The sequence below is a fragment of the Pseudomonas congelans genome (assembly GCF_900103225.1).
Lineage (GTDB): Bacteria > Pseudomonadota > Gammaproteobacteria > Pseudomonadales > Pseudomonadaceae > Aquipseudomonas > Aquipseudomonas congelans.
In genome coordinates this window covers 1-55,593 of sequence record NZ_FNJH01000004.1, presented here as the reverse complement: position 1 = coordinate 55,593, position 55,593 = coordinate 1, and the positions used below count along the sequence as shown (strand labels likewise).

General features: G+C 61.3%; 53 protein-coding genes. 18 read left to right on the top strand and 35 right to left on the bottom strand.

The annotated features are described in order from the left end of the window. Positions 1 to 91: 91 nt before the first annotated feature. The 5 genes from BLR20_RS15020 to exaC form a co-directional block, all read right to left on the bottom strand. Complete coding sequence (locus BLR20_RS15020) at positions 92 to 901, bottom strand: M90 family metallopeptidase (protein ID WP_054993606.1); 810 nt, start codon at positions 899 to 901, stop codon at positions 92 to 94. Between the two features lie 3 nt (positions 902 to 904). Continuing rightward, positions 905 to 1,552 carry a DedA family protein gene (locus tag BLR20_RS15015; protein ID WP_032615360.1) on the bottom strand — a complete coding sequence of 216 codons (648 nt, stop codon included), beginning with the start codon at positions 1,550 to 1,552 and terminating at the stop codon, positions 905 to 907. Positions 1,553 to 1,848: 296 nt separating this feature from the next. Further along, entirely contained in the window at positions 1,849 to 2,712 is an 864-nt protein-coding gene (gene eutC / locus BLR20_RS15010) for an ethanolamine ammonia-lyase subunit EutC (protein ID WP_010427877.1), read from the bottom strand. Next, positions 2,709 to 4,103 carry an ethanolamine ammonia-lyase subunit EutB gene (locus BLR20_RS15005; RefSeq protein WP_054993605.1) on the bottom strand — a complete coding sequence of 465 codons (1,395 nt, stop codon included), beginning with the start codon at positions 4,101 to 4,103 and terminating at the stop codon, positions 2,709 to 2,711. The genes eutC and BLR20_RS15005 overlap by 4 nt, the downstream gene beginning before the upstream one ends. 542 nt (positions 4,104 to 4,645) lie before the next feature. Beyond that, on the bottom strand, positions 4,646 to 6,166 hold the full coding sequence (gene exaC, locus BLR20_RS15000) for an acetaldehyde dehydrogenase ExaC (RefSeq protein WP_054993604.1): 1,521 nt from the start codon (positions 6,164 to 6,166) through the stop codon (positions 4,646 to 4,648). A gap of 225 nt (positions 6,167 to 6,391) precedes the next feature. Here exaC and mpl point away from each other — a divergent pair, with 225 nt between their 5' ends. The 3 genes from mpl to BLR20_RS14985 are packed head-to-tail and all read left to right on the top strand — an operon-like array spanning position 6,392 to position 8,644. Beyond that, entirely contained in the window at positions 6,392 to 7,741 is a 1,350-nt protein-coding gene (gene mpl, locus BLR20_RS14995) for a UDP-N-acetylmuramate:L-alanyl-gamma-D-glutamyl-meso-diaminopimelate ligase (RefSeq protein WP_054993603.1), read from the top strand. Then, complete coding sequence (gene ubiX, locus BLR20_RS14990; protein ID WP_010436941.1) at positions 7,738 to 8,367, top strand: flavin prenyltransferase UbiX; 630 nt, start codon at positions 7,738 to 7,740, stop codon at positions 8,365 to 8,367. Before mpl ends, ubiX begins: the two co-directional genes overlap by 4 nt. Continuing rightward, positions 8,360 to 8,644, top strand: a complete 285-nt coding sequence (locus BLR20_RS14985; RefSeq protein WP_032615352.1) for a YceK/YidQ family lipoprotein — start codon at positions 8,360 to 8,362, stop codon at positions 8,642 to 8,644. Before ubiX ends, BLR20_RS14985 begins: the two co-directional genes overlap by 8 nt. Positions 8,645 to 8,762: 118 nt before the next feature. Here BLR20_RS14985 and BLR20_RS14980 read toward each other — a convergent pair whose 3' ends face one another. The 3 genes from BLR20_RS14980 to BLR20_RS14970 all read right to left on the bottom strand — a co-directional run bounded on the left by BLR20_RS14980 (position 8,763) and on the right by BLR20_RS14970 (position 11,755). Beyond that, the gene (locus tag BLR20_RS14980) at positions 8,763 to 9,404 is read right to left on the bottom strand and encodes an oxidoreductase (RefSeq protein ID WP_054993602.1); all 642 of its coding nucleotides are present in this window, start codon (positions 9,402 to 9,404) and stop codon (positions 8,763 to 8,765) included. Positions 9,405 to 9,431: 27 nt separating this feature from the next. Next, a complete protein-coding gene (locus BLR20_RS14975; protein WP_054993601.1) occupies positions 9,432 to 11,159 on the bottom strand; it encodes a C13 family peptidase in 1,728 nt (575 codons plus the stop codon). A 140-nt stretch (positions 11,160 to 11,299) separates the two neighbouring features. Further along, complete coding sequence (locus tag BLR20_RS14970; protein ID WP_054993600.1) at positions 11,300 to 11,755, bottom strand: MaoC family dehydratase; 456 nt, start codon at positions 11,753 to 11,755, stop codon at positions 11,300 to 11,302. Between the two features lie 203 nt (positions 11,756 to 11,958). On the opposite strand from BLR20_RS14970, the gene BLR20_RS14965 reads away from it, so the two are divergent. Genes BLR20_RS14965 through BLR20_RS14955 form a run of 3 tightly spaced genes read left to right on the top strand, consistent with a single transcriptional unit; the run spans position 11,959 to position 13,639 of the window. Then, on the top strand, positions 11,959 to 12,321 hold the full coding sequence (locus BLR20_RS14965) for a CidA/LrgA family protein (protein ID WP_010436959.1): 363 nt from the start codon (positions 11,959 to 11,961) through the stop codon (positions 12,319 to 12,321). Then, positions 12,318 to 13,034 carry an LrgB family protein gene (locus BLR20_RS14960; RefSeq protein ID WP_032615345.1) on the top strand — a complete coding sequence of 239 codons (717 nt, stop codon included), beginning with the start codon at positions 12,318 to 12,320 and terminating at the stop codon, positions 13,032 to 13,034. The genes BLR20_RS14965 and BLR20_RS14960 overlap by 4 nt, the downstream gene beginning before the upstream one ends. A 14-nt stretch (positions 13,035 to 13,048) precedes the next feature. Continuing rightward, positions 13,049 to 13,639 (top strand): LON peptidase substrate-binding domain-containing protein, encoded by a 591-nt coding sequence (locus BLR20_RS14955; RefSeq protein WP_054993599.1) that lies wholly within the window; start codon positions 13,049 to 13,051, stop codon positions 13,637 to 13,639. Positions 13,640 to 13,756: 117 nt separating this feature from the next. Here BLR20_RS14955 and BLR20_RS14950 read toward each other — a convergent pair whose 3' ends face one another. From BLR20_RS14950 to BLR20_RS14925, 6 genes are all read right to left on the bottom strand, one after another. Further along, complete coding sequence (locus BLR20_RS14950) at positions 13,757 to 14,323, bottom strand: DUF4136 domain-containing protein (protein WP_054993598.1); 567 nt, start codon at positions 14,321 to 14,323, stop codon at positions 13,757 to 13,759. Positions 14,324 to 14,341: 18 nt separating this feature from the next. Further along, the gene (locus tag BLR20_RS14945; protein ID WP_054993597.1) at positions 14,342 to 14,980 is read right to left on the bottom strand and encodes a DUF4136 domain-containing protein; all 639 of its coding nucleotides are present in this window, start codon (positions 14,978 to 14,980) and stop codon (positions 14,342 to 14,344) included. Between the two features lie 20 nt (positions 14,981 to 15,000). Next, positions 15,001 to 15,750: a methyltransferase domain-containing protein gene (locus tag BLR20_RS14940; RefSeq protein ID WP_054993596.1), complete on the bottom strand. Its 750-nt coding sequence runs from the start codon at positions 15,748 to 15,750 to the stop codon at positions 15,001 to 15,003. Then, positions 15,747 to 16,052, bottom strand: coding sequence for a MazG-like family protein (locus BLR20_RS14935; protein ID WP_054993595.1), 306 nt, complete (start codon positions 16,050 to 16,052; stop codon positions 15,747 to 15,749). Before BLR20_RS14935 ends, BLR20_RS14940 begins: the two co-directional genes overlap by 4 nt. A 121-nt stretch (positions 16,053 to 16,173) precedes the next feature. Next, positions 16,174 to 17,031 (bottom strand): MaoC family dehydratase, encoded by an 858-nt coding sequence (locus BLR20_RS14930; RefSeq protein WP_010436976.1) that lies wholly within the window; start codon positions 17,029 to 17,031, stop codon positions 16,174 to 16,176. A 30-nt stretch (positions 17,032 to 17,061) separates the two neighbouring features. Then, positions 17,062 to 18,417: a 3-oxoacyl-ACP reductase gene (locus BLR20_RS14925; RefSeq protein WP_010436978.1), complete on the bottom strand. Its 1,356-nt coding sequence runs from the start codon at positions 18,415 to 18,417 to the stop codon at positions 17,062 to 17,064. Positions 18,418 to 18,525: 108 nt separating this feature from the next. Between BLR20_RS14925 and BLR20_RS14920 the strand changes: the two genes are divergently transcribed. The 3 genes from BLR20_RS14920 (at position 18,526) to BLR20_RS14910 (ending at position 21,698) form a co-directional block, all read left to right on the top strand. Continuing rightward, on the top strand, positions 18,526 to 19,803 hold the full coding sequence (locus tag BLR20_RS14920; protein WP_054993594.1) for an acetyl-CoA C-acetyltransferase: 1,278 nt from the start codon (positions 18,526 to 18,528) through the stop codon (positions 19,801 to 19,803). A 186-nt stretch (positions 19,804 to 19,989) separates the two neighbouring features. Beyond that, the gene (locus BLR20_RS14915) at positions 19,990 to 20,268 is read left to right on the top strand and encodes a hypothetical protein (protein ID WP_054993593.1); all 279 of its coding nucleotides are present in this window, start codon (positions 19,990 to 19,992) and stop codon (positions 20,266 to 20,268) included. A gap of 32 nt (positions 20,269 to 20,300) precedes the next feature. Next, complete coding sequence (locus BLR20_RS14910) at positions 20,301 to 21,698, top strand: DUF726 domain-containing protein (protein WP_054993592.1); 1,398 nt, start codon at positions 20,301 to 20,303, stop codon at positions 21,696 to 21,698. A gap of 7 nt (positions 21,699 to 21,705) precedes the next feature. Here the strand turns inward: BLR20_RS14910 and BLR20_RS14905 are convergent, their stop codons facing one another. Then, the gene (locus BLR20_RS14905) at positions 21,706 to 22,734 is read right to left on the bottom strand and encodes a bile acid:sodium symporter family protein (RefSeq protein ID WP_054993591.1); all 1,029 of its coding nucleotides are present in this window, start codon (positions 22,732 to 22,734) and stop codon (positions 21,706 to 21,708) included. An 85-nt stretch (positions 22,735 to 22,819) separates the two neighbouring features. Between BLR20_RS14905 and BLR20_RS14900 the strand changes: the two genes are divergently transcribed. Further along, positions 22,820 to 23,623, top strand: coding sequence for an AraC family transcriptional regulator (locus BLR20_RS14900; RefSeq protein ID WP_032615328.1), 804 nt, complete (start codon positions 22,820 to 22,822; stop codon positions 23,621 to 23,623). Positions 23,624 to 23,867: 244 nt separating this feature from the next. Further along, positions 23,868 to 24,764: a PA4780 family RIO1-like protein kinase gene (locus BLR20_RS14895; protein ID WP_003414611.1), complete on the top strand. Its 897-nt coding sequence runs from the start codon at positions 23,868 to 23,870 to the stop codon at positions 24,762 to 24,764. A gap of 22 nt (positions 24,765 to 24,786) precedes the next feature. On the opposite strand, the gene cueR is transcribed toward BLR20_RS14895, so the two are convergent. From cueR to BLR20_RS14880, 3 genes are all read right to left on the bottom strand, one after another. Next, on the bottom strand, positions 24,787 to 25,185 hold the full coding sequence (cueR, locus tag BLR20_RS14890) for a Cu(I)-responsive transcriptional regulator (RefSeq protein WP_054993590.1): 399 nt from the start codon (positions 25,183 to 25,185) through the stop codon (positions 24,787 to 24,789). Continuing rightward, complete coding sequence (locus BLR20_RS14885) at positions 25,182 to 27,380, bottom strand: heavy metal translocating P-type ATPase (RefSeq protein WP_054993589.1); 2,199 nt, start codon at positions 27,378 to 27,380, stop codon at positions 25,182 to 25,184. The genes cueR and BLR20_RS14885 overlap by 4 nt, the downstream gene beginning before the upstream one ends. 69 nt (positions 27,381 to 27,449) lie before the next feature. After that, a complete protein-coding gene (locus BLR20_RS14880) occupies positions 27,450 to 27,830 on the bottom strand; it encodes a hypothetical protein (protein ID WP_003347985.1) in 381 nt (126 codons plus the stop codon). A 164-nt stretch (positions 27,831 to 27,994) separates the two neighbouring features. On the opposite strand from BLR20_RS14880, the gene BLR20_RS14875 reads away from it, so the two are divergent. Further along, the gene (locus BLR20_RS14875; RefSeq protein ID WP_010431793.1) at positions 27,995 to 28,192 is read left to right on the top strand and encodes a heavy-metal-associated domain-containing protein; all 198 of its coding nucleotides are present in this window, start codon (positions 27,995 to 27,997) and stop codon (positions 28,190 to 28,192) included. Positions 28,193 to 28,329: 137 nt separating this feature from the next. After that, a complete protein-coding gene (locus BLR20_RS14870; RefSeq protein WP_054993588.1) occupies positions 28,330 to 29,526 on the top strand; it encodes a multidrug effflux MFS transporter in 1,197 nt (398 codons plus the stop codon). Positions 29,527 to 29,586: 60 nt separating this feature from the next. Here BLR20_RS14870 and BLR20_RS14865 read toward each other — a convergent pair whose 3' ends face one another. Then, positions 29,587 to 30,600 (bottom strand): zinc-binding alcohol dehydrogenase family protein, encoded by a 1,014-nt coding sequence (locus BLR20_RS14865; RefSeq protein ID WP_054993587.1) that lies wholly within the window; start codon positions 30,598 to 30,600, stop codon positions 29,587 to 29,589. A gap of 115 nt (positions 30,601 to 30,715) precedes the next feature. On the opposite strand from BLR20_RS14865, the gene BLR20_RS14860 reads away from it, so the two are divergent. After that, the gene (locus BLR20_RS14860; protein ID WP_010431807.1) at positions 30,716 to 31,639 is read left to right on the top strand and encodes a LysR family transcriptional regulator; all 924 of its coding nucleotides are present in this window, start codon (positions 30,716 to 30,718) and stop codon (positions 31,637 to 31,639) included. A gap of 436 nt (positions 31,640 to 32,075) precedes the next feature. Next, entirely contained in the window at positions 32,076 to 32,768 is a 693-nt protein-coding gene (locus tag BLR20_RS14855) for an ArsR/SmtB family transcription factor (protein WP_010431808.1), read from the top strand. Between the two features lie 246 nt (positions 32,769 to 33,014). Here BLR20_RS14855 and BLR20_RS14850 read toward each other — a convergent pair whose 3' ends face one another. The 7 genes from BLR20_RS14850 to BLR20_RS14820 all read right to left on the bottom strand — a co-directional run bounded on the left by BLR20_RS14850 (position 33,015) and on the right by BLR20_RS14820 (position 40,134). Beyond that, positions 33,015 to 33,968: an adenosine deaminase gene (locus BLR20_RS14850; RefSeq protein ID WP_010431810.1), complete on the bottom strand. Its 954-nt coding sequence runs from the start codon at positions 33,966 to 33,968 to the stop codon at positions 33,015 to 33,017. 78 nt (positions 33,969 to 34,046) lie between these two features. Next, entirely contained in the window at positions 34,047 to 35,012 is a 966-nt protein-coding gene (locus tag BLR20_RS14845) for a 2-oxoglutarate and iron-dependent oxygenase domain-containing protein (RefSeq protein WP_054993586.1), read from the bottom strand. Between the two features lie 84 nt (positions 35,013 to 35,096). Then, entirely contained in the window at positions 35,097 to 36,191 is a 1,095-nt protein-coding gene (locus BLR20_RS14840; protein WP_054993585.1) for a BMP family ABC transporter substrate-binding protein, read from the bottom strand. A gap of 271 nt (positions 36,192 to 36,462) precedes the next feature. After that, entirely contained in the window at positions 36,463 to 37,254 is a 792-nt protein-coding gene (gene fecE, locus BLR20_RS14835; protein WP_054993584.1) for a Fe(3+) dicitrate ABC transporter ATP-binding protein FecE, read from the bottom strand. A 4-nt stretch (positions 37,255 to 37,258) separates the two neighbouring features. Continuing rightward, positions 37,259 to 38,227, bottom strand: a complete 969-nt coding sequence (locus BLR20_RS14830) for an iron chelate uptake ABC transporter family permease subunit (protein ID WP_054993583.1) — start codon at positions 38,225 to 38,227, stop codon at positions 37,259 to 37,261. Further along, positions 38,224 to 39,213, bottom strand: coding sequence for an iron-dicitrate ABC transporter permease FecC (gene fecC / locus BLR20_RS14825; protein WP_054993582.1), 990 nt, complete (start codon positions 39,211 to 39,213; stop codon positions 38,224 to 38,226). Before fecC ends, BLR20_RS14830 begins: the two co-directional genes overlap by 4 nt. Beyond that, the gene (locus BLR20_RS14820; RefSeq protein ID WP_054993581.1) at positions 39,214 to 40,134 is read right to left on the bottom strand and encodes a Fe(3+) dicitrate ABC transporter substrate-binding protein FecB; all 921 of its coding nucleotides are present in this window, start codon (positions 40,132 to 40,134) and stop codon (positions 39,214 to 39,216) included. A 242-nt stretch (positions 40,135 to 40,376) separates the two neighbouring features. On the opposite strand from BLR20_RS14820, the gene BLR20_RS14815 reads away from it, so the two are divergent. Continuing rightward, positions 40,377 to 41,480, top strand: coding sequence for a calcium:cation antiporter (locus BLR20_RS14815; RefSeq protein WP_032615316.1), 1,104 nt, complete (start codon positions 40,377 to 40,379; stop codon positions 41,478 to 41,480). A 111-nt stretch (positions 41,481 to 41,591) separates the two neighbouring features. On the opposite strand, the gene BLR20_RS14810 is transcribed toward BLR20_RS14815, so the two are convergent. The 9 genes from BLR20_RS14810 to BLR20_RS14770 all read right to left on the bottom strand — a co-directional run bounded on the left by BLR20_RS14810 (position 41,592) and on the right by BLR20_RS14770 (position 52,011). Further along, entirely contained in the window at positions 41,592 to 42,947 is a 1,356-nt protein-coding gene (locus BLR20_RS14810) for an 8-oxoguanine deaminase (protein ID WP_054993580.1), read from the bottom strand. Between the two features lie 123 nt (positions 42,948 to 43,070). Continuing rightward, complete coding sequence (locus BLR20_RS14805; protein WP_003318635.1) at positions 43,071 to 43,760, bottom strand: SDR family oxidoreductase; 690 nt, start codon at positions 43,758 to 43,760, stop codon at positions 43,071 to 43,073. Between the two features lie 239 nt (positions 43,761 to 43,999). Beyond that, positions 44,000 to 44,926 carry an ABC transporter permease gene (locus tag BLR20_RS14800; protein WP_054993579.1) on the bottom strand — a complete coding sequence of 309 codons (927 nt, stop codon included), beginning with the start codon at positions 44,924 to 44,926 and terminating at the stop codon, positions 44,000 to 44,002. Beyond that, positions 44,926 to 46,026, bottom strand: a complete 1,101-nt coding sequence (locus BLR20_RS14795; protein ID WP_054993578.1) for an ABC transporter permease — start codon at positions 46,024 to 46,026, stop codon at positions 44,926 to 44,928. Before BLR20_RS14795 ends, BLR20_RS14800 begins: the two co-directional genes overlap by 1 nt. A gap of 11 nt (positions 46,027 to 46,037) precedes the next feature. Beyond that, positions 46,038 to 47,591 carry an ABC transporter ATP-binding protein gene (locus tag BLR20_RS14790; protein WP_054993577.1) on the bottom strand — a complete coding sequence of 518 codons (1,554 nt, stop codon included), beginning with the start codon at positions 47,589 to 47,591 and terminating at the stop codon, positions 46,038 to 46,040. 532 nt (positions 47,592 to 48,123) lie between these two features. Next, positions 48,124 to 48,717, bottom strand: a complete 594-nt coding sequence (locus BLR20_RS14785; protein WP_003414648.1) for an IMPACT family protein — start codon at positions 48,715 to 48,717, stop codon at positions 48,124 to 48,126. 32 nt (positions 48,718 to 48,749) lie between these two features. Then, positions 48,750 to 49,412 carry a TetR/AcrR family transcriptional regulator gene (locus BLR20_RS14780; RefSeq protein ID WP_003318629.1) on the bottom strand — a complete coding sequence of 221 codons (663 nt, stop codon included), beginning with the start codon at positions 49,410 to 49,412 and terminating at the stop codon, positions 48,750 to 48,752. A 94-nt stretch (positions 49,413 to 49,506) separates the two neighbouring features. After that, entirely contained in the window at positions 49,507 to 50,904 is a 1,398-nt protein-coding gene (locus BLR20_RS14775) for a uracil-xanthine permease family protein (RefSeq protein ID WP_054993576.1), read from the bottom strand. A gap of 186 nt (positions 50,905 to 51,090) precedes the next feature. Then, positions 51,091 to 52,011 carry a LysR family transcriptional regulator gene (locus tag BLR20_RS14770; protein ID WP_024661731.1) on the bottom strand — a complete coding sequence of 307 codons (921 nt, stop codon included), beginning with the start codon at positions 52,009 to 52,011 and terminating at the stop codon, positions 51,091 to 51,093. A gap of 111 nt (positions 52,012 to 52,122) precedes the next feature. On the opposite strand from BLR20_RS14770, the gene aptA reads away from it, so the two are divergent. Together aptA and BLR20_RS14760 are read left to right on the top strand one after the other, a co-directional pair. Continuing rightward, complete coding sequence (gene aptA / locus BLR20_RS14765) at positions 52,123 to 53,469, top strand: omega-aminotransferase AptA (RefSeq protein ID WP_054993575.1); 1,347 nt, start codon at positions 52,123 to 52,125, stop codon at positions 53,467 to 53,469. Positions 53,470 to 53,559: 90 nt separating this feature from the next. Next, positions 53,560 to 55,053: a CoA-acylating methylmalonate-semialdehyde dehydrogenase gene (locus tag BLR20_RS14760; RefSeq protein ID WP_003422228.1), complete on the top strand. Its 1,494-nt coding sequence runs from the start codon at positions 53,560 to 53,562 to the stop codon at positions 55,051 to 55,053. Positions 55,054 to 55,593 lie beyond the last annotated feature (540 nt).

The window sequence follows — 55,593 nt, the reverse complement described above, 5'->3', positions numbered from 1 at the left end:
TGACCAGACAGATTGTGGCGCGAACCGCCATAAAGTGGTCCGGATTATAGGCATATTCTGTTTTGGTTGCCACGCATGGCCTTGGAGGCGGTCAGCTGTCCCGGTAAGCCGGGTCTTGTCGACGCAGCAGGTCAAGCCGCGCAAGGGTGTCCTGACGGTAGAACGCTTTCAGTTGCTCGTAGACTGCCGGGTAACTGCCGTGCAGCAGATCGGGCGCGCTGAAGAAGTATTCGCTGGTCACGGCGAAGAACTCGGCCGGATCTTCGGCGGCATAGGGATCGATGGCGGGTTCGGCGTCTGGGTTGTGGTCCAGTTGCCGGTTGAGATCATCGAACGCGCTTTGCATGATGCGGGCCCATTCGGTCACCTGCATATCGCTGTGCAGCGGCGGCAGGCCATTGGCGTCGCCGTTTAGCATGTCGAGCTTGTGCGCGAGCTCATGGATCACCAGGTTATAGCCATCCCAGCCGCCGCTGCTCAATACACCAGGCCAGGCCAGAATCACCGGGCCCTGCAGCCAGGCTTCGCCGCTGTGCTCGCCATCCCACTCGTGTTCGACGCCGCTGGCATCGCGATGGCGCTGCGGGCTGACGAAGTCGTCGGGGTACAGCACGATTTCATGAAAACCCTGATACCAGTTCAGTCCGCCCAGGTTCAGCAGCGGCAGTTGCGCCTGTGCGGCGAGAAACAGCCGTTGCTCGTCATCCAGATCAACGCCCGGCAGCGCGCTGAGGTGTTTGTCATGCAGAAACAGCACGCAGGCGTCACGCAGTTGCGCGTGCTGCGCTTTGCTCAGACCATCGAGGATCGGCAGACGTGCGCACACGTTCTGCCACAGCTCGTCAGCAACCGGGTGTCTGGCAAGCTTGCGCTGCCTGCGCCAGTTGCTGAATGACCACATGATTCAGCGCGCGTCGACCGGACGCACGGTGCGGCTGCGCACCACGCCGATGATCATCGGCACCAGCGACAGCAGGATGATTGCCAGGACCAGAAAGGTCAGGTTCTGCTTGATGAATGGTACGTTGCCGAAGAAGAAGCCCAGTGTTATCAGGCTGCCGACCCACAGCACCGAACCCAGCACGCTGAAGCCCACGAAGCGCGGATAGGACATTCTGCCCACACCGGCCACAAACGGCGCGAAGGTGCGGATAATCGGCAGGAAGCGCGCCAGCGTGACGGTCTTGCCGCCGTGGCGTGCGTAGAAATCCTGGGTGCGCAGCAGGTAGTCGCGGCGGAAGATTCGCGAGGTCGGGTTGCTGAACAGCTTTTCGCCCGCTGTGCGGCCGATCACATAGTTGGTGCTGTCGCCCAGAATCGCCGCGAGCATCAACAACCCGGCCAGCAGCACCGGGTCCATGCCGCCACCGGCAGCCACGGCGCCGGCAATGAACAGCAGCGAGTCGCCCGGCAGGAAGGGCATGATCACCAGCCCGGTCTCGCAGAAAATCACCAGAAACAGAATCGCGTAGACCCATGTGCCGTAGTTGGTCACCAACAGGTCAAGGTAAACGTCGAGATGCAGAATAAGGTCGAGCGGGTTGAATTCCATTAAGGCACCTGAGGCGAGACCCTGTCCGGGGTCGCATGCGGAGAAAACGACTTTGCGGTATGCGCGGCATTATAGAAGCAGAATGCACAGAAGGGGCTTCGGAATAAGCGGCGGCTTTGAATGGGGTGTGAGCGGTAAGGTTTTCATGAGCGGCGGGAACAGCAGGTCGAGGTATTCGAGCGCTGCTTGATGAGCCCAATGGTCAGGCCGCAACGTTCATCCGGGCTGATGCCGTACGCCGGGATGATTACGCGAATCTGCCCGGCGACTTTGAACGGCACAATCCAGTGAGTGAGCTAGTGCGGCGCTGCAGGGCCGTCGAGGAGGAAATTGCCGATGGGTTTATCTGAGTGATCGTCAGCGCCGTCTGCTTCCAGAATCTGCAGTTCAGCCTCGTCTTTCAGGTTGACCCCGGAAATCTGCCGTCTGCAGGCCTCGCGCATCAGGTACAGCAGCCGATGAGCGGCCATGCCGTAGCTCAGGCCTTCAAGGCGTACATTGGAAATACAGTTACGGTGCGCATCATTCAACCCGACCTTCGGTGCGTAGGTGAAGTACAGGCCCAGACTGTCCGGAGAGCTAAGGCCAGGGCGCTCGCCGATCAGGATGACCACCATCTTCGCACCCAGCAGTTCGCCGACTTCATCGGCCACTGCGACGCGGCCCTGCTCGACCATGATCACTGGCGACAGGGACCAGCCCTCAGCGCTGGCCTGTTCTTCCAGGCGCATGAGGAAAGGCACCGCATGTCGATGCACCGCCAGGGCGGACAGACCGTCGGCGACCACTATCGCCAGATCGACGCCGCCCGGATGAGCGGCGGCGAAGTCGCGCAACGTCTGCGCTGATTCGTCATTCAGGCGACGGCCCAGGTCCGGGCGCTGCAGGTAACTGTCCCGGTCGACGGCGGCGCTGTGCAGCAACAGGGTTTCACGGCCTTTTTCATTCAGTTGCGCGCTGATCGCGGCATGGTCGAAGGCCAGATGCACTGCATCACGTGCCTGCGCATGCGCGGCTTGAAAATCCAGCTGCGCAGAGGTCGGCAGGCTGGTGCCGGTACGACCCAGCGCAATGCGCGCGGGGGTCAGGCGGCGCAGTTCCAGCCATGGATTGGCGGGGATGGCGCCGTCTTGTAGTTCGTTCATCGGCTCGTCACTCATGCTAGATGCGCCAGTGCCTGACGGAAGGCCGGCGGCAGGCTGTCGCCGAAGCGCACACGGCCGTCGGCCTGGGTGAAGATGCCCATTTTCTCCAGCCAGGCTTCGTATTCCGGTGCAGGACGCAGGCCCAGGCTTTGCCTCGCGTACAGCGCGTCGTGGAAGGAGGTGGTCTGGTAGTTGAGCATGATGTCGTCGGAGCCGGGGATGCCCATGATGAAGTTGATCCCCGCGACGCCCAGCAGGGTCAGCAGGGTGTCCATGTCGTCCTGATCGGCTTCTGCGTGGTTGGTATAGCAGATGTCACAGCCCATCGGCACGCCCAGCAGCTTGCCGCAGAAGTGATCCTCCAGACCGGCGCGAATGATCTGTTTGCCGTTGTACAGGTATTCGGGGCCGATGAAACCGACCACGGTGTTGACCAGGAACGGGTTGAAATGCCGGGCGACGGCGTAGGCGCGGGTCTCGCAGGTCTGCTGGTCGACGCCATGATGCGCGTTGGCCGACAGCGCGCTGCCTTGGCCGGTCTCGAAATACATCAGGTTTTGCCCGAGGGTGCCGCGGTTCAGGCTCAGGCCCGCCTCATAGCCTTCCTGCAACAGCTTGAGGCTGATGCCGAAGCTGGCATTGGCGGCTTCAGTGCCGGTGATTGACTGAAACACCAGGTCGACCGGCACGCCACGGTTGATCACTTCGATAGACGTGGTGACGTGGGTCAGCACGCAGGACTGCGTCGGGATTTCATAGCGCTGGACGATGGCGTCGAGCATTTCCAGCAGGGCAACGATGGACGAGGTGCTGTCGGTGGCCGGGTTGATGCCGATCATGGCATCACCATTGCCGTACAGCAGGCCGTCGAGCACGCTGGCTGCAATGCCGGACGGGTCGTCGGTGGGGTGATTGGGTTGCAGACGTGTCGACAGCCGGCCGCGCAGGCCCATGGTGTTGCGGAAGCGCGTCACCACGCGGATTTTCTGCGCCACCAGCACCAGATCCTGTACGCGCATGATCTTTGAAACGGCAGCGGCCATTTCCGGAGTCAGGCCCGGGCCCAGCGCACGCAGAGTGGTTTCGTCGGCCTTGTCGCTGAGCAGCCAGTCGCGAAAGCCGCCGACTGTCAGGTGGCTGACCGGAGCAAACGCCAGCTTGTCGTGGGTGTCGATGATCAACCGGGTAACTTCGTCCTGCTCGTAAGGGATCAGGGCTTCTTCAAGAAAGTGCTTGAGCGGAATGTTCGCCAGCGCCATCTGCGCGGCGACTCGCTCGCCGTCGTTCTGCGCCGCGACTTCGGCCAGATAATCACCGGAGCGCGCAGGACTGGCCTTGGCCATCACTTCTTTGAGGCTGTCGAAGCGGTACGTCTGCGCACCGACAGAGTGGGAAAAGCTCGCCATACAGATTCTCCATGACGTCGCGCTGCTTGCGTCGGACGTAGTCTTTCGGTGAAACGGGTACGCCCCGCTTCAAGCGACTGTGGGAAGAGATGAAAGCAATTAATACTCCACCCTGACCGGGAGTGCGAGTTTGCAACTATGAGCAGAGTATTCAGAGGAAAGATGCATCACGCCAGGGCGCGATGCACAGGGTTGGTGCGCGATGCTGTTTGAGATGATTATCGTGCTGACACCGCACATTCAAGATCGGACGCAGAGCGTCCAGAAAGGCATTCCCACGCGGAGCATGGGAACGATAAACATCCTGAGACGGCGTGCAGGATCGGACGCAGATCGTCTGGAAAGGCGTCCCCACGCGGAGCATGGGAACGGATAGACATCTTGAGACGGCATTCAGGATCGGACGCAGAGCGTCCAGAAAGGCATTCCCACGCGGAGCATGGGAACGATAAGTATCTTGAGACGGCATTCAGGATCGGACGCAGAGCATCTGGAAAGGCATCCCCACGCAGCGCGTGGGGACGATCATCGCGGGGCTGGTGCTAGAAAAAACCCAGCGGGTTGTTGTCGTAGCTCACCAGCAGGTTTTTGGTCTGCTGATAATGCTCAAGCGCGATCTTGTGGGTTTCGCGGCCGACGCCGGATTTCTTGTAGCCACCGAACGCGGCGTGTGCCGGGTACAGGTGGTAGCAGTTGGTCCACACGCGGCCGGCCTTGATGGCCCGGCCCACGCGGTAGGCGCGGTTGATGTCGCGGGTCCACAGGCCTGCGCCCAGGCCGAACTCGGTATCGTTGGCGATGGCCACGGCTTCTGCTTCGTCCTTGAAGGTCGTGACGCTGACCACCGGGCCGAAGATCTCTTCCTGGAACACGCGCATTTTGTTGTTGCCTTTGAGCAGCGTCGGCTGGATGTAGTAGCCGGTGGACAGGCTGCCCTCCAGCTTCTCCACTTTGCCGCCGGTCAACAGTTCGGCGCCTTCGCCCTTGGCGATGTCCAGGTACGAAAGAATCTTGTCGAACTGTTGCTCGGAGGCCTGGGCGCCGACCATGGTGTCGGTGTCCAGCGGGTCGCCGCGCTTGATCTTCTCGACCTTGCGCATCACCGCTTCCATGAACTGTGGGTAGATCGACTCCTGCACCAGCGCGCGGGACGGGCAGGTGCAGACTTCGCCCTGATTGAAGAACGCCAGCACCAGGCCTTCGGCGGCCTTGTCGATGAACTCCGGTTCGGCGCTCATGATGTCTTCGAAGAAGATGTTCGGCGACTTGCCGCCCAGTTCTACGGTGGACGGGATGATGTTGTCTGCCGCCAGTTTCATGATGTGCGAGCCGACAGGCGTCGAGCCGGTGAAGGCGATTTTGGCGATGCGTTTGCTGCTGGCCAGCGCCTCACCCGCTTCGCGGCCATAACCCTGCACGATGTTCAGCACGCCAGGAGGCAACAGGTCGCCGATCAGCTCGATCAGCACGCTGATGCCCAGCGGCGTCTGCTCGGCAGGTTTGAGCACGATGCAATTACCGGCAGCCAGCGCAGGGGCGAGTTTCCAGGCGGCCATCAGGATCGGGAAGTTCCACGGGATGATCTGCCCGACCACGCCCAGCGGCTCATGAATGTGATAGGCCACGGTGTTGCCGTCGATTTCGGCGGCGCTGCCTTCCTGCGCGCGCAGCACGCCGGCGAAGTAGCGGAAGTGGTCGGCGGCCAGCGGGATGTCGGCGTTGAGGGTTTCGCGGATCGCCTTGCCGTTGTCCCAGGTTTCGGTGATGGCCAGGACTTCCAGATTGGCTTCGATACGGTCGGCAATCTTCAGCAGGACCAGCGAGCGGGCCTGCACCGAGGTCGAGCCCCAGCCTGCAGCGGCGGCGTGCGCAGCGTCGAGTGCCTTGTCGATGTCTTCGGCGGTGGAGCGCGGAAATTCTGCGATGGCCTTGCCGGTGACCGGCGAGGTGTTGGTGAAATACTGGCCTTTGACCGGCGCGACGAACTCGCCGCCGATGTAGTTACCGTAGCGTTCCTTGAAGTTGACGATAGCGCCTTCGGTACCGGGATGAGCGTAACGCATGGTATGTCTCCTGGTTCTTGTTGTGAGGGAGTCTGTGTCGATTCTGCTTTCGGGTAGCTGACAATAAGCGTTCAAGAATAGGCCATTTGCATTCGGCCGTGGCTAGGACTTTAGGCTTATCTGCCGGGCATTGAAATGGGGCGTGCGCGCAAGACAACGGACAAACTCAGGGTGCCATTTCACCGTCCCTACGTTAACCTGCGTGGATGTTCTGAGAGGTTGGTCATGCATATTCATATCCTTGGTATCTGCGGCACGTTCATGGGGTCTCTGGCGGTGCTCGCCAAAGAGTTGGGGCACCGGGTCACGGGCTCCGACGCCAACGTCTATCCACCGATGAGCACCCAGCTGCAAGCCCAGGGCATCGAGCTGACCCAGGGCTACGACCCTGCACAACTGGACCCGGCGCCTGATCTGGTGGTGGTCGGCAACGCGCTGTCGCGCGGCAACCCGGCAGTTGAATATGTGCTCAACAAAGGTTTGCCGTATGTGTCTGGCCCGCAGTGGCTGGCGGACCATGTGCTGCAAGGCCGCTGGGTACTGGCCGTGGCCGGCACGCACGGCAAGACCACCACCAGCAGCATGCTGGCCTGGGTGCTGGAACACGCGGGCATGAGTCCCGGCTTCCTGATCGGAGGCATCCCGCAGAACTTCGCCGTGTCGGCGCGTCTGGGCGAGACCCCGTTCTTTGTGGTCGAGGCCGATGAATACGACAGCGCCTTCTTCGACAAACGCTCCAAGTTCGTCCATTACCGTCCACGGACAGCGATCCTCAACAATCTTGAGTTCGATCATGCTGACATCTTCCCCGACCTGCCGGCCATCGAGCGTCAGTTTCACCATCTGGTGCGTACCATCCCGAGCGAAGGTCTGGTAATCCATCCGACGACTGAACCAGCGCTGGCGCGGGTCATCGAGATGGGCTGCTGGACGCCGGTACAGACCACCGGCCAGAACGGTCAGTGGCAGGCGCAGCTGTTGAGCGAAGACGGTTCACGCTTTGAAGTGCTGTTCGAGGGCGAACCGCAGGGCACCGTCGACTGGGACATGACCGGTCAGCACAACGTGGCCAACGCCCTGGCGACGCTGGCAGCCGCTCGCCATGTGGGCGTCGTACCGTCGCTGGGCGTGCAGGCGCTCAGTGCGTTCAAGAGCGTCAAGCGGCGCATGGAAAAGGTCGCCGACGTACGCGGCATCACTATTTATGATGACTTCGCTCATCACCCTACAGCTATTGCCACCACGCTGGATGGCCTGCGCAAGAAGGTCGGTGATGCATCGATCATTGCGGTCATCGAGCCGCGCTCCAACTCGATGAAGCTTGGCGCGCACCGCGACGGTCTGCGGGAAAGCGTGAGTCAGGCGGATCAGGTGGTCTGGTACGCCCCGCCCAATCTGGGCTGGGACCTGGCAGCCACCGTGGCCGGGGGGACTGTACCGGCGCAGGTGTGTGATTCGATTGAAGCGATCATCGACCAGGTGAAAAGCCAGGCGCAGCCCGGCACGCACATCGTGATCATGAGCAACGGCGGCTTTGGAGGTCTGCATGGCAAGCTGGCAGAGGCGCTGAAATGAGCGGCCCGGAGCGCGTTACCGTTGCAATGACCGGCGCTTCCGGCGCGCCATATGGCCTGCGCCTGCTTGATTGTCTGGTGCGTGAGGATCGGGAAGTACATTTCCTGATCTCCAAGGCTGCGCAACTGGTTATGGCCACCGAGACCGACGTGCGCCTGCCGCCCAAGGCGATGATGATGCAGGCGTTTCTGACGGAATACACCGGTGCATCTGCCGGGCAGATTCGCGTCTATGGGCGCGACGACTGGATGTCGCCAGTGGCCTCCGGTTCGGGATCGCCAAGCGCAATGGTGGTGGTGCCTTGTTCCACCGGTTCGCTGTCGGCAATTGCCACCGGGGCTTGCAACAATTTGATCGAGCGCGCCGCTGACGTGACGCTGAAGGAGCGGCGCCAGTTGATTCTGGTGCCGCGAGAGGCACCGTTTTCCAGTATTCATCTGGAGAACATGCTCAAGCTGTCGAACATGGGCGCGATCATTCTGCCTGCCTCGCCCGGTTTCTATCATCAGCCGCAGACTATCGACGACCTGGTGGATTTTGTCGTCGCGCGGATCCTCAATCTGCTGAATATTCCTCAGGACATGCTGCCGCGTTGGGGCGAGCACCATATTGGCGGCGATGAATAAGCTGCTGCTGGTAGCGCTGGCGCTGGCGCTGACCGGCTGCGCAACGGCACGCACGCTCAATGCGGCCAAACCTGGCGCGCCGGTGGTGTATGCCGGTACGCGGTTGAACATGTATGCGCTGCAGGGTGGTTGCTGTGCCGCCGACCGATTTGGCGCAGAGGCTCCCAGCTATCCGGGCCTGGACCTGCCGGGCAGTGCGCTGCTCGACACCCTGCTGCTGCCACTGTCATTGCTGACGGCGGCGGGATTCGGGGTTCAGGCCACGGGCGGGCTTTAGCGGTATAAGAGCGACCACCTGCGCTATCAGGTAATGCTCCCTTGGATGACGCAGAGCGTCACGAACTGCATTCCCACGCGGAGCGTGTGGACGATCAGCGTCTGAGCTCTGGCGATCATCACTTGCCCAGTTTGCGCAGCTCATCCGATTCGACGATCCGTACGCCGTTCTGTTCTTCCAGCGCCAGCCGCCACAGGGCGCGGGCCAGTTGGCAGGCTTCGATGGCGCCGTATTTGCCGGGGATCAGTTTGGCGATAGGCGCCGCCAGTTGCTCGACCCAGCGGGTTTCAGGACGGCTGCCTACCAGCAGGGAAGGGCGGGCGATGGTCAGTTGCGGCCAGTCCTGTGCACGAAGCGCCTGTTCCATTTCGCCTTTGACACGGTTGTAAAAGGTACCGGACGCCGGATCTGCACCGATTGCGCTGATTACCAGCAAATGGCGAGCACCGAGTTCGCGGGCCCGGCTGGCGAACGCTGTGACCATGTCCAGATCAACCGCCTTGAAGGCGTCCTGCGAACCCGCTTGTTTGATCGTGGTGCCCAGGCAACAGAATGCGATATCCACCCGGCCAGACAGCGTTGGCAGCAGGGTGGCCAGCTCGCCGACCGGGTTTTCCAGATGCGAGTGTTCGGCCAGCGGCTTGCGGGTCGGTGCCAACACGCGGCTGACGGTCGGCTCGCTGAGCAGCCTGTCCAGCAAATGCTCGCCTGTAAGGCCCGTGGCTCCTGCGAGCAGGATGTGTTGCGGCGTCAGGTACATGTGGCTTCTCCCTCAATACTGATAAGCCTAGCGGCTACTCGAAGTCTTCGCTTCCGTGCGGTTCAACGCCGTGCTCAACGCGCGTTCGGCCTGGCTTTTGCGCAACTGCTGCCAGCGCGCCAGGACTCCTTTGGGTGCCCATATCTGCGGTTCGGAGGCTTCGAAGTTGTCTTCGGTCTCGCGTTGCGCGACATAGGCCTTCGCTTCGTTGAAAGCGTGTTGCAGGTCATCGGTTTCGACCAATGCCCTGGCAAATAGTGCATCGCCAAAATAAGTGAAGTCCGCTTCTTCCGAGCAACCGAACGAGACGCGGTCGGCGCGCGAGGCGGTCATGATCAGCGTGCGTTCATCTTTCAGGTCGGGAATGAACCCGCCGGAATAACAGGCTGAAATCACCACGACCTTGTCACGGTTCTTCAGTGGTGCAAGGGCTGCGGCCAGGGCGTCGGCGGGCAGGTCTGCCAGCGACAGGCGCGGCTGGTCAAGCACCAGTTCATGATCCTGAGTGCCGTGGCTGGTCAGGTAAATGAACACCAAGTCTTCCGGACCGGTGCGCTGGGCGAGTGTCTGCACCGCGCGGGTGATGGTTTCACGCGTCGCCATCGGCCGGTCATCCATGTGATCGCGATGATTGACCAGGCTGACTTGCCCGACGGCACCGAAGCGCGACTTGAGCAGATTGCTCACGTAGTCCGCCTCGCGCATGAACACGCTCTGCTTGCCGTCGCCACCCACGACCAGCGTGTACAGCTCGGTGGCGGGTGTCGACGCCGGCACGGCTGCCAGTGCCTTGTCCAGCAGCGAACCCTGGATCAGTAGCCCGGCCTCAAGTGGGTCCGGCAGCAATTTGCCTTTGGCATCACGGATCCGCTGGCCGTTGGCCCAGATGCCGCGCTGCTCCTTGCCATCGGCGGAAATCAGCACGCCGTCGCCCTGGTAGGTGTCATCGGCGAACTGGCCGATGTAGCGGCTGCCATCGGCCAGTAGCAGCTGGCCCTGACCCATGAAGCGCCAGTTGTCGAAGTCACCCTGATAGCGGCTGCCGTCAGAGCCGATCAACTCGCCTTTGCCGGTCAGCGCGCCTTCCTTGAACTCACCGCTCCAGACGTCGCCGTCGCTGTTTTCGTAGCGACCCTTGCCGTCCAGCTGGCTGTTGCGGAAGTTGCCGACGTATTGATCGCCGTCAGTGCTGGTAAAGCTGCCGGTGCCCTGCAATTGACCGTCGATGAAATTGCCGCTGTACTGGTTGCCGCTGGCGTCACTGCGCGAACCCTCGCCGTTGGCCTTGCCATTGGCGAACATGCCCTGATGCTGGCTGCCGTCTTCCAGTTCCAGGCGACCGGGGCCGTCGTACACGCCGGCCTTGAACTGGCCACGATAAAGCACGCCCTTGTCTTTCTGGGTGCCTTCGCCGTCACGCATGCCAAGTTTGAAGCTGCCGACATAACTCGTGCCAGCGCGGTTGGTCAGTCGGCCCTGGCCGTTGAACAGACCTTGCTCGAAACCACCCTTGTAGACGTCGCCGTTGCTGGCGTGCCATTCACCCTGGCCTTGCCGCAGGCCGTTTTCGAACTGACCTGAGTACCAACTGCCGTTGGGGTAATCGATGCGGCCCTGGCCCTGCAGGACGCCGTTGACCAGATCGCCCCGGTAGCGTCCGCCGTCGGGCAGTCGACCGTCTGGTGGCAAAATCGATTCGCCATCACCGCAGCCTGCGATCAAGAGTGTCAAAGCCAATGGAGCGAGCGCGCGCATGTGAGATCCCGGAAGAATGATTCAGGGGCGAGCCCGGCTCCGCTTGAGCAGATGTTATGGGTCACGACCGCAGGGGAGTATGCCGCAGCGAGTCAACGGGATGAAACAGTCTGTTAGGACTGTTTCATGTTTTAAACGCTTTACACAAAACACAACGTTAAAGGTTCGGCCACAAAAGCGGGTTTTTCCTGACCTTCTATCTCCAGCGTGGCCGTTGCCTTGAGCAACCACTGAAAGGGTTTTTTCTCGCTCACGTCGGTCAATTGGACCTTGAGACGTACTCGCGAGTTGACCGTCACCGGTTGAACGAAGCGTACGCTGTCCATCCCGTAATTGACCGCCATCTTCAAGCCTTCGGGCAGTACCATGATGCCCTCCATGAGCTGGGGGATCAGCGACAACGACAGGAAGCCATGTGCGATAGTCGCGCCGAACGGGGTCTGCGCCGCTTTGACCGGGTCGACATGAATGAACTGGAAATCCCCTGTGGCGTCGGCGAATAGGTTGATGCGCTGCTGGTCGATGGTCAGCCAGTCTGAATAGCCTGCGTCCTTGCCGATGTGTTGCTTGAGCTCTGCGACGGGTACAAAAGGCATGCCGCTCTCCTTGTCTGATGAGGGGGTATCGAGCTGTCACCGCCCGCATCAGCGTATGCCTGCGGGCGAATGCCCAGATCAGCAGAGGGCGGCTGGCCGGTCAAGCAACTGCTGCAATGCGAATACCCACTCATGACCTCTGGCGCAGCGTGTTTATAATGACGCCGATCGTTCGCCGGGTTCGTTTATCTGCTGGAGTCTTCATGCTGTTAAGGGGTTTGACATGGCTGGTGCTGTTCCAATTGCTGGGGACCGCGCTCAACCATTTGTTTCTGTCGATTTTGCCGGGGCCGATCATCGGCCTCGTGCTATTGATGGCCTATTTAATGTGGCGCGGTGAAGTCAGCGAGCCGATCAGCATGGCGGCCAGCAGTCTGCTGCGCTATCTGCCGTTACTGCTGGTGCCTCCTGCAGTCGGGGTGATGGTTTACGCGTCGGCCATCGCCCAGGACTTCTGGGCGATCTTTGGCACGCTGACCCTGTCGCTGATGATTTCCGTGACCTTCGTCGGCTGGCTGATGCAGACACTGATCAAACGTCAGGCCCAGCGCCGGGAGTTGCCATGAGTCCTGACTGGCACGGAGCATGGCTGTCGGTGATTCACCACCCGCTTTTCGGCATCGCGATTACCCTGGGGGCCTATCAACTGGCGATGGCGGTTTATGAAAAAACCCGCTGGCTGTTCCTGCAGCCCGTGCTGGTCTCGATGGTGGTGGTGATCGGGGTTGTGCTGTTTTGCGACCTTGAATACACCGAGTACCGCAAAAGCACCGAGATTCTGGTCACGTTGCTGGGGCCTGCAACTGTCGCGCTGGCGGTCCCGCTTTATCTGAATATGCGGCGCATCCGCCAGTTGTTCTGGCCGGTCTTGACTACGCTGGTAGTCGGCGGGGTGTTTGCCACCGGTTTGTGCGTGGGGTTCGGGGTGCTGTTCGGCGCCGATCACATGATTCTGATGACCATGGCACCGAAGTCAGTGACGTCGCCCATCGCCATGCTGGTCGCCGAGCAGATTGGCGGGGTCGCTGCCCTGGCGGCGGTTTTTGTATTGATTACTGGCGTATTCGGTGCCATTTTCGGCCCCGGTCTGTTGTCACTGATCGGGGTGGATAATCCTGCTGCCCGAGGCATGGCGCTGGGGCTCACCGCGCATGCGGTAGGCACGTCCGTGGCATTGCAGGAGGGCGAGGAATCGGGGGCTTTTGCTGCGTTGGCAATGAGTCTGATGGGCGTTGCAACGGCGTTGTTCCTGCCGTTGGCAATGTCGCTGGCCATTTAAAAGGAGGCTTTTCTATGACGCTGCCATTGTTTCCGCTGAATGCTGTGCTGTTTCCAGGGTGCGTGCTTGATCTGCAGCTGTTTGAAGCCCGTTACCTGGACATGATCGGCCGCTGCATGAAACAGGGGGAAGGTTTCGGTGTGGTGTGTATCACCGAGGGGAATGAAATCGGCTCTGTGCCGGACGGTTACTCGCTGATCGGCTGCGAGGCGCTGGTCACGGATTTTCAGCAGCAGGAAAACGGCTTGCTGGGCATTCGTGTCGTCGGCGGGCGTCGCTTCCGGGTTGTCGCCGCTGAGGTTCAGCGCGATCAACTGCTGGTGGCCGAGGTCGAGTGGCTGGAAGAGCCCGTGGAGCGCCCGTTGCAGGAGGAAGACGCCGACCTCGTGGCCCTGCTCGAAGCGCTGGCCGAGCATCCCATGGTGGCTTCCTTGAACATGGGCGTATCTGCCGCCGGGCAATACGCGTTGTCCAACCAGCTTGCCTATCTGCTGCCGTTCACTGAAAAAGACAAAGTGGAACTGCTGGAAATCGACGATCCCGAAGAGCGCCTCGACGCGATTCAGGAATTGCTTGATGAAATGCAGGGCGATCTGCAGGTCTGAGCCTCGATCGCGCTGTTCATTGCGCAACACAGCAGTTCCCCCGTAAACGCATGCCGACGTAGTACATCGGCACCATGCCCGGTTGATCGCGTAGTGGGGCGCAACATGTCAGGCGCGTTAGCGCGGAGGATACTGCTCCAGAATTTTTGCTACCGTGGTGCGCATGGCCTGATCGCGCTCTGACGGGCTGCCGGCGTTGTCGTTGAGGATGCGCTCGGTGCTGCCACGCCAGACCAGTTTGCCGTCCTTGCCGTCGAACATATCGATCTGCACGGTGCCGACCTTGTAGTCGACGCTACGGGTTTCGGTGTTCATCGGCCCGTTCCAGTAGCCATAACCACCCCAGGGGCTCCAGCCGCCACCATAGTTGGTGCTGACCGTCTGCTGACGGTTTTCGACAATCAGCCAGGCCTGCACTTTCAAATCCGGCCGGGCGCCGGCTGCGGCCATGCGCAGGCCACGCTGGTCCAGCTGTTCGCCGATCGACTGGCGAAGGCGTTGCTCGGTCAGGTCGCTCTTGAGCCGTGGATCATTGTCGGGCTGATACTGAACGGCGGGCTCTTTCCAGCTCCAGCTGCGATAGCCGCCGAAATCCCGCCGGGCATCGAAGTCGCGATTGATCGAGTTGCTCTGACAGGCCGTCAGCAACACGGCACAGGTCAGCAGAACGATACGGCGAAACATGGCAGTTCTCCGGAAGGGTTACGAAGGCGGGTAGGCCGCCAGAGCCTGTTGCACGGCCTGACGCAACGCACTGCTGCGGTCGGCCAGATGATTGCTGGCGCGCGCATCGGCGCTGGCGCTCCATACCGGCTGGCCGCTGCGCGCGTCGATCAGGTTGATCTGCACCACCATGACCTTTTCCTGGTAAGTGCGTACCACCGGCACACTGGCGTATCCGCCATACCCGGGCCGGTATCCATCGTAGCGGCCATAGCCCATGCCGCCCCCATAGTAGGGATCGTAATCCTCCCGCACCTGACGCAGCCGGGTTTCCTGCCGGGTCGTGGCCGTGACGTACAGGTCTGCCGGCTGATTGCCGCGTGCCGGTCGCAAGCCGCGCTGGTCCAGGCCATTGCTCACAGCCTCGACCACCTGCGCCGAATCCACCCATGCGGTACCGGGCGGCAGCTGGCCGTTCAGCCAGCCCCAGGATCGATAACGCCCATAGTCACGCGGCGGCGCAGGATAGGCGCTCATGTCCAGCGTCCTTGCCGCTTGCGCAGGGGCGGGTGGCATGGGCAGAGAGCTGGCGACATACGGGTTGTCGCTCTGGCAGGCGCTGATCCCGAGCAGACCGGTCGCCAGCAGTACGGCAAACAAGGCAGAACGATGTTTCATGGTGGGGCTCCGCAGTGATGTCAGACCGGACGGCACATCCAGTGAAGGTATCGACCCAACCCGGCAAAGGCTGGATGACGCCGATGCGCCAGTTCCATTTCCAGTAGATCCGTCAGCTCGGCCCGAGCCTGGAATTCAACCGGCATGTAATCGTGAAAGACCCGCACCCCGCTACGTGTTTCGACTTGCCACAGGCCTTCAAGTTGCGTCGCCAGCTCCCGAGGGTCGAGCGGTTGCTGGGGTGTCAGGCTCTGTCTTTCCCCGGCCATGTCATTTTTGCGCATCTTGCGGAAATGGCCCTTCAACAGGTTGCGATAGATCAAGGCATCGCGGTTGTAAAACGCCAGCGACAACCAGCCATCGTCCTTGGTCAACTGGCGCAGCACCGGGAGGATGGTGTACGGCTCGGCCAGCCACTCCAGCACGGCGTGGCACAGCACCAGATCATAAGTGTCGCTCAGTAAATCGGGCAGCGCCTGCCACGGGGCCTGAATGAAGGTTGCCGTCTGTCCGGCATCGGCGAAGCGCTGACGTGCACCTTCGAGCATTGGCTCTGCGGGTTCGGCCAGGGTCACCTGATAACCCTGTTCGGCCAGCCACAGCGACATGTGGCCCAGCCCCGCGCCGATATCCAGTACCCGAAGCGGTCGTGCCGGCAGGGTCTCGGTCAGGTCGGCCTGCAGCACCGCCAGACGAATGGCTCCCTTGGCGCCGCCATAGATCTTTTCCGCAAAACGGGTCGCCAGCTGGTCGAAATGCCGATCACTCACTTGGCAAATCTCCGCTCGCTGTCAGCCAGCTTGTTGCGCACCACCTTGTCCATGTCCAGCCCCAGTTCGCTGCACAGCAGCAACAGGTAGAGGACGATGTCGCCGACTTCCTGGCCGGCGTGCTCCAACTGGTCGGCAGGCAGCTCGCGGGACTGGTCTTCACGCAGCCACTGGAATATTTCCACCAGCTCGGCCATCTCCACACTGGCAGCCATGGCCAGGTTTTTCGGGCTGTGGAATTGCTTCCAGTCATTCTGGTCGCGGATGCGGTGCAGGCGTTGGGTCAACTCGTCGAGGTTCATCGTGCTCTCCTGAAGACGCATAGCTTCAGGGGGAACGGGTCGCCAGGCAAGTGGACGTTGCGGTTTGTTCAGCCGTTGATGGGAGCAGGACTCCCGTCAGAGGTGTTCATCAGGCTGTGCATCACTCGGTGACAGGCTGCCAGCTGCCGACCATATGCACGATGCCCTCCTGGCCTTCGACACGGAACTGGCCATGCGAGCCGGCGGCACTCGCCGACAGCATCACGTCGGCAGGCAGGCGTACGGACTTCTGGAACTGCACGCTGATCTCGACATTCGAGGCCGGCAAATGCTCGCTCAGCGCCGCGAGCGCACGGGCCTTGAGCCACATGCCGTGGGCGATGGCACGCGGGAAACCGAACAGCCTGGCGCTGGGGGCGCTGAGGTGGATCGGGTTGTAGTCGCCCGACACCTTGGCGTACTCGCGGCCTATCTGCGCCGTCGCCCGCCAGCCCTGCAGCTCGCTGAGCGGGAGCGGCGCGGCTTCGGGATAGCTCACGGGGCTGTCTTCCAGGTGCACGGCGGTGCACAGCATGGTGCTTTCTTCTTCCCACAACAGCCCCATGCCGTCTTCTGCCTGGGTGACCAGTGTGAACGTCGCACCCTTGGCGTGCGGGCGCAGGTCGGTGGCCTGAACGCTGATGTACAACTGGCTCACACCACCCAGCGGACGATGCGTACGGGTGCGATTGGCGAGGTGAATCAGCCCCAGCAGCGGGAATGGAAAGTCCTCGGAGGTCATCAATTGCATTTGCAACGGAAACGCTAGCACATGCGGATAGGTCGGCGGCAGCAGGCTGCTTTCTTCGAATCCGCAGACCTTGCGGTACGCTTCAAGCTTGTCGGTATCGACCGCGATCCAGCTGCGCAAGCCAAGGTCGGGTAGCTGCATCCCGGTTACCTTGCGCTTGAGCGCTGCCTGGATGAACAGGTTGGACAGGGGCTGCAGGGAATTGAGGTAGCGCCAGTGAGCCGTCATTGTCCATCTCCTTGAATTCGGTACGGGACCTCAGGCCCCGATCACGTTTTGACCACAGACACGTAGAACCTGACCGCTCACTGCGCCGCTGCCCGGCTGGCTGAACCACGCCACTGCCTCGGCAACGTCCTGTGGCGAGCCGCCCTGACCCAGCGAACTCATGCGCCGCCCGGCTTCACGCAGGGTGAACGGCATGTGCGCGGTCATTTTCGTTTCGATAAAGCCCGGCGCCACGGCGTTGATGCTGATGCCGCGTGACTTGAGTCCGGGGGCCATGGCCCGTGCAAAGCCGATCAGACCGGCCTTGCTGGTGGTGTAGTTGGTTTGCCCGCGATTACCGGCGATACCGCTGATCGAGGCCATGAGCACGATCCGCGCGTTATCCTTCAAGGCTCCCGCATCGAGCAGCACCTGAGTCAGCACTTGCGGCGCATTGAGGTTGACCGCCAGTACCGAGTCCCAGAAATCTTCCGGCATGTTGACCAGTGTCTTGTCGCGCGTGATGCCGGCGTTGTGCACCAGTATGTCGACGCCATCGGGCAGGTGTTCGAGCAACTGTGCCGGGGCATCCGCCGCGCAGATATCCAGCGCCAGAGCCTGACCACCAAGCCGCGAGGCGAGTGCTTCCAGCTCGTTTCTGGTCTGCGGCACATCCAGCAGAATGACCTGCGCGCCATCACGGGTCAGGGTCTCGGCGATCGACGCCCCAATGCCGCGTGCAGCACCCGTCACCACCGCCTTGCGCCCGGCCAGCGGGCGGGTCCAGTCCTGCACCTTGCTCGGGCAGGCACTCAGGTGGACGAACTGACCGGAGATGAACGCAGCCTTGGGTGTGAGGAAGAAGCGCAGTGCGCCCTCCAGTTGATCATGCGCGTCGTCATCCACTTGCAGCAGCTTGACCGTTGCGCCATTGCGCACTTCCTTGGCCAGTGAGCGGCTGAAGCCTTCGATGGCCTGTTGGGTGCTGGCGGCCAAAGGATCATCGAGTGTCTCGGGAGATTTGCCGAGGATAACCACATGCGCGCAGTGGTCGAGATTGCGCAGCAGCGGCTGAAAGAAGTCCCGCAGCTGTCTGAGCTGCTCGGTGCGCAGGATCTGGCTGGCGTCGAAAACCACCGCTTTCAGGCGTGGGCCCTGGTTGGACACCCATGTTGTGGCGCCGGGCATGGCGCTGCCGAAGCTGTACAGCGAGTCGGTCAGGCGGCTGGCGAACTGGCGGACCTGATCCCCGAGTGGTCCTGCACTGATCAGCAATGTCCCTTCGACGGGCCGAAGACGCCCGGCCTGCCAGCGCTCCAGGTGAGTGGGGGCGGGCAGACCGACGGCCTTCACCAGGCGCCGACCCATGTCGGAGTTGGCGAAATCAATATAGCGATCTGACGGCATGGAACACTCTCCTGAAGTCGGGGTTCAAAGGAATGGACCACGGTGGCATGACGTTTGTTCTTGCGATCGACACGGCTCATTCATTCGCTTGAAGAAAGGGAGTTTTCCATGACGCATCCTCGTCGGGTCGCCATCGTCGGCGGTAACCGCATTCCGTTCGCGCGCTCCAATGGCCCTTATGCCACGGCCAGCAATCAGGACATGCTCACGGCTGCTCTGGAAGGGCTGATCGAGCGCTTCAATCTGCACGGGCTGCGCATGGGCGAGGTGGTGACGGGCGCGGTGCTCAAGCACTCCAGAGACTTCAACCTGACCCGCGAATGCGTGCTCGGCTCGCGGCTCTCGGCACAGACCCCGGCTTACGATATTCAGCAAGCGTGCGGTACGGGGCTGGAAGCGGCGTTGCTGGTGGCCAACAAGATCGCTCTGGGGCAGATCGAGTGCGGCATTGCCGGCGGCGTGGACACCACGTCCGACGCACCGATAGGCGTCAACGAGGGGCTGCGCAAGATCCTGCTGCAGGTAAACCGCAGCAAGACGCCCGCTGACAAGTTCAAGGCCCTGATGCAGTTGCGTCCCCACCACCTCAAACCGGAGCTGCCCCGTAACGGCGAGCCTCGTACGCGCTTGTCGATGGGTCAGCATTGCGAGCTGATGGCGCAGACCTGGGGCATAGAGCGCGGGCCGCAGGATCAGCTGGCGCTCGAGAGCCACCTGAAAATGGCGGCAGCCTGTGCCGAGGGCTGGCAGGATGATCTTATGACGCCGTATCGCGGGCTGATCCGTGACAACAATCTGCGTCCGGACCTGACGCTTGAAAAGCTCGTCAGCCTCAAGCCTGCGTTCGAGCGCGGCGCCAAGGGCTCCTTGTCGGCGGGCAATTCGACACCCTTGACCGACGGTGCGTCGGTGGTGTTGCTGGCCAGCGAGGAATGGGCTCGCGAGCGGGGCCTGCCGGTGCTGGCTTACTGGCGCGATGGCGAGGCCGCAGCGGTGGATTTCGTCAACGGTGCAGAAGGGCTGCTGATGGCACCGGTCTATGCGGTTCCGCGTCTGCTGGCCCGCAATGGCCTGACCCTTCAGGACTTCGATTACTACGAAATTCACGAAGCCTTCGCCGCGCAGGTGCTGTGCACCCTCAAGGCCTGGGAAGACGCCGACTACTGCAAGACCCGCCTGGGGCTGGACGCGCCGCTGGGGTCGATTGATCGCAGCAAACTGAACGTCAAAGGCAGCTCACTGGCTGCCGGTCACCCGTTTGCCGCGACCGGAGGCCGAATCGTCGCCAACCTGGCCAAGCTACTGGACGCGGCAGGCAGCGGACGTGGATTGATTTCGATCTGTGCCGCAGGCGGCCAGGGCGTGACGGCAATTCTGGAGCGTTAGGCAAATGGCTGGGGTCATGGGCATAATCCACAGCTGAAATACGCAGGGCATGGGCACGATAGCGGTCTACCTGACGACTACCGTTCCTCACGCCCCAGCGTGGGAATGCATTTCGTGACGACCCGCGTCACACCCGTGCGCGGGATGATCAATCAGCATTATTGGCCTGTAACGTTGAGGTAAGGCATGGGGCTCATTATTGGTGTGTCGGTACTTCTGATTCTGATCGGCACCTTGCTCTATCTGTTCGACAAAGGCGCGCGGACCCGCTGGCTGAGGCCGTATATCGGGCTGATGCTGATCGGTTTGCTGATCGGCGGGATGGGCTTGCTGGTGGGGCTGGTCTCCGATGAAATAGAGGTTTATTTCCTGCTGGTGGCCAAATGGGTCATCGCGGTAACCGGTATCATGTTCTGCCTGCGGCTGATCGTACTGATCGCCAAGCGCTTCATCGCCAGAAATTGAGCGTGCAATCCGCCCATGTGTGACAGGACAACGTGGAAAATCACTTCAAGTTTCTGACCCTGCCCAAGACCTCGGGCGAGGTCGCCAACGTCTTCATTCACGGCTATTCGTCAGGGCATGATCTGGATGACCGACGCCTGTTGGCCAACAGCATCCCCGGCGCTTTGCGCCAGAGTGTGAATATTCTGGCGTTCTGGCCATCCAGCCATTTCACCCAGATGGACAACCGTTCCCGTGGCCTGCTGATGGCGGCTGCCCGTGTGCACCCGCTCGCGGGTGCGGCAGCGCTGGCGGGGGATCGTGTCGTTCACTTTGCGCGTATCCGCAACCGTGCCCGCGACATGGGCAAGGTGCTGTTGGCGCAGCTGGATCGCTACCTGTTCGAGCATCATCCCGACGTCAAGCAGGTCAACCTGATTGGCCATTCACTGGGCGGCCGGCTGCTGGTCAGCGCACTCAAGGACCTGCAGCAGACGCCCGAACACGGGCTGGTGGTGGGCGATGTATTGCTGATGGCCGCTGCCGTACGTATCGATGCTGCCGAGGCCGAGCTGCTCAAGCAGAGAATCAGCGGACGGCTTATCAATGCGTATTCCACTGAAGATCATGTGCTCTTGCTGAACCTGGGCGAGAAGAGCCTGGGGCGCACGCCGGTCGAGCACTTCGAGAACGTGCGCATGCAGGGGTATCGCCATCACCATTACTGGCAGCGCTTGCAGGAAGTGCTGATTGCCACCCGCTTCAGTGGCTGTGAAGGGCTGGAAACCGGCGTTACGGTGCTACCGACCATGACCCGCGACCCGGTCCTGCAGGATATCTGGCTGCACAGCGTTCTGGCCCGTTCACCGGACTACGTACTGGAGGCGGCCATCAAGCACTTGCGCAGCAGTCGCTGGACGCGCCTCAAGGCCACTGAAGCGGACCGCACTTACGCATTCGTGCGCGAATTCCAACTGGTCGCAGGGCACTTTCTGATCAATGCCGCCCGGCGTCGTGGCGTGCCCTATACGCGAGTGCTGGGCATGCTGGCGCGACAATACGGCCTGGGCGACGCGCTGCATCAGTGCGCGACAGTGGTCGAAGTGGAAGAGCTGCTGCTCAGAACGTTCTTTCGCCATGCGTTCAACAGCGCGCACCCGCTGGTGCAGATGCCGCGCGCCAGTGTCCGTGCGATGAGCTGGGATATCTATGCCGCGCACGTCGATGCACTGGCCGAGCGCCTGACCGTGGCGGCGTTTTTCAAGGCCGCGCAGCCCGACGAGGCGCCGGGCGCGGTCAAGGGCTTGCTGGGCGCAATCCGCCAGGCCCCGGTGCAACGGTTGCTGACGCACTTCGGCACCGCGCTGCGGCCGGGTTATTCCGCACTGATCCCGACCGTGGCGATCGTCTTCTACGCGCGCGTCACGCTGGATGATGACGCGCTGATGTAAGCCGGGTTCACGCGGCGCGAGCTTCTTCCAGCGCTGCGGCCGAAAGCTGCTGGCGATGACGACTGGCGTAGCTCTCGGCGATGATCGAGCAGACGATCAACTGCATCGGGTGGTAGATCATGATCGGCAACAGAATCAGGCCAAGCCCCGGATTGCTGCCGAAAATCAGTGCGGCCATCGGCGCGCCTGCGGCAAGGGACTTCTTGGTGGCGCAGAACACCGCCGCGACCTTGTCGGCATGATCGAACTTGAGCACCCGCGCCGTGCGGGTCGTCATCAACAGAATCACTGCCAGCAGGAGTGCGGTGCCGATGAACGCCGTCAGGATCACGCTATTGCCCTGGCTTTGCCACATGCCGGAGATCATCGAGTTGCAGAACGCCGCATACACCAGCAACAGAATCACCAGCTTGTCGATCAGGTTGGTGTATTTCTTGTGACGGGCGAAGAACTTGCCCAGCAACGGCCGCATGAGCTGGCCCAGCACCAGTGGCAACAGGAGCATGGCGCACAGGTCGAGCAGCGTATCGCCCAGATCGATCCCGCCAGCGCCGGTGCCGACCACCAGGCTGACCAGCCACGGGGTGATGAAAATTCCGATGACGCTGGACATGCTGGCGTTGAGAATCGCTGCCGGGACATTGCCGCCCGCGCTGCCGGTCAGCGCCACCGAGGACGAAATGGTCGAGGGCAGGGCGCACAGGTAGAGAAAGCCCAGCATCAGTAGCGCCGGCACCTGCGTGCCCAGCAGCTTGTGGCACGCCAGCCAGATCAGCGGGAACACCACGAACGTGAAGACCTGGATCATCACGTGCAGGCGCCAGTTGGTCAGGCCTTTCTTGATCTGCTCGCTGGACAGGTTCACGCCATGCAGAAAGAACACCACGAACACGCCGACCTTGATGACGTATTCAGCGTGCATGCTGCCGCCGGTAGCGCCGAAGCGTGGAAAGAAGTAGGCGAGCACCGTCGCCAGGACCATGCCCCAGAGGAACCAGTCGGTGGCGACGCGTTTGAAGTGTTTGAGTGATTGCATGCGGGGTCCGTAGAACTTTTGTAAACAGAGATGCGTGCAGGCTACTCTGTTGCTCCATAGCCGTCTTGCGACATAAGGCCATAAGATGCCGAGTAACGGACAGATCAATCAGCGGCCGCCCACGGGTGAACGGCAGATACCGGCTTTGTCCGGTCTGCCGCGCCCGCTGTATGCCCGTGCCGAAAGCCTCAGCGCCGGTTCGTGGACGCCGCCCCATCGCCACGACTGGGTGCAGTTTTCCTACGCGATCAGCGGGGTTCTGGGGGTGCATACCGCCGAGGGTAGTTTCTTTGCGCCACCGCAGTGGGGCGTCTGGGTGCCTGCCGGGCTCGAGCATGAGGTCGTGACCTCGATGCGTGCCGAAATGCGCAGCCTGTACATTCGCACGGCTGCTTCGGGGTGGGCACCGCAGCGGTGTCGGGTGCTGGAGGTCACGCCACTGGCCCGCGAGCTGATCAAGAGCTTCTGCCTGTTGCCCGTGGATTATCCCGAGCACGACAGCCATGAGTCGCGTCTGGTGCAGGTCCTGCTGGATCAGCTGGCGCAATTGCCCGAAGTCGGCTTTTCCCTGCCGTTGCCGCGTCATCCGCGTTTGCTGGGGCTGTGCAATGAGTTGATCGAAGAGCCGGGCCGGTTGATCACCCTGCACGACTGGGCCGCCCGTCTCGGGACCTCCGAGAAGACTCTGATGCGCCTTTTTCAGCGGGAAACCGGATTGAGCTTTCGCGGCTGGCGGCAGCGGGCACGTCTGCTGTCTTCGCTGTCTGCTCTGGAAGAGGGCGCCAGTGTCACGCACACCGCGCTGGCCTGTGGTTATGACTCGACGTCAGCGTTCATCGCCGCGTTCAAGAGTTTGTTCGGCCATACCCCCGGCGACTTGTTCAAGTAAGGCATGGATGCCTTGTGCACTAACGAGTGCATCCAACGCTGTTTTTTCTGTTTTTACATGTTTTGTCCCGGAATATCTTTCACCGGCTGTACGGCACGAAAGGTGCTTTAAACCGGGGGATTGCGTGGTTTTTTCTTAAAAAACCTTTCAATCCACAGGGTGTTACCCCTACTCGCTGGCGGAGGATTGCCGTATAACGGCAACAATCGCGTATCTGGCAACAAAGGACCCACAATAAAAGCTGATGAAAACTCCTAAACGCATTGAACCCCTGATCGAAGACGGTCTGGTCGACGAGGTGCTGCGCCCGCTCATGAGTGGTAAAGAGGCAGCTGTTTATGTGGTGCGTTGCGGCAATGAGCTGCGGTGTGCCAAGGTTTACAAGGAGGCTAACAAACGCAGTTTCCGTCAGGCGGCCGAGTATCAGGAAGGTCGCAAGGTACGCAACAGCCGTCAGGCCCGCGCCATGGCCAAGGGCTCGAAGTTCGGGCGCAAGGAAACCGAAGACGCCTGGCAGAATGCCGAAGTGGCTGCGCTGTTTCGTCTGGCCGGCGCAGGTGTGCGGGTTCCCAAGCCGTACGACTTCCTGGAAGGCGTGCTGCTCATGGAACTGGTGGCCGACGAGTATGGCGATGCAGCGCCGCGTCTGAACGACGTGGTGCTGGAGCCTGACCAGGCGCGCGAGTATCACGCGTTCCTGATCGAGCAGATCGTGCTGATGCTGTGTGCCGGTCTGGTGCACGGCGACTTGTCCGAGTTCAACGTGCTGCTGGCGCCGTCCGGTCCGGTCATCATCGACTTGCCGCAAGCGGTCGATGCCGCGGGCAACAACCACGCGTTCAGCATGCTGGAGCGCGACGTCGGCAACATGGCACTGTACTTCGGCCGCTTCGCGCCGGAGCTCAGAAAGACCAAGTACGCCAAGGAAATGTGGTCGTACTACGAGGCAGGCACCTTGTCGCCTACCACGGTGCTGACCGGTGAATTCGATGAGCCGGAGGACGAAGCCGATGTGGGCGGCGTACTGCGCGAAATCGAAGCCGCCCGCCTCGACGAAGCCCGCCGCCAGGCAGCTCGTGCGGCAGACGACGCACCACCGAGCAAGTCCACTGAAGAACCACCGCCGCCGTGGATGCAGTAAAACCCCACTGTGGGAGTAGTGGCTAGCAACACCCGCCCGACGCCAGGTCCTTGAGGATCGGGCATTCGGGGCGGTCGTCGCCGTGGCAGTGTTCCACCAGTTCCTGAAGCGTGTCGCGCAGGCTCGCCAGTTCGTCGATTTTCCGGTTCAGCTCGGCGATGTGCTGGCGGGCCAGTTCCTTGACGTCGGCGCTGGCTCGCTGGCGGTCCTGCCAGAGCGTCAGCAGTTTACCGACCTCTTCCAGCGAAAAACCCAGGTCCCTCGAGCGCTTGATGAACGCCAGCGTGTGCAGATCGTCCGCGCTGTAAAGGCGATAGCCGCTGTCGCTGCGATGGGCCGCCTGCAGCAGACCGATGGACTCGTAATAGCGGATCATCTTCGCGCTCAAGCCACTGCTTTTCGCCGCCTGACCGATATTCATGGTGCGTCCTCCAGGTCGCGGGGTTTCCAGGTTTTCAGTAGTAGCGCATTGCTCACCACGCTGACACTCGACAACGCCATGGCCGCGCCCGCCAATACCGGATTGAGGTAGCCCAATGCCGCGAGGGGAATGCCGATCAGGTTATAGACGAACGCCCAGAACAGATTCTGGCGGATTTTCGCGTAGGTCCTTCGGCTGATGTCCAGCGCCGCCGGAACCAGTCGCGGGTCGCCGCGCATCAGCGTGATGCCCGCTGCATGCATGGCGACATCGGTCCCGCCGCCCATCGCGATACCGACATCCGCCGCGGCCAGCGCCGGGGCGTCGTTGATGCCGTCACCGACCATCGCCACCACATGATTACTTTTCAGTCGGGTGACGGTGGCGGCCTTGTCGGCAGGCAGCACTTCGGCATGCACATCCTGTATCCCTAGTGCTCTGGCAACCACCTGAGCACTGCCACGGTTATCGCCGGTCAGCAGATGGCTGGTGATGCCCCGCGCATTCAGCGCTCTGATCGCCTGATCGGTTCCGGGCTTGAGCGTGTCACCGAAGGCAAACATGCCGATCACTTTTGGCTCCGGAGCCTGCTCGATCAGCCAGGACAGCGTGCGCCCCTCGGCCTCCCAGATGCGCGCGGACTCGGTCAGGTCGCCCATCGGCAGGCCGCTGTCCTCCAGCAAGCGCCGATTGCCCAACGCCAGCTCACGGCCCTCAACGGTGCCAGCGATGCCCCGACCGCTCAGGACACGGCTGTTTTGCGCTGCATCAGGCTTGAGTTGCCATTCATGACAGACATCCAGCAGCGCTCTGGCCAACGGGTGTTCACTGCCGCGTTGCAGTGCGCCCGCCAGTTGCAGAAGGTGTTCCTCATTGCCCAGTACCGCGCTCATGTTGGTGATACGCGGTGCCCCCGAAGTCAGCGTGCCGGTCTTGTCGAACACCACCGCATCGACCTCGTGAGCCCGTTCCAGTGCCTCGGCGTCCTTGATCAGAATGCCGTAGCGCGCTGCCACACCGGTCCCGGCCATGATCGCTGTCGGCGTCGCAAGGCCCAGAGAGCAAGGGCAGGCGATCACCAGTACGGCGACGGCATTGATCAGTGCGACTTCCAGCGAGGCACCGACCAGCAGCCATCCGGCCAGTGTGCAAAAGGCAATCACCAGCACGCTGGGCACGAACACCTGGCTGACTTTGTCCACCAGTTTCTGGATCGGGGCCTTGCCTGCCTGGGCGTCTTCAACCAGACGAATGATGCGCGCCAGCACCGTTTCCGCGCCCAGCGCTGTGGTCCTGATCAGCAATTGACCTTCGCCATTGATTGCCCCGCCGGTGACCTTGTCGCCCGGTTGCTTGACCACCGGCAGGCTTTCACCGGTGATCAGCGCTTCGTCGGCATGGCTGCGGCCTTCAACCACTTCGCCGTCCACCGGAAACCGTTCGCCGGGTTTGACCAGCACCCGGTCATCGAGCTGCAGCGCGCTGATCGCAACGTCCTGTTCGAGGCCGTCGACCACGCGCAGAGCGCGCTCCGGGCGCAGTGCTTCAAGGGCACGGATGGCACTGGCGGTCTGGCGCTTGGCGCGGCTTTCCAGATATTTGCCCAACAGCACCAGTGCGATAACCACCGCTGATGCTTCGAAATACAGGTGCGGTGTCGTTCCGGGCGCAGCGTGCAGCCATTGATAGACGCTCAGGCCGTAGCCGGCGCTGGTTCCGATCGCGACCAGCAGGTCCATATTGCCGGCACCCGCGCGCACGGCTTTCCAGGCGGCCACGTAAAAGCGTGCGCCAAGAATGAACTGCACCGGCGTCGCCAGCGCAAATTGCACCCACGCGGGCAGCATCCAGTGCACACCCAGCGGTGTCAGCAACATCGGCAGGATCAACGGCAGCGCCAGTACGATGGCCAGCAGCAAGGCCCAGCGTTCGTGGTGCAGGTGACGGGCTTTCTGATCTGCTTCTGCGTGACGATCCTGGCTCAGCGTGGCGCTATAACCGGCACGGCTGACGGCGTCGATCAGGGTCTGTGGATCGATGTGGGCTGCGGTGTCTACATGGGCGCGTTCATTGGCCAGATTGACCGTCACGCTGTTGACCCCCGGCACTTTGGCCAGAGCACGCTCGACCCGACCTGCACAACTGGCGCAGGTCATGCCGCTGATCGGCAGGTCGAAGGTGGTGGTGTCTTGCATGTGAATCACTCCCTGAGGCTGGCTACCTGCAAGGATCAACCTTGCCATACGGGCAAGGTCAAGCGCGAATCAATAGTTGAGATCGGCTTTCTTGAGGTACATCCCGTTCAGGTCGGCAGCGATGCGGTATTTGAGGATATCCCCCGCGCGCAGCTGGATCTTGGTGCTGCGTGGCGCTTCCATGCCGGGCTCACAGCCCACGACATTGCCGCGCAGGGTGCTCAGTCGCACCGAGACTTCACCGGCAGGCAGGTTGAAAGACACCGAGTCTTCCTGAAACAGCCTCCCGGCCAGGCGGTCCTGAACGTAGATGCCGATCTCGCAGGAAGTCGCGACTTCCAGGCGCTCGCGGGAAATGATCAGGATGCCGTAGTCCTGAGCCGCCTGAGTGGCAGGTGTGATAGCCAGGAAACCGAGAATGCTGAAGAGGCTGACTGCTGACCAGCGCATCGCTGATACTCCTGATGTAAATGTGGCTGACGGTAGAGGTGTCGATAACTCAGCTTGGCTCACGATTACGCCGAATACCAGCCCGGCAGCAATGACAGAAACTTGACCTTGCCATGATGACAAGGTTGAAGATGCTCACTGTTCATCACTGAAGGAGTGACACCATGCAGTTATTCAACGTTCAAGGCATGACCTGCGGGCATTGTGTTCGCGCGGTGACCGAGGCAATCAAAAATGACGATCCGACTGCCGATGTTCAGGTCGAACTGGCCAGCAAGCAGGTCAAGGTGCAAAGCAACCTGTCGCCCGAGCGGATTGTCAGCCTGATCAGCGAAGAGGGTTATCAGGCGCAGCCGGCATGATCCAGACCCGGGAGATCGACGCGGTCTCCCGGTCTGTAAACATTGAAAAGTTTTGAATTAATTCCCCCGTCCGTCGTTCTCTGCAAGGTAAGCCGGGTAAACTAGCCCGTTGCTCTGCATCTGTGAATGGACACCCGATGAATCTACGAACGATCCTTATCCTTGGCTCATTGAGCGCCTTCGGCCCTCTGGCCATCGACTTCTATCTTCCTGGCTTTCCGGCCATGGCCTCGTATTTCGGGACCGATGAAAAACACGTACAGCTAACCCTGGCGGCCTACTTTCTGGGACTTTCCCTGGGGCAGTTGGCCTATGGTCCGGTGGCTGACCGGTTCGGTCGGCGCATGCCGCTGCTGGTCGGAGTGACCCTGTTCATGCTCGCCTCGGTCGCCTGTGCCTTTGCGCCGAGCCTTGAGTGGCTGATTGCCGCGCGTTTCGTGCAGGCGCTAGGCGGCTGTGCCGGGATGGTCTTGTCACGCGCCATCGTCAGCGACAAATGCAACGCCGTCGAGTCGGCCAAGGTCTTCTCGCAACTGATGCTGGTCATGGGCCTGGCACCGATTCTGGCTCCGATGCTGGGCGGCGTGCTGGTCAGCACTTTTGGCTGGCAATCGATATTCGTCAGTCTCGCCCTGTTCAGCGGCGCCTGCCTGGCGGCGGTTGCACTGGGGTTGCCGGAAAGCATGCCGGCCACCACACCGCGCCAGCCGTTGAGCGGCGCGCTGGGCCAGTACCTCAATCTGTTCAAGGACAGTGTGTTCATCGGTCATGCGCTGACCGGCGGCATTGCCATGGCCGGGATGTTCGCTTACGTCGCAGGCTCGCCGTTCGTGTTCATCAAACTGTATGGCGTGCCTGCCGAGCACTACGGCTGGCTGTTCGGAATGAACGCGGCGGGCTTCATTCTGGTGGCGCAGATCAACGCGCGCATTCTGCGCAAGACCGGTCCGGCGTTTTTGCTGTCGCGCACGGTCTGGATCTATCTGGCTGCCGGGCTGGTGTTGCTGGCGATCAGCGGGTTGCGCACCGAGGCGCTCTGGCCGCTGCTGGTGCCGTTGTTCATCTGTGTGGCAAGTCTGGGGTGCATTATCCCCAATGCCTCGGCCTGCGCCATGAATGGCCAGTGGGCGCGGGCGGGCAGTGCCTCGGCGTTGCTGGGGTGTCTGCAATTCAGCGTTGCCGCCGTCGCCGCCAGTCTGGTGGGCCTGCTGCATGACGGTACGGCTACACCGATGGCGCTGGTCATCAGCCTGTGCGGCGTGCTGACCGTCGGCCTTTCGGTGCTGACGCGACGTGCGCAGGCCCGGCGCGATGCATCGCTCCAGACCGCCTGATCGCTAAGGCGATGGTGTCAGTCGCGCCGGGCGTGACTGACACCATCGACTTATTCCGGCTCAGAAGCCTTCCAGTACCACCTTGCCCTTGGCCTTGCCGCTTTCCAGCAGGGCATGAGCGCGGCGCAGGTTTTCGGCATTAATGGTGCCGAAGTGCTCGCCAAAGGTGGTTTTCAGCGTCCCGGCGTCAATCAGTTCGGCCACCCGGTTGAGCAGGTTGTGCTGCTCGATCATGTCCTCGGTTTCGAACATTGACCGCGTGTACATGAACTCCCAATGCAGCGAAAGGCTCTTGCGCTTGAGTTTCGACACATCCAGCGCCTTGGGATCGTCGATCAGCGCCAGCTTGCCTTGTGGCTTGAGTGCCTCGACGAGCTGATCCAGATGCTGTTCGGTCTGGGTCAGGCTGGCCACATGAGTCACGTGGTTCAGGCCGACGCGTTTGAGTTCTTCGCTCAGCGGCTTGCTGTGATCCAGCACATGATGCGCCCCCAGTTCGTTGACCCAGCTTTCGGTCTCGGGCCGCGAGGCGGTGCCGATGACTTTCAGCGACGTCAGTTTGCGCGCCAGCTGGGTCAGGATCGAACCCACGCCACCGGCGGCGCCAACGATCAGCAGGCTGTGGGCGCCTTCACCTTTTTGCTGCGGGATCTGCAGTCGCTCGAACAGCAGTTCCCAGGCGGTGATGGCTGTCAACGGCAGCGCCGCCGCGTGGGCGAAGCTCAGGGTCTTGGGCATGTGGCCGACTATGCGCTCGTCCACCACGTGCAGCTCGCTGTTGGCACCCGGCCGGGTCAGAGAACCGGCATAGAACACCTTGTCGCCCGGCTTGAACAGCGTGACCTGGCTGCCGACGGCCTTCACCACACCCGCCACGTCCCAGCCCAGCACCTTGCCTGCACCATCATCAGGCTGGACGTTCTGACGGATCTTGGTGTCCACCGGGTTGACGGAGATGGCCTTGACCTCGACCAGTAGATCGCGAACGCCGGCCACCGGCTCGGGCAGCTCGATATCCTGCAGTGAGTTCACGTCGCTGATGGGCAGGGACTGGTAGTACGCAATGGCTTTCATGTCAGGGTCTTCTCCGAAAGAAAATGATGAAGAGATCATTGGCTATTTCCAGTAAAGATAAAACCCGCTAAAACGGCAGGCTCTTTCAATTTTATTTTGATAATACGAGGCCTTGATGCTGCGTTTTGATGACTTGCAGTTGTTCGTACGTGCAGCGGATCTGGGCAGCCTTTCTGCCGCAGCGCGGGTCATGGACATGTCTGCGGCGGTTGCCAGCGCGGCGCTCAAGCGTATCGAAGGGCAGTTGGGGACCCGCTTGCTGGCCCGTTCGACGCGCAGCCTGCGCCTGACTGCCGAAGGCGAAGGGTTCCTGGAGTATGCGCGTGCTGCACTGGGCAGCCTTGAAGAGGGGCGGCGTTTGCTGGCCAGCAGCCAGGACCGTTGCGAGGGCGTGCTGCAACTCTCGGCGCCATCGGACCTGGGACGCAACGTGCTGTTGCCATGGCTCGACGAATTTCAACAGCAGCATCCGCAGCTGACTGTGCGCCTGCTGCTGGGTGATCGTATTGCCGATCTGTTTCGCCAGCCTGTCGACGTGGCGCTGCGCTACGGCGAGCCGGAAGATTCCAGCCTGGTCGCACTGCCGGTGTTGCCTGACAACCGACGGGTATTGTGTGCGGCGCCGAGTTACCTGCAGCGTCATGGCGAACCACATCAGGTCGAGCAACTGGCGCAGCATAATTGCCTGCTGTTCATGCTCGGCGATCGTGTTCATGACCGCTGGACGCTGAACGACGGCAAGCGCGAAATCAGTCTGACGGTCAGCGGCAACCGGTTCAGCGACGATGCCGACGTGGTGCGTCGCTGGGCGATTGCGGGCGAAGGTGTGGCGTACAAGTCCTGGCTGGACGTGGCCGCAGATGTGCGGGCCGGGCATCTGAAAGTGTTGATGCCTGACCTGATCGGGGAGCGTGCGCCATTGAACCTGTTGTGCGCGCATCGGGCGCAACTCAGCAAGCCTGTCATTCTATTACTGGAAATGCTCAGGTCACGGTGTAAGCAACACGCTGTAGGCCTGTCGTCCGCAAACTTGTTTTAATCGCCGCGTCCCGGTAGGAAATGGCCTTCGGACGTGTCGGAAAATATAATTTTCTAATGTATTTCAATAGCGCGAAGTTTGGCTGCCGAAACAAAGTTGAAACTGACTGTTGTTGAGTGGATTTGGCATTTTTGTCATAGCCATTACGCTTGTCTTTTTGATCCCCTTTTGAAGTGTCGCTGCAAACCCCTTGGATAGAGGGGTTGCGGCGTAGTCGCGGGAAAAACTTGGTGTTCAGGGAACGCGCCACAGTTGGGCGATTTTTTGCGTCGTGGTGCGCCCGCCGTTTGTAAGAGGCGTTTTTCACCCAACGGGGGCGCAGGGCATAGAGTTTATACTTGTCATTACATATAAGAGCCACGTTCAACTCTATCGAGGCGTGATTGCTTTCACCCAGTCATCACCATAGATGAATGTTTCAACAGGGAGTGAACACATGGAATACGGACCTTGCATCAGCCAGATCGCAACCTTGCTGGCCGACCCCAAGCGCAGCGCAATGATCTGGGCACTGATGGATGGTACTGCTCGCCCTGCCGATGAATTGGCAATCCTGGCGGGACTCTCGACTTCCTCTGCTGGCGCTCATCTGGCGCGGCTGACCAGTGGGGGTCTGTTGAAACAGGAGGTCCGCGGCCGCAAGCGCTTCTTTCGCCTTGCAGCGCCGGAAGTGGGGGCGGCGGTCGAGGCGCTGGCCAGTGCCTCGCTGGCCAGTGCTGAACAGATCAATCGTCGCTTTGCCCAGCCTACGCCGCCCTTGCCGCTGCGCCGCGCGAGAATCTGCTCCGATCATTTGGGTGGCGAAATGGCTGCCGAGCTTTATCAGCGCCTGCTGGAAGCCGGCTGGATAGAACAACAGGAGAAGCGCGTCGAGGTCACCAGCAAGGGGGTGGCCAGATTTGCCGAACGCGGCATCTACATACCCGCACTGGCGCAACGCAAGCGGGAAACGGTCTGTGTCTGTCCGAAATGGAACGATCGCAACCCGCATCTGGGCGGCGCGCTGGGGGCGGGGTTGTTGCAGCTTTTCATTCAGATGGGCTGGCTGCGCACCACTGAAGAGTCCAGCACCTTGCAGGTCTCATCCAGTGGGCAGCGGGAAATCAGCAAGATCGCGGCGGCGGCCTGACTGGACCGGCAGGTGCGGTCTGTCCCTATCGTGCCAATGCTCCGCGCTGGCATGCAGTTCCGGACGCTCCGCGTCCTCTTGCGACGCAGAGCGTCGCGAAAGGCATTCCCACGCGGAGCGTGAGGAACGATGGGCATGCCACCACTATCGTGCCAATGCTCCGCGTTTGCATGCAGTTCGGGACGCTCTGCGTCCTCTGTGGCGCGGAGCGTGAAGAACGATGGGTGTGGCCTGCTCAATCACTCTCTAGGGCTTGACCAGTCGTGCATCCAGGCTGTTTTGTGCCAGGCGTTTGGCCTGGTCTTCGGTCATGCCCAGGTGGGTGTACAGCGCGTGGAAGTTCTCGGTCACGTAGCCACCGAAGTAGGCCGGGTCGTCCGAGTTGACGGTGACCTTCACGCCGCGCTCGAGCATGTCGAGGATGTTGTGCTGGGCCATGTCGTCGAACACGCAAAGCTTGGTGTTGGACAGCGGGCAGACGGTCAGCGGGATCTGTTCGTCGATGATGCGCTGCATCAGCCGCTCGTCTTCGATGGCGCGAACACCGTGGTCGATGCGCTGGATCTTCAGCAGGTCCAGTGCTTCCCAGATGTATTCCGGCGGACCTTCTTCCCCGGCGTGGGCCACGGTCAGGAAGCCCTCGTCGCGCGCGCGATCGAACACACGCTGGAACTTGCTCGGCGGGTGGCCCATCTCCGAACTATCGAGGCCCACGGCGACGAACGCATCACGGAACGGCAGCGCCTGATCGAGGGTTTTTTCGGCTTCTTCCTGGGACAGGTGACGCAGGAAGCTCAGGATCAGGCCGCTGTCGACACCCAGCTTCGACTTGCCGTCTTTCAGCGCACCGGTAATCCCGGCCAGCACCACTTCGAACGGGATGCCACGGTCTGTGTGGGTTTGCGGATCGAAGAACGGTTCGGTGTGGATAACGTTCTGTGCCTTGCAGCGCAGCAGGTAAGCCCAGGTCAGGTCGTAGAAGTCCTGCTCGGTGCGCAATACGTCTGCGCCCCGGTAATACAGGTCGAGGAATTCCTGCAGGTTGTTGAAGGCATACGCCTTGCGCAGGGTTTCGACGTCATCCCACGGCAGGGCAATCCTGTTGCGCTCGGCCAGTGCGAACAGCAACTCGGGTTCCAGCGAGCCTTCGAGGTGCAAGTGCAGTTCTGCCTTGGGCAGGGCGTTCAACCAGTCGTACATATTCTTTTCTCATCAGGTGCAGATCCCGGGCATTCTACAGATGCACGTCGCTGCGCAGGGTAAAACCTGACCGAACGTTCAACTTGCCTCCTGTTCGCGACGATAAGCGTAGGTATCCGCGAAGCGCGACAGCAGAAATTCGGCGCAGGTGGTCACCGGATAGCGGGCCGGCTGGCCTTCGCTCTGGCAGCCGGGCAGGCATTCGATGCGCGTGTCGGGATGCGGTTCGGCGAAGAACGGCATGGAATAGCGATCAACCCCGAGCGGGCTGATGACCCGATGCGGAGTGGACAGATAACGATCGTTGCTCCAGCGCGCCATCATGTCGCCCAGATTGACCACGAAGGTGCCGTCAAGCGGTGGCGCGTCGATCCATTCGCCACGCACATCACGTACCTGCAGGCCGCCCGCCGTGTCCTGATGCAGCAGGGTGATGCAACCGTAATCGGTATGCGCACCTGCGCCTTGTTGCTCGGCTGAGGTCGCCGTATCACGCGGCGGGTAATGAATCATGCGCAGTACGCTGACCGGGTCCTTGAAGCGCTGATCGAAGAAATCGCGCTCGATGCCCAGCGCCAGGGTCATGGCGCGCAGCAGGGTTTGCGCCAGCGCCTGCATGTCCAGATAGTGTTGCTCCATCAGGGTTTCCCAGCCGGGAATGTCCGGATGCCGGTTTGGCCCGCGCAGCGGTTTGCCCGCCAGCACGTCGGGATGACGGGCATCCAGGTGCAGGCCCATGTCGAAGGTTTCCTTGAGGTCGCTGGGCAGGCTGGGGTCCAGTTGTTCGGTGGCGATGGCGCCGTAGCCACGATGATGCGTGCTTTGGGTGATATCGATCAGGAGCTTTTCAGCTGCCGGCCGGGCGAAGAAGTCCCTTGCCGCCGATTGCACCTGCTCGATGCGTTGCGCACTGATCGGGTGGCCCTTGATGTAAAAGAAGCCCCATTCCCGACAGGCACTGTCGATTTGCCGGGCGACATCCTGCCAGGCCTGAGTGTCCGTGCCGTAGAGCGGGGCAATGTCGATGACGGGAAGCTGGTCCATTAACCGGTCCTGAAAGGGAAGTGTCGGGTGTCGATGATCGTGCCTGGCGCGGCAGGCACGATCATCAGGCAGTCGGCGGCCGTATTACTTTGGCAGCTCGGCCTTGATGCCTTCGACGTAGTAGTTCATCGATGCCAGCTCGGCATTGGTCGCGACCACGCCGTCAGCGATTTTCACGGTGCCGTTCTGGTCCTTGATCGGGCCGGTGAACGGGTGGAATTCGCCGCTTTCGATGCTGGCGATGATCTTCTGCGCCTCGGCCTTCACGTCAGCAGGCACCACGTCGCTGATCGGCAATTCGACCGTTCCTTCTTTCAGGCCGCCCCAGTAATCCTGTGGTTTCCAGGTACCCGCGATGGCGCCTTCGGCGGCCTGGATGTAGTGCGGCCCCCAGTTGTTGACGATGGAGGCCAGCACCGCTTTCGGTCCGAAGTGGGCCATGTCCGAGGCATAACCGACGGCATACACGCCGCGACGCTCGGCTGTCTGGATCGGCGCAGGGCTGTCGGTGTGCTGGAATACTACGTCCACGCCCTGATCGATCAGCGCGTTGGCCGCATCGGCTTCCTTGCCCGGATCGAACCAGGAGTTGACCCACACCACTTTGATCTCGGTGCCCGGGTTGTATTTGTTCAGCGCCAGCTGGATGGCGTCGATGTCGCGCAGCACTTCAGGAATCGGGAACGAGGCGACATAACCGATCTTCTTGGTCTTGGTCATCTTCGCGGCGATGTAACCGCTTACATAGCGACCTTCATAGGTGCGGGCCAGGTAAGTGCCCATGTTCTTGTCCTGCTTGTAGCCGGTCGCGTGCTCGAACTTCACCTTGGGGAATTGCTTGGCGACTTTCAGAGTGGGGTTCATGTAGCCGAACGAGGTACTGAAGATCAGGTCATAACCGCCCTTGGCCATGTTGCGGATAACCCGCTCGGCGTCCGCGCCTTCCGGCACGTTTTCCACATAGCTGCTGGTGACCTTGTCACCCAGCGCCTTGACCATTGCCTGGCGGCCCTGCTCGTGCTGATAGGTCCAGCCGTGGTCGCCGATGGGGCCGATGTAGACGAATCCGACTTTCAGCGGATCGGCTGCCGAGGCGAGCAGGCTGGAGCCGATGCCGACAACGGCGGCGACGGCGCACAGCAGTTTTTTCAGGGGGCGACGTGGGTTGGTCAGGTGCATCGGGTTTAGCTCCTTGCGGTCTTGTTGGAGTGCATACCCCGACAATGCAAATAACTGACCAACAGGACAACTTACGATGCTGGCTTGCTTCACCCTGTAGCAATAGTGCATGTGTAGGAGCGGACTTGTCCGCGAAGGAGGTCGTTCAGGCGATGCATTTTCGGAGAATATGCCGACCCTTTCGCTCCCACGGCCTTCGGCCAGAACCCAAAACAGACTTGTGTATAACGCGTAGTGCAGCGCGAAGGTGCAGGCGCGATGGGCTGCGCCGCTAACTGGTGCAGCGCGTGCTGCGCTCGACGATGCACATCGGCGTGCCTGCCACGGGTTCGCGCATGATCTGCACTTGCACATCGAACACCTGGCAGACCAGCTCGGCCGTCAGCACATCGCCCGGCGCGCCGCAGGTCATCAGACGTCCACCCTGCATGACCGCCAGATGGTCGGCGTAGCGGCAAGCCTGATTGATGTCGTGCAGCACGGTAATCACCGTCTTGCCTTCGGCGCTGAGTTCACGCATCAGGTCCAGCAGTTCGACCTGATGGCTGATATCCAGATAGGTCGTAGGCTCGTCGAGCAAAACGATGGCCGCGTCCTGCGCAAGGATCATCGCCAGCCAGGCGCGTTGTCGTTGCCCGCCGGACAGATCGGACAGCGGGCGCTCGGCCAGTGTGTCCAGCTCCATGCGCTGCAAGGCTTGATCGACACTGTGCTGATCGGCTCCACTCAGACGTCCCCACAGACTGTTGTGCGGACTGCGGCCGTAAGCCACCAGTTGGCGCACGCTGACGCCTTCGGGAATCGGCAGCACTTGCGGCAGAAAGGCCACCTTGCGCGCCAGTTCGTTGGCCGACAGCTGATTGTAGGCGGTGCCATCCAGGCTGAGACTGCCCGATTGCGGGGTGAGAATCCGGGCGAAGGCCTTGAGCAGGGTGGATTTGCCGCAACCATTGGGACCGATCAGCGCAGTGACCTGCGCAGGCGGCGGGCTGAACGACAGGTCCTGCACGATGCGCGTTGCGCCGTAGCCGATGTCGAGTTGCTGCGCCTTCAGAACAGTCATGGGATCAACCTTTGAATCGGGCCAGCAGCCAGAGGAAGTATGGAGCGCCGATCACCGCTGTGAGCACCCCGGCAGGGATCTCGCTGGGGGCGATCAATGTGCGTCCCAGCGTGTCGGCGAGCACCAGCAATAACGCGCCCAGCACCATCGAGGCGGGCAGCAGGTACTGATGATGACCGCCGACCAGACGGCGGGCCATGTGTGGTGCGACCAGGCCGACGAAGCTCACCGGGCCGATAATGCCCACCCCCAGGCTGGTCAACAGCACGGCACTGCCCATCGCCAGCCAGCGCGTACGTTTGAGGCCGGTACCCAGGCTCTGCGCGGCCTCGTCACCCAGGCCGATCAGGTTCAGCGGTTTGGCCAGCAGCAGGCTGAGCGGGATCAGCAGCAGAAGCGGCAAAGCCAGTAAAACGTGGTGCCAGTTGCGGCTCCACAAACTGCCGGTCAGCGCCAGCAGGGCGGTGTTGATATCCAGCGGGTTGGACAGGATCAGGAATTCGGTGATGCTCGACAGCGTCACCGCAATCGCGACCCCGGACAGCGCAAAACGCACCCCGGAAAACTGCACGCCGGTGTTGTACAACGCCAGCAGCAGCGCACCCGCCGCGCCGCCCAGACACGCCACAAACGGCAGCGCGGACACCGGTAACTGCGGCAGGCCGATAATCGCAATGGTCAACGCCAGCCCGGCGCCCTGGGTGACGCCGAGGATTTCCGGCGAGGCCAGCGGGTTGCGAATCACGCCTTGCACGATGGCGCCAGCCAGGCCGAACGCACAGCCGGTCATGATCGCGATCAGGCCGCGTGGCAGGCGATGATTCCAGACCTCGAAGTCCTTGCTGTCATGGGCGATCAGGTGATCGAGCACGGCGCCGGGTGTCAGCCACACGGTGCCGGCGCTGAGGCTCAGCAGCAGGGCGAGTGCCAGCAGGGTCATCAGCAGCAGCAACCTTGAGCGGGGGTGGTTCATAGCGCACGCCTCGCCAGAAACAGAAAGAACGGCGCGCCGATCAATGCCGTCACCACCCCGGCCGGTGTTTCCACGGGGAAGGCCACGGCGCGGCTGATCAGGTCCGAGGCCAGCACGATGGCTGCGCCCAGGCCGGCGCTGATCGGTATCAGCCAGCGGTAGTCATTGCCCAGCCACTGGCGAGCGATGTTCGGCGCGATCAGGCCGACAAAGCCAATCGGTCCGACGGCGCAGACACTGGCGCCGACCAGCAGCAGGCTGACCACGAATACCAGCAGGCGTAACGCCCCGATACGCACGCCCAGCGAACGCGCGGCGTCTTCGCCGAGGTTGATCAGGTTCAGGCGCGGTGCACAGGCCATCGCCAGTACCACGCCGATCAGCGTGCAGGGCCAGAGCAGTTGCAACTGCGCGGCACCGACATTGGCCAGTGACCCTGCCAGCCAGTTGAGGACACTTTGCGCCTGGGCCTCGACGAGAATGACTGTGAGGCGGGTCAATGCAGCGCACAGTGCTGCGACGGCAACGCCTGCCAGCACCAGCCGGCCTTGAGCCGTGGCGGGTGACCATGCACCGCCGAGACTGAACACGGTGATCCACGCCAGCGCACCGCCGAGGCAGGTCATCAGCAGGGCGCCACCGGGGAAGGGCAGAGCGACCAGGCCGGTGGAAAACAGCGCCAGCCCCAAGGCTGCGCCTGCGGTAACGCCAAACAATGACGGGGAGGCCAGACGGTTGCGGGTGATGCCCTGCATCAGCGCGCCGGCCATGCCCAGGCAGGCACCGACCAGTGCCGCGCACAAGGCGCGTGGCACGCGCAGTTGCGCAACGATGTAAGCAATATTGCCGCCCTCACGGCCCTGCGTTATCAGTCCGTTCCAGGCATCCACCTGCCGAATGCTGAACGACGAAAGGGCGAACAGCGACACCCAGAACAGTCCCAGGCAGGCCACGGTGATGACGCCCGCCATCAGCCAGCGGCGCATTTACGGGTTCAGCACGGCCTTGCCGCCCTTGAGCACGGCAAGCGCATCGTCGGCGATCTGCTCGGAGGCCATGATCCCGCGATTGCGCGCCCAGCTGTCGCCATCCACTTCGGCCACTTGCTTGTTACGCACAGCGCCCAGCACCTGCCACAGCGGCTGCTTGCTCCAGGTGTCGACAATGCTCGGACGGCGGTAATGGCCGACCAGCAACCAGCCGGGATCCAGAGCCAGCAGTTGCTCCAGGCTGACGAATTCGGTGGGCGCGGCGTTTTTGCGCACTTCCGGGACTTTCAGACCTATCGCCTGCAGTACGCTGCCTGCATAAGAGTGCGGGCCATGGACCGAGAAGCTGTCTTCGCGGGCGACGCCGAACAGCACGTTGGTGTTGGCCGGAATCTGCTCGGCGACGGTCTTCAGGTGCTGCCGGTTTTCCGCGATGCGCGCCTGCATCTGCGGCCCCTTGCCCAGCGCGACGCCGATCAGTTCTGCAGACTTCAGGCTGCCCTGATAATCCTCGCCGCGTGACGGCAGCATCAGCGTCGGCGCCAGGCTGGCCAGGTCGTTGTACAGCGCCTGATGGCGACCGAGGTCGGCAATGATCAGGTCCGGCTTGAGCCGCGCGATCACTTCTATATTGGGTTGCGAACGCAGGCCCACCGACTGCCATTCACCGACGGCCTTGCGCACCTTGGGCAGCACGCGGTTGGCATCGCCATCGTCCGCCGCGCCGACGGGTGTCACGCCCACCGATGCCAGCCCGTCGAGAAACGAAAACTCCAGCACCACCACACGCTTGGGAGTATCAGGCAGGTGGACTTTGTGTTGGCCGTCATCGATGTCGATAGGTGCGGCCTGGGCGAGGGTCGCGATCAGGGTCAGCAGGCCGCAAGCCAGCAGATGCGGAAGTCGAAAAGCACGCATGGCAAAGGTCCTTTCTAACAAAGCGGAATCATGAAAAACAGGCGCGCCCTGAAGGCCGCGAAGAAAACGGCGGGCACTATTTCACATCGCGGCGACGGGATCAAAAGTCATTTACGCGTGAGTGCCGTTCTCATTCGGGCTATTTTATGAAACCTTTTGTCACACACGCTACTCTGACAGCCTTCACTGTTGGCCACCTTCATGTACATCCGCGGCGATGTCGCAAGGTTTGGGGAATAAAAATGGGCGCATTGCTCAAGCAAGAAAAGTTTCTGTTGCTGGCAATCATTGCCATGTTCGTCGCTTATCCACTGGAGCACGTGCTGGTAGGCAATGGTCAGGTCGTTGCGCTGGTGTCGGGGCTGGCGCTGGTCGCCTTCATCGTCTGCGCCTCGATGCGCGTTGCGCATCACGCCGAGATGCTGGCGGAAAAGGTCGGCGATCCTTACGGCACGATGATCCTCACGCTGTCGGCGGTGACGGTCGAAGTGGTGATCCTGGCGATCATGATGAGCAACGAGCCGTCGCCGACGCTGGTGCGGGACACGATTTATTCGGCGGTGATGCTCGACATCAACGGCATCCTCGGTCTTGCGGCGCTGATGGGCGGTATCAAGCACGGCGAGCAGTCGTACAACGACGATTCGGCGCGCACCTACAGCGTGATGATCCTCACCGCGATGGGTGTCTCGATGGTCGTACCCGAGTTCATTCCCAAAGGTGACTGGAAGCTCTATTCGGCGTTCACCATCGGCGCGATGATCCTGCTCTACACGCTGTTCCTGCGCATGCAGGTCGGGCCGCACAGTTACTTTTTCAGCTACAGCTACCCGGAAAAGAAGAAACGCCAGGGCCAGGGCTCCAGTCCGGCTGAAGAACATGCAGAGCCGGTCAATCTGACCCGCTCAATTGCCACACTGGTTGTCGGCGTGGTGGTGATCGGTGCGCTGGCCGAAGTGATGTCGAAGACGGTTGACCTGGGACTGGAAGGCACCGGTGCACCGCCGGTGATGACCGCCATCCTGGTAGCCGCCATCTCCGCCGCGCCCGAGATCCTCACGGCCCTGCGTGCCGCGCTGGCCAACCGCATGCAGTCGGTGGTCAACATCGCTCTGGGCGCTTCGCTGTCGACCGTGATCCTCACGGTTCCGGTGATGGAAGCTATGGCGCTTTACAGTGGCCAGCCTTTCCAGATGGCCATGACTCCGGTGCAGACCGTGATGATCTTCATCACCCTGCTGGTGTCCGCGATCAACCTCAACGACGGTGAAACCAACGCCATCGAAGGCATGACCCACTTCGTGCTGTTCGCGACGTTCATCATGCTCTCGTGTCTGGGGCTTTAAGGCTCATTGCCTATCGTCCTCACGTTCGGCGTAGCGAGAGGACGCAGAGCGTCCTGAACGGCATGCCGACGCGGAGCGTCGCACGATAGTCGAGAGTATCGTTGCGCACGTTCAGCCCTGAATCAATTCCCGCGCGGCCTGGCTGTGATCGGCAATCAGTTGCTTGATGTCCAGCCCTTCGACCTGGCCGTCGATCACTCGCCAATGCCCTGCAATCATTACCCGGTCGGCACGGTCTGCGCCGCACAGCAGCAGGGCTGACAGCGGGTCATGGCTGCCGGAAAAGCGCAGTTCGTCCAGCTTGAACAACGCCAGATCAGCCTGTTTGCCCACCGCCAGTTCACCGAGGTCAGTGCGTCCCAGCAATTGCGCCGACCCCTTGGTGGCCCAGCCCAGCACCAGCTGCGGGGTGATTTTTTCGGCGCCGTAGCGCAGACGCTGCAGGTAAAGCGCCTGGCGGGTTTCCAGAATCATGTTCGATGCGTCGTTGGACGCCGAACCATCGACCCCAAGCCCCAACGGCGCGCCCGCCGCGAGCAGGTCCAGGGTCGGGCAGATGCCGGAGGCCAGGCGCATGTTAGAGCTTGGGCAGTGACAGACGCCCGTACCTGCTGCGCCGAGACGGGCGATTTCGTCGGGGTTGAAATGGATGCCATGGGCCAGCCAGGTGCGCGGGCCCAGCCAGCCGACGCTGTCCAGATAATCCACGGTGCGCAGGCCGAAGCGTTGCAGGCAGAAGTCTTCTTCGTCGAGGGTTTCGGCCAGGTGCGTGTGCAGGCGCACGTCGAGTTTTTCCGCCATGGCTGCGCTCTCGGCCATGATCTGCGGGGTGACCGAGAAGGGTGAGCAGGGCGCCAGGGCGATCTGAATCTGCGCGCCGTCGCCACGTTGATGGTAGGTCTCGATCAAGCGCTGGCTGTCGGCCAGAATCACCTCACCCTGCTGCACGGTTTGCTGCGGCGGCAAGCCTCCATCCGCTTCGCCCAGGCTCATCGAGCCACGGGTCAGCATCGCGCGCATGCCCAGTTCCCGAACGCTCTGCACCTGTACATCGATAGCGTGTTCCAGCCCATCGGGAAACAGATAGTGATGATCGGCAGCGGTCGTGCACCCGGACAGCAACAACTCGGCCAGCGCCACCTTGCTGGCGACTGCGAGCTTCTCCGGCGTCAGGCGCGCCCATACCGGGTACAGGGTCTTCAGCCAGGGGAACAACGGCTGATTGACCACCGGCGCCCAGGCCCGCGTGAGGGTCTGATAGAAGTGATGGTGTGTGTTGATCAGCCCCGGCAGCAGCACATGCTCGCTCGCATCGAATGTCTGAGTGCAAGGTGTCGAAGGGAGCTGCCCGGCGGCCAGCACTTCAGTGATGACGCCGCCTTCAATTACCAGACCGCCACGGGCGTCCAGGTCATTGGCAGTAAACACGGCAAGGGGATTTTTCAACCAGATACGGATCGCGGGCATGGGCCGGCTCCTCTGAAAGACAGGTTCAGGTTAGCCAGCTCAGTGTTGCCCTGTCTGCTGATCCAGGGTCGCCGGGGGCAGATGCGCCCCGGCGGAGGACGGCGATTCTAGTCGAGCGGCCGGTTACCAGGCAATCGTCTTGCCCTGGTAATCGATGAAGTGATGGCCGCCTTTGCCGGCGTAGGCATTGAGCTGTTCGACCAGCCCGGTGGTGCTGGTCATGACGTCTATGGCGGCATTTTCGCCGCCCATGTCGGTCTTCACCCAGCCAGGATGCATCGACAGCACGGTGGGACGGTTCTCACCCAGCTCGGTGACGAAGGTATTGGTCATCGAATTGAGCGCGGCTTTGCTGGCCTTGTACAGCGCAAGGTTGGCGCCATCCGGGCAAGTGACGCTGCCCAGCCACGAACTCATGAACGCCAGGACGCCCGTGCCGGGACGAATTTGATCGACGAAGCGCTCGGCCAGACGAATCGGCGCCACAGCGTTGGTCAGGAACAACTGCCCGAGCTCGGCAGCGGTCGACTTCGCAGCGCTCTGGTGTGCCGCGCCGCTGATGCCGGCGTTGACGAACAGCACGTCGAACACCTCACCGCGCAGTTTCTGGACCAGCACTTCAAGCGAAGCCGTTTCGTCCAGATCCACAGCTTCGATGCGCACGCCCTCGACTGCTTTCAGGTTTTCGGCATTTTGCGGATCACGTACGGTGGCGGTGACTTGCCAGCCCTGTTCGGTCAAGCGCTGAACCAGCCCAAGCCCCAGACCGCGAGAGGCGCCGATGATGAGGGCGGTTTTTTTGGTAGTGGTCATGAATGATTCCTTGGCAGATTGAGAGACAGACTCCATGGCAGTGCCAGCAAGGCCTCTCGAAAGTTTCGACCTTGCAGCGTACTCCTGCCCATGACCTGTTGGAATCTTGGTGAGCCGAAAACGTTCAGGGGAATCACTGGAACGGCATGCCTGATAGTTTCAGGATTATCGTTCCTCACGCTCCGGCGTGGGAATGCCGTTCGTGACGCTCTGCGTCAACCATCTGCGCCGCTAGCTCCTTAATGCCCCGCCCGCCAAGGCTGGCCCAGCGATACCGGCGCATACAGCCGGGTGCGCAGAGCATCGCGGGAGAGCAGGACGAGGACGATGATGGTAGCCACATAAGGCAGCATCGCCAGCAGGTTGGACGGGATGGCCAGGCCGATGCCCTGCGCGACCAGGTGCAGAATGCTGGCCAGACCGAACAGGTAGGCACCGAGCAGCAGGCGCCACACGCGCCAGCTGGCGAAAACCACCAGTGCCAGGGCAATCCAGCCACGTCCGGCGCTCATGTTTTCTGCCCACATCGGCGTGTAGGCCAGTGACAGATAAGCCCCGGCCAGCCCGGCCATTGCGCCGCCGAACAGCACTGCGAGGGTGCGCACGCGCAGCACCGGCAAGCCCATGGCGCTGGCGGCGTCAGGGTTTTCGCCGACGGCCTGGATGATCAGCCCGACGCGGCTTTTCAGCAGTGCCCAGGCGACCAGCGCGAACAAGGCGAAAGACAGGTAGACCAGCAGGTCCTGGGCAAACAGCATGCGGCCGATCAGTGGAATGTTGCTAAGCAACGGGATGGCGACCGGTTCGAAACCGCTCAACGGTTTGCCGACCCAGGCGGCCCCGACGAAGCTGGAAAGGCCGACGCCGAAGATGGTCAGCGCCAGCCCGGTCGCGACCTGATTGGCGTTGAACACCAGCGCCACCAGGGCAAACAGCGCCGAGAGCAGCATGCCTGCGAGCATCGCCAGCAGCACGCCCAGCCAGAGGTTGCCGGTGTTCAGGGCGACGATGAAACCGATCACTGCGCCGAACAGCATCATGCCTTCCTGACCGAGGTTGATGACGCCGCTTTTTTCACAGATCAGCTCGCCCAGCGCCACCAGCAGCAAGGGGGTTCCGCAACGGACCATGGCGTAGAAAATATTGCTCAGCAGGTCGATATCCATCATGCGGCTCCTGTGACGGGTGTCATCTGGCGCTTGGCCCAGTGCAGTTTCAGACGTGGGCGGTAGAGAATCAGCACATCGCAGGCGAGCAGGAAAAACAGCATCATCCCCTGAAACAGTTGCGTGATTGCCAACGGCAGGTTCAAGGTCATTTGCGCACTTTCCCCACCCAGATACAGCAGGGCGATCAGCAGGCTGGAGAACAGAATGCCGATGGGGTTGAGGCGGCCGAGAAAGGCCACGGTGATCGCGGCATAGCCATAACCTGGCGAGACCTGCGGCACCAGTTGGCCAATCGGCCCTGCCACTTCCGACACGCCCGCCAGCCCGGCAAGTGCGCCACTGATCAACAGCACCAGCCACACCAGGCGTTTTTCGCGAAAGCCGACGAAGCCAGCCGCTCGCTTGTCCAGGCCCAGCACCTTGATCTGGAAGCCGACAAAGCTGCGTTGCAGCAACACCCAGACCGCGACCAGCGCGAACAGGGCAAAGTACACGCCGATGTGCGCGCGGCCATCCTCCATCAACAGCGGCAGGCGGCTGGCGTCGCCGAAGGTCGCTGACTCCGGGAAGTTCATGCCGGCCGGGTCCTTGAGCGGCCCATGGACGAAATACAGCAGCAAGTTGAGGGCGATGTAATTGAGCATGATGCTGGTGAGGATTTCATTGGCGTTGAAGTGCGTGCGCAGCCAGGCGGTCACGCCCGCCCAGGCAGCGCCGGCGAGGGTGCCGGCCAGCAACACCATGACCAGCGCCCAACGACTTTCCATCTCGATGATATTTACCGCCACGGCACTGCCCGCCAATGCGCCGAGCAGCAACTGGCCTTCCGCACCGATGTTCCAGATGCGCGCCTGATAGGCGACCGCCAGACCCAGCGCGCAGAGCAGAATCGGCAGGGTCTTGACCATCAATTCCGACAGGCCGTACCAGTCGCTGACCGGCGCGATCAGCAAGGTGTGCAGTGTCACCACAGGGTTCAGGCCCAGACCGATGAACAGCAGCGAACCGCAGACCAGGGTCAGCACCGCAGCCAGTAAAGGGGAGCACCACAACATCGCGCGCGATTGCTGGCCGCGCGGTTCCAGAGAAAGCAGCATGTTTTGCTCCGTTAACCAGGCACGTGGGCTTGGGTTTGAGAATGATCGAACTGTCCCGCCATCCAGCCGCCGATTTGCACGGTGCTGGTCTGTTCAGTAGGGATAAGGTCGGAAAGCTGACCGCCGCTCAGGGCGGCGAGTCGGTCGCTGATCTGGAACAATTCGTCCAGGTCTTCGGAGATCACCAGAATCGCGGCCCCGGCGTCGCGCAAGGCAATCAGCGCCCGATGGATCGCCGCCGCAGCGCCGACATCCACGCCCCAGGTGGGATGCGCGGCAATCAACAGTTTCGGCTTTTGCAGAATTTCCCGACCGAGAATGAATTTCTGCAGGTTGCCGCCCGACAGACTGCGCGCCGGGGCCAGTGCATCCGGCGTCTTGACTGCAAAGCGCCGAATGATTTCGTCAGCCAGTGCGCGCACCTTGCTGCGCTGGATCAGGCCATTGCTCACCAGCCCTTGCTGGAAGGCGGTAAGCAGCGCGTTGTCGGCAAGACTGAGTTCCGGCACTGCGCCATGTCCCAGGCGCTCGGCCGGGACGAAAGCCAAGCCACGCTTGCGCCGCGCATCGGGGCGCAGGTTGCCGACCGGGGCATCCTCAAAACGCAGGGTCGCCGCCTGGGCGTGCGGCAAGGTCTGTTCGCCGCTGAGCAGCGCCAGCAATTCATCCTGACCATTCCCGGCTACGCCTGCGATACCGACGATTTCGCCGCTGCGTACTTCCAGACTGAGGTCTTTGAGTGAGCAGCCGAACGGGTCCGGGTTGTGCCAGGACAGTTTGTCGATGCGCAAAAAGACTGTGCTGCCGCTGACTTTCTCATACTGCGCGGTCAGCCCTTCGGCATCACCGACCATCAAGCGCGCCAGTTCCAGATCGGAACATTCAGCGGGAATGCAGTGCCCGGAGACCTTGCCGTTGCGCAGCACGGTTGCGCTGTGACACAGCGCGCGCACCTCGCCCAGCTTGTGACTGATAAACAGAATGCTGCAGCCTTCTCGAGCCAGATGGCGCAGGGTCACGAACAGCTCCTCGGCTTCCTGGGGCGTCAACACCGACGTGGGTTCGTCGAGGATCAACAGGCGAATGTCCTGCATCAGGCAGCGAATGATCTCGACTTTCTGCCGCTCGCCAATCGACAGGCTGTGGACCAGCCGCTGGGGTTCCACCGCCATGCCGTAGCGTTGTGAGACCTCACGGATGCGCGGCTCCAGTTGTTTGGGCGTGCCTGCCGCTGCGCCCATGGCCAGCGCGATGTTTTGCGCGACGCTGAGGGTTTCGAACAGCGAAAAATGCTGGAACACCATGCCGATGCCCAGGCTTCTGGCCTGCGCCGGATTGCGCATGGTCTGCGCCTGGCCTTGCCAGATGATCGTCCCGGCGTCGGGCTGCGTCACGCCATAGATGATCTTCATCAGCGTGCTTTTGCCCGCACCGTTTTCACCCAGCAGGGCGTGAATCTCTCCGGGCTGAATCGTCAGGTCGACGGAGTCGTTGGCCAGGCAGCCGGGATACCGTTTGGTGATGTGGCGCAGTTGCAGGCGCGCAGGTATCGCGTGGTTTGACATGAAAGGCTCTGAGGCAGAAGTGGGTCGCGTGTGGATAAAGCAAAATCCTGGCCAAGGAGTCAGGATTCGCATCCGGCACGCGGAATCAAGGCCAGGCACTGAGTTTTCGGCCCTGTCACCGGCCTTCGCCCATCGAGCGCGCTCGTTCCAGCACCAGTTCGGGGCGTGCATGTTGAACGCGGGCCAATGTGGCTCTTTGATTTGAACAAAAAATGTACAGCGGACGTGGAGGGCGGTGCGCTGAACCAATGCGCGACCCTTGCACCTGTTATCCACAGGTTCTTCCACAGATACTGTGCGCAAGCGCGTTGAGTGAGAATAATGCGGCGGCGGTTAACATCCAAAGGCACTAAGAAGCGCTAACAGGCTGTTTTTGCACTCTTTATGGATCCACGCACGGCAATTGCTCAAAAAACGATCATTCGCCTGAAACGCAAGCCCGGCAAGGCTCGCGGTGGAGTGTGCTCAGCTTATCCACAGCCGGATGCACAGTAGATGTGGGCAGTTTTGACATGTTGCGCAAAGGCTCCGGCTACTGCTCCGGCGCTGCGTGCAGAAGGATTCTGCCGCGACTCAGATCGGCCAGTTGGCGCTGCAGGGTGTCGGTGTGCTCGGGGCCGATGGCGATGGACATCTGCACACCGTTGGCCATGAAGTTTTCGCTTTCCACAAGACCGTTCAATTCGCCGAGACGCAGCTTGACCAGCGCCAGCTCACTGAAGCTGCATTCAAGGTGGAACGACGCGCGCTGGATCAGCGGCAGACGCTCGGCCTGTTGCAGACATTTGTTGGCACCGCCGCCATAGGCGCGGGCCAGGCCGCCTGTCCCCAGTTGAATGCCGCCGTACCAGCGGATCACCAGCACCACGACCTGATCGAACGCCTGCGCTTCGATGGCGGCCAGAATCGGCCTGCCTGCAGTGCCGCCCGGTTCGCCGTCATCGTTGCTGCGATACTGACCACCGAGCTTCCAGGCCCAGCAATTGTGAGTGGCATTCAGGTCACTGTGTTGCTCGATGAACGCCTGTGCGTCGGTCGGGCTGGCGATGGGGGCGGCAAGGGTGATGAAGCGGCTCTTGCGGATTTCTTCACGAAACTCGCAAGGGCCGACCAGGGTAAAAGGCATGCGTGTGTCCAGCTGACGTCCAGGCGACGATTCTACAAGGCTGGCGGCGTGAGCCCACAACCTTTGAGGATGATTCGAATGAGATTGTTGCTGGCCTGATCCATGTCCTGGCGCGTCAGTCGGGAGCGACCGGTGACGCGACAGATCTGCGAGGCGAAGTCGGCATAGTGCTGGGTGCTGCCCCATAGCAGGAAGATCAGGTGCACCGGGTCAACGGGGTCCATCTTGCCGGCGTCGATCCAGGCTTGAAAGACCGCGGCCCGGCCCTGGAACCACAGGCGGTAATCCTGGCTGAAGTACTCGCTCATGCATTCGCCACCGCTGATGATTTCCATGGCGAAGATCCGCGAGGCCTGTGGCTGGCGGCGCGAGAACTCCATCTTGGCGCGAATATAGCGGGCCAGCGCCTCTGCCGGGTCGTCTTCGACGCTGAGGTGGTTGAAGGTGCTGTCCCACAAATCGATGATGTTGCTGAGCACCGCGACATACAGGCCGAGTTTGTTGGTGAAGTAGTAATGCAGATTGGCTTTTGGCAGCCCGGCCTTGATCGCGATGGTGTTCATGCTGGTGCCCTTGAAACCGTGGCGGGCAAATTCATCTTCTGCCGCCTGAATGATCGCTTCTTCGTTCTTCTGACGAATACGGCTTGCAGGCTTGGTGACGTGAGCGCTGTGTGCGGGGACTTCAAGGGTCATGGGCAATTCCGGACAGGTCGTAGGGCGCGACGGATGAACAGATAGCGCACCGGCGAGCATCTCGCAAGCGTCGGTGCGGGCGCGGCATGCAAAGTTATCGTGGTTGCTCCACAGGTTCGGGTTCCGGCACGTCGTCGGTCGTAGCGGCGGCGACTTTGCTTTCCGGAATCAGCAGGCACATGACAATGGCCGTGATACCGCCGCTGGTGATGGCCGAATCGAACAGGTTCTGCACCAGTTTCGGCAATTGATGCAGCAGCGCAGGCTGCGACGCAATGCCCAGACCGACACCCAATGACGTCGCAATGATCAGCATGCTGCGTCGGTCGAGCGGCGACTGGGCCAGAATGCGTACACCGGCCGCCGCGACGCTGCCGAACATGACCAGCGTTGCGCCGCCGAGCACCGGCTTAGGGATCTGCTGAACGATGGCACCAATGTGTGGAAAAAGCCCGAGCACGAACAGCACCGCGCCGATGTACAGCCCGACATAGCGACTGGCAACGCCGGTCAACTGGATCACACCGTTGTTTTGCGCAAAGGTGGTATTGGGAAATGCGCTGAAGGTCGCGGCGATCATGCAGCTGACGCCATCGCCCAGTACGCCGCCCTTGAGGCGTGCCAGGTAGCTCGGTCCGCTGATGGGCTGGCGCGCGAGCATGCAATTGGCGGTCAGGTCGCCGACCGTTTCGATGCTGCTGATCAGATAAATCAGCGCGACAGGCAGGAAAGCGCTCCAGTCGAAATTGAAGCCGAAGCGGAAGGGCATCGGAACGCTGATCAATGGCAGGTCGTGAAGGGGTTGCGGCACCAGTTTGCCGCTGAACCACGCGGCCAGACTGCCGACCGCCAGGCCGATGATGATGGCTGACAAACGTACCCAGGGCGTAGTCGAGCGATTGAGCACAATGATCACGGCCAGCACGAACGCGCCCAGCGCCAGATTCACCGGGGCGCCGAAGTCCGGCGCGTTGAAGCCGCCGCCCAGGTCTGTCACGCCCACCTTGATCAGGCTCACACCAATCAGCGTGATGACAATGCCGGTCACCAGCGGCGTGATGACCCTTCGCAACTGGCTAATGCAGCGACTTAGTGCGATCTGCACCAGCGCACCGAAAAAGCACACGCCGAAGATCATCGCCATGATGTCCTCCGGGCTGCCGCCGCGCTGCTTGACCAGAAAGCCTGCGGACAACACGGCGCCCAGGAACGCGAAGCTGGTGCCTTGCAGGCAGATCATGCCCGCGCCGATACCGAACGGGCGGCGCGCCTGGATGAAAGTACCGGTGCCCGAGACCATCAAGGCCATGCTTATCAGGTACGGCATGTATTGGGTCAGGCCGAGGGTCGAGCCGATGATCAGGGGCGGAGTGATGATCCCCACGAAGCTGGCGAGAACGTGCTGGAACGCTGCCAAAATGGCCGTCCAGGGTTTGGGGCGGTCGTTCAGGCCGTAGATCAGATCATCGTTGTCGAATGTTTCAGGCTGCATGGCGAGGTCTCGGACGGGGAAATGCCATGTGCTGGCGTGTCGTTGTTCGGGACTACTGCAAAAAACTGTCCAGTTGCTCAGGTTATTTTTATTTGAGTCCGGTTATTTCAATAAATATCAGCTTGATAGCGCTTTCAACCCGCGCTGCAGCGTCGTCGAAGCGGCCAGTTACCGGGCAGAAATGTGTCATCGGGTAGCGGCAAGTGTTTCCAAAAAGCTCTCCAGCACCAAATGAGGGCGCCGGCCTTTGCGGGTGACGGTCACCAGGTTGAGGTCGTAGAACTTCGAATCCGGTTTCAATGCGCGCAGCCTGCCTTCCTGCACCCAGGCGTTGGCGTAATGATCGGGCAGGTAGCCTATGTAGCGACCGGTCAGAATCAGGAAGGCGATACCTTCCCGGTCAGACGCGCTGGCCGTGCAGGTCAGTGCCTGATAGTGGTCCTGAACATCGTTGGGCAGGCGAAAGGTCGGAGCGATGGCTTCCTGTTGTGCGAGGCGTGCGTCATCCAGCGCGGCATTGTCGGCGTAAAACAGGGGGTGCCCGACCGCGCAGTAGAGCAGCGAGCGCTCGCTGTATAAAGAATGATACTCAAGCCCCGGCAAAGCACTGGCCTGCGGCACGACACCGACATGCAGGCCGCCGTCGAGTACACCGCGCTCTACTTCGGCGGGGGCAATCATGCGGATGTTGATGTGCACGCCCGGCCCGCGCTCTTTCAGTCGAGCCAGGGCGTGGGTGATGCGCATGTGGGGGAGGGTGACCAGATTGTCGGTCAGGCCGATGTTCAGTTCGCCGCGCAGGTTCTGGTGCAGGCCGTTGACCTCTGTCCTGAAACTTTCCAGGGCGCTGAGCAGTTGCAGCGACGACTGATAGACCTCGCGCCCTTCGTCGGTCAGCGAAAAACCGGCGCGTCCTCGCTGGCACAGACGCAGGCCGAGGCGTTGTTCCAGATCGCTCATCTGCTGGCTGATCGCTGATCGGCCAATGCCGAGCACGCTTTCAGCCGCAGAAAAGCCACCCGCCTCGACAACGCTTTTGAATAGGCGCAGCAAGCGGATATCAAAATCACTGACCTGCGACACGGGATCGGAACGACGGATATTCATTGTTTAGTAATTACCAAACCAAAGATCGTAAAAGTCGGGTTTTATGAACTTTATCCGCGTGGCACCTTAGCTGCAATGACTGATCGTTCAGCGCCTGCGAGGCTTGCTCCCATGAATATGTTCGAAGTGTCCGATGTGCCTGTCACCCGTCAGTTGAAGCTCGATGCTCACTGGATGCCTTACACCGCGAATCGAAATTTCCAGCGCGACCCGCGCATGGTCGTGGCCGCGCATGGCAGCTATCTGACAGACGACAAGGGACGCAGGATCTACGATGCACTCTCAGGCCTATGGACATGTGGCGCCGGGCACACGCGCAAGGAAATTCAGGAAGCCGTGTCCCGGCAGCTGGGTGTGCTGGATTACTCGCCGGGCTTTCAGTTCGGGCACCCCCTTTCGTTCCAGCTGGCAGAACAGATTACCGACCTGACGCCGGGCAATCTCAACCACGTCTTCTATACCAACTCGGGTTCCGAGTGCGCGGATACGGCGGTTAAGATGGTGCGTGCCTACTGGCGGCTGAAAGGCCAGGCGACCAAGACCAAGATGATTGGTCGGGCACGCGGCTATCACGGCGTGAATGTGGCGGGCACCAGCCTGGGTGGAGTGAATGGCAACCGCAAGATGTTCGGCCAGTTGATGGATGTCGACCACTTGCCGCATACCCTGCTGGCCAGCAATGCGTACTCGAAGGGCATGCCCGAGGCGGGCGGTATCGCGCTGGCTGACGAGATGCTCAAGCTGATCGAGTTGCATGATGCGTCAAACATCGCTGCAGTGATCGTCGAACCCATGTCGGGCTCGGCCGGTGTGATCGTTCCACCGCAAGGCTATCTCAAGCGGCTGCGTGAGATTTGTGATCAGCACAATATCCTGCTGATCTTCGATGAAGTCATCACCGGCTTCGGTCGTACGGGCTCGATGTTTGGCGCCGATAGTTTCGGTGTCACGCCTGACCTGATGTGCATCGCCAAGCAGATCACCAATGGCGCTATCCCCATGGGCGCGGTAATCGCCAGCAGCGAGATCTATCAAACGTTCATGAATCAGCCGACGCCGGAGTACGCCGTCGAATTCCCTCACGGCTACACCTATTCCGCTCACCCTGTGGCGTGTGCGGCCGGGCTGGCGGCGCTTGAACTGCTGCAACGGGAGAATCTGGTGCAGCAGGCCGCCGCAGTCGCGCCGCATTTTGAACGTGCGCTGCACGGTATCAAGGGCGCGAAAAACGTGGTCGATATCCGCAATTACGGTCTGGCGGGTGCCATCCAGCTCGCACCGCGTGACGGGGATGCCATCGTGCGGCCCTTCGAGGCGGGCATGAAGCTGTGGAAAGCCGGTTTCTACGTGCGCTTTGGCGGTGACACCCTGCAATTCGGGCCGACCTTCAACAGCCAGGCGCAGGATCTGGATCGATTGTTCGATGCCGTCGGCGAAACCCTGAATCTGATCGACTGACCGCGCTGGCAGTCTCTCTTCTTATATACGTGCCTTTATCGCATCGGGTGTGAGCTGACTCACGCCCGTTGCCTTTATCCGGAGTTTTCCATGAGCAGCATTCAACACCTGATCCACGGCGAGTTCGTTTCTGCTGAAGGTCGTAGCGCCAATGTGTTCAACCCGTCGACCGGGCAGGTTATCCACACCGTAGCGCTGGCCGATCGCGAAACAGTCCAGAAGGCAATCGACTCGGCCAAGGCTGCCTTTCCGGCGTGGCGCAATACGCCGCCGGCCAAGCGTGCTCAGGTGATGTTCCGTTTCAAACAACTGCTTGAGCAGAACGAGGCACGCATTGCCCAATTGATCAGTGAAGAACACGGCAAGACCCTCGAAGATGCGGCGGGCGAGCTGAAGCGCGGCATTGAAAACGTCGAATACGCCTGTGCTGCACCTGAAGTGCTCAAGGGTGAATACAGCCGCAACGTCGGGCCGAACATCGATGCGTGGTCTGACTTTCAACCGCTGGGTATCGTTGCCGGTATTACCCCGTTCAACTTCCCGGCGATGGTGCCGCTGTGGATGTACCCGCTGGCCATTGCGTGCGGTAACTGCTTCATCCTCAAGCCTTCGGAGCGCGATCCCAGTTCAACGCTGTTGATTGCCGAACTGCTGCATGAGGCGGGGCTGCCGAAGGGTGTGCTCAATGTGGTTCACGGTGACAAGGTCGCGGTCGATGCGCTGATCGAAGCGCCGGAGGTCAAGGCGCTCAGCTTCGTCGGTTCTACGCCTATTGCCGAGTACATCTATAAGGAAGGCGCAGCGCGGGGCAAGCGCGTTCAGGCCCTCGGTGGCGCCAAGAATCATGCGGTGTTGATGCCGGATGCCGATCTGGACAATGCCGTGAGTGCCTTGATGGGCGCTGCTTACGGGTCCTGCGGCGAGCGTTGCATGGCGATCTCGGTCGCGGTGTGCGTTGGCGATCAGATCGCTGATGCATTGGTGGCCAAGCTGGTTCCGCAAATCCAGAGCCTGAAGATCGGTGCGGGCACGACCTGTGGCCTGGACATGGGGCCACTGGTCACCGGGCAGCATCGCGACAAGGTCGGCGGCTATATAGAAGACGGTGTGCAAGCGGGCGCAACCTTGGTGGTCGATGGGCGCAATCTTCAGGTTGCCGGGCACGAACAGGGCTTCTTCATGGGTGGCTGCCTGTTCGATCGCGTGACGCCAGAGATGCGTATCTATAAAGAAGAGATTTTCGGGCCGGTGCTGTGCATCGTGCGTGTGGACAGCCTTGAGCAGGCCATGCAACTGATCAACGATCACGAATACGGCAACGGCACCTGCATCTTTACCCGCGATGGCGAAGCGGCGCGTCTGTTCTGCGACGAAATTGAAGTGGGGATGGTCGGGGTCAACGTTCCGCTGCCAGTACCGGTGGCTTATCACAGCTTTGGTGGCTGGAAGCGTTCCCTGTTCGGCGACCTGCATGCGTACGGTCCCGATGGTGTGCGCTTCTATACCCGTCGCAAGGCCATTACTCAGCGCTGGCCGCAACGTGCTAGCCACGAAGCGTCGCAATTTGCCTTTCCGAGCCTGTAAATTCTACGGAAGGGAGATCGTCTTTAAAGAGGATCTCCCGTGTTTACAGGGGCGTCGCAAAGCAGGGCGAAGATTTTTTAAATTAACGGTTGACGCCCTCTGTCAGGTGTCTATAATTCGCCCCACTTCCGGCGCAGACGGAAACGAAAAAGCCTTGTAGATCAATAGTTTGCAAGGTTTTAGAGTGAAGAGTCAGCGAGGAAGGAGGTCGGGTCTGGATTGATCGACAGTGGTGAGGAAAAAGAGTTTGACACGCGGTTGTAACGCTGTAGAATTCGCCTCCCGCTGATGAGCAACTCAAGAGTTGATCGCAGCGCAAGTGGTTGAAGTTGCAAAGGAAACTTTGAAAACTTCTTAAAATAACCGCTTGACAGATACAGAGGACGCTGTAGAATGCGCGCCTCGGTTGAGACGAAAGGTCTTAACCAATCGCTCTTTAACAACTGAATCAAGCAATTCGTGTGGGTGCTTGTGGTGTCAGACTGAAGTCAACAGATTATCAGCAACCCAAGTTACTCCGCGAGAAATCAAAGATGTAAC

What these genes read in the sequence shown, in the direction of transcription:
- BLR20_RS15020 (WP_054993606.1), bottom strand. Translation starts at nt 901, where the DNA reads ATGTGGTCATTCAGCAACTGGCGCAGGCAGCGCAAGCTTGCCAGACAC.
- BLR20_RS15015 (WP_032615360.1), bottom strand. Translation starts at nt 1,552, where the DNA reads ATGGAATTCAACCCGCTCGACCTTATTCTGCATCTCGACGTTTACCTT.
- eutC (WP_010427877.1), bottom strand. Translation starts at nt 2,712, where the DNA reads ATGAGTGACGAGCCGATGAACGAACTACAAGACGGCGCCATCCCCGCC.
- BLR20_RS15005 (WP_054993605.1), bottom strand. Translation starts at nt 4,103, where the DNA reads ATGGCGAGCTTTTCCCACTCTGTCGGTGCGCAGACGTACCGCTTCGAC.
- exaC (WP_054993604.1), bottom strand. Translation starts at nt 6,166, where the DNA reads ATGCGTTACGCTCATCCCGGTACCGAAGGCGCTATCGTCAACTTCAAG.
- mpl (WP_054993603.1), top strand. Translation starts at nt 6,392, where the DNA reads ATGCATATTCATATCCTTGGTATCTGCGGCACGTTCATGGGGTCTCTG.
- ubiX (WP_010436941.1), top strand. Translation starts at nt 7,738, where the DNA reads ATGAGCGGCCCGGAGCGCGTTACCGTTGCAATGACCGGCGCTTCCGGC.
- BLR20_RS14985 (WP_032615352.1), top strand. Translation starts at nt 8,360, where the DNA reads ATGAATAAGCTGCTGCTGGTAGCGCTGGCGCTGGCGCTGACCGGCTGC.
- BLR20_RS14980 (WP_054993602.1), bottom strand. Translation starts at nt 9,404, where the DNA reads ATGTACCTGACGCCGCAACACATCCTGCTCGCAGGAGCCACGGGCCTT.
- BLR20_RS14975 (WP_054993601.1), bottom strand. Translation starts at nt 11,159, where the DNA reads ATGCGCGCGCTCGCTCCATTGGCTTTGACACTCTTGATCGCAGGCTGC.
- BLR20_RS14970 (WP_054993600.1), bottom strand. Translation starts at nt 11,755, where the DNA reads ATGCCTTTTGTACCCGTCGCAGAGCTCAAGCAACACATCGGCAAGGAC.
- BLR20_RS14965 (WP_010436959.1), top strand. Translation starts at nt 11,959, where the DNA reads ATGCTGTTAAGGGGTTTGACATGGCTGGTGCTGTTCCAATTGCTGGGG.
- BLR20_RS14960 (WP_032615345.1), top strand. Translation starts at nt 12,318, where the DNA reads ATGAGTCCTGACTGGCACGGAGCATGGCTGTCGGTGATTCACCACCCG.
- BLR20_RS14955 (WP_054993599.1), top strand. Translation starts at nt 13,049, where the DNA reads ATGACGCTGCCATTGTTTCCGCTGAATGCTGTGCTGTTTCCAGGGTGC.
- BLR20_RS14950 (WP_054993598.1), bottom strand. Translation starts at nt 14,323, where the DNA reads ATGTTTCGCCGTATCGTTCTGCTGACCTGTGCCGTGTTGCTGACGGCC.
- BLR20_RS14945 (WP_054993597.1), bottom strand. Translation starts at nt 14,980, where the DNA reads ATGAAACATCGTTCTGCCTTGTTTGCCGTACTGCTGGCGACCGGTCTG.
- BLR20_RS14935 (WP_054993595.1), bottom strand. Translation starts at nt 16,052, where the DNA reads ATGAACCTCGACGAGTTGACCCAACGCCTGCACCGCATCCGCGACCAG.
- BLR20_RS14930 (WP_010436976.1), bottom strand. Translation starts at nt 17,031, where the DNA reads ATGACGGCTCACTGGCGCTACCTCAATTCCCTGCAGCCCCTGTCCAAC.
- BLR20_RS14925 (WP_010436978.1), bottom strand. Translation starts at nt 18,417, where the DNA reads ATGCCGTCAGATCGCTATATTGATTTCGCCAACTCCGACATGGGTCGG.
- BLR20_RS14920 (WP_054993594.1), top strand. Translation starts at nt 18,526, where the DNA reads ATGACGCATCCTCGTCGGGTCGCCATCGTCGGCGGTAACCGCATTCCG.
- BLR20_RS14915 (WP_054993593.1), top strand. Translation starts at nt 19,990, where the DNA reads ATGGGGCTCATTATTGGTGTGTCGGTACTTCTGATTCTGATCGGCACC.
- BLR20_RS14905 (WP_054993591.1), bottom strand. Translation starts at nt 22,734, where the DNA reads ATGCAATCACTCAAACACTTCAAACGCGTCGCCACCGACTGGTTCCTC.
- BLR20_RS14900 (WP_032615328.1), top strand. Translation starts at nt 22,820, where the DNA reads ATGCCGAGTAACGGACAGATCAATCAGCGGCCGCCCACGGGTGAACGG.
- BLR20_RS14895 (WP_003414611.1), top strand. Translation starts at nt 23,868, where the DNA reads ATGAAAACTCCTAAACGCATTGAACCCCTGATCGAAGACGGTCTGGTC.
- cueR (WP_054993590.1), bottom strand. Translation starts at nt 25,185, where the DNA reads ATGAATATCGGTCAGGCGGCGAAAAGCAGTGGCTTGAGCGCGAAGATG.
- BLR20_RS14885 (WP_054993589.1), bottom strand. Translation starts at nt 27,380, where the DNA reads ATGCAAGACACCACCACCTTCGACCTGCCGATCAGCGGCATGACCTGC.
- BLR20_RS14880 (WP_003347985.1), bottom strand. Translation starts at nt 27,830, where the DNA reads ATGCGCTGGTCAGCAGTCAGCCTCTTCAGCATTCTCGGTTTCCTGGCT.
- BLR20_RS14875 (WP_010431793.1), top strand. Translation starts at nt 27,995, where the DNA reads ATGCAGTTATTCAACGTTCAAGGCATGACCTGCGGGCATTGTGTTCGC.
- BLR20_RS14870 (WP_054993588.1), top strand. Translation starts at nt 28,330, where the DNA reads ATGAATCTACGAACGATCCTTATCCTTGGCTCATTGAGCGCCTTCGGC.
- BLR20_RS14865 (WP_054993587.1), bottom strand. Translation starts at nt 30,600, where the DNA reads ATGAAAGCCATTGCGTACTACCAGTCCCTGCCCATCAGCGACGTGAAC.
- BLR20_RS14860 (WP_010431807.1), top strand. Translation starts at nt 30,716, where the DNA reads ATGCTGCGTTTTGATGACTTGCAGTTGTTCGTACGTGCAGCGGATCTG.
- BLR20_RS14855 (WP_010431808.1), top strand. Translation starts at nt 32,076, where the DNA reads ATGGAATACGGACCTTGCATCAGCCAGATCGCAACCTTGCTGGCCGAC.
- BLR20_RS14850 (WP_010431810.1), bottom strand. Translation starts at nt 33,968, where the DNA reads ATGTACGACTGGTTGAACGCCCTGCCCAAGGCAGAACTGCACTTGCAC.
- BLR20_RS14845 (WP_054993586.1), bottom strand. Translation starts at nt 35,012, where the DNA reads ATGGACCAGCTTCCCGTCATCGACATTGCCCCGCTCTACGGCACGGAC.
- BLR20_RS14840 (WP_054993585.1), bottom strand. Translation starts at nt 36,191, where the DNA reads ATGCACCTGACCAACCCACGTCGCCCCCTGAAAAAACTGCTGTGCGCC.
- fecE (WP_054993584.1), bottom strand. Translation starts at nt 37,254, where the DNA reads ATGACTGTTCTGAAGGCGCAGCAACTCGACATCGGCTACGGCGCAACG.
- BLR20_RS14830 (WP_054993583.1), bottom strand. Translation starts at nt 38,227, where the DNA reads ATGAACCACCCCCGCTCAAGGTTGCTGCTGCTGATGACCCTGCTGGCA.
- fecC (WP_054993582.1), bottom strand. Translation starts at nt 39,213, where the DNA reads ATGCGCCGCTGGCTGATGGCGGGCGTCATCACCGTGGCCTGCCTGGGA.
- BLR20_RS14820 (WP_054993581.1), bottom strand. Translation starts at nt 40,134, where the DNA reads ATGCGTGCTTTTCGACTTCCGCATCTGCTGGCTTGCGGCCTGCTGACC.
- BLR20_RS14815 (WP_032615316.1), top strand. Translation starts at nt 40,377, where the DNA reads ATGGGCGCATTGCTCAAGCAAGAAAAGTTTCTGTTGCTGGCAATCATT.
- BLR20_RS14810 (WP_054993580.1), bottom strand. Translation starts at nt 42,947, where the DNA reads ATGCCCGCGATCCGTATCTGGTTGAAAAATCCCCTTGCCGTGTTTACT.
- BLR20_RS14805 (WP_003318635.1), bottom strand. Translation starts at nt 43,760, where the DNA reads ATGACCACTACCAAAAAAACCGCCCTCATCATCGGCGCCTCTCGCGGT.
- BLR20_RS14800 (WP_054993579.1), bottom strand. Translation starts at nt 44,926, where the DNA reads ATGGATATCGACCTGCTGAGCAATATTTTCTACGCCATGGTCCGTTGC.
- BLR20_RS14795 (WP_054993578.1), bottom strand. Translation starts at nt 46,026, where the DNA reads ATGCTGCTTTCTCTGGAACCGCGCGGCCAGCAATCGCGCGCGATGTTG.
- BLR20_RS14790 (WP_054993577.1), bottom strand. Translation starts at nt 47,591, where the DNA reads ATGTCAAACCACGCGATACCTGCGCGCCTGCAACTGCGCCACATCACC.
- BLR20_RS14785 (WP_003414648.1), bottom strand. Translation starts at nt 48,717, where the DNA reads ATGCCTTTTACCCTGGTCGGCCCTTGCGAGTTTCGTGAAGAAATCCGC.
- BLR20_RS14780 (WP_003318629.1), bottom strand. Translation starts at nt 49,412, where the DNA reads ATGACCCTTGAAGTCCCCGCACACAGCGCTCACGTCACCAAGCCTGCA.
- BLR20_RS14775 (WP_054993576.1), bottom strand. Translation starts at nt 50,904, where the DNA reads ATGCAGCCTGAAACATTCGACAACGATGATCTGATCTACGGCCTGAAC.
- BLR20_RS14770 (WP_024661731.1), bottom strand. Translation starts at nt 52,011, where the DNA reads ATGAATATCCGTCGTTCCGATCCCGTGTCGCAGGTCAGTGATTTTGAT.
- aptA (WP_054993575.1), top strand. Translation starts at nt 52,123, where the DNA reads ATGAATATGTTCGAAGTGTCCGATGTGCCTGTCACCCGTCAGTTGAAG.
- BLR20_RS14760 (WP_003422228.1), top strand. Translation starts at nt 53,560, where the DNA reads ATGAGCAGCATTCAACACCTGATCCACGGCGAGTTCGTTTCTGCTGAA.